Annotated in this window: 51 protein-coding genes and 2 pseudogenes (1 of these 53 only partly in view); 25 read left to right on the forward strand and 28 right to left on the reverse strand. The window is 42.7% G+C overall.

The window, feature by feature from the left end:
• Positions 1-566 carry the 5' portion of an inner membrane protein YpjD gene (locus FTU35_RS00300; RefSeq protein ID WP_004972376.1) on the reverse strand. 244 nt of this gene lie to the left of the window's left edge, so the window shows 566 of its 810 coding nt (coding positions 1-566); its start codon is at positions 564-566; its stop codon lies off the left edge, out of view.
• A gap of 139 nt (positions 567-705) precedes the next feature.
• On the opposite strand from FTU35_RS00300, the gene ffh reads away from it, so the two are divergent.
• Positions 706-2,115 (forward strand): signal recognition particle protein, encoded by a 1,410-nt coding sequence (ffh, locus tag FTU35_RS00305; protein WP_096902093.1) that lies wholly within the window; start codon positions 706-708, stop codon positions 2,113-2,115.
• Between the two features lie 136 nt (positions 2,116-2,251).
• Here ffh and FTU35_RS00310 read toward each other — a convergent pair whose 3' ends face one another.
• Positions 2,252-2,992 carry a type III pantothenate kinase gene (locus tag FTU35_RS00310; protein ID WP_004972372.1) on the reverse strand — a complete coding sequence of 247 codons (741 nt, stop codon included), beginning with the start codon at positions 2,990-2,992 and terminating at the stop codon, positions 2,252-2,254.
• Positions 2,989-3,756, reverse strand: a complete 768-nt coding sequence (locus FTU35_RS00315; protein ID WP_004972369.1) for a biotin--[acetyl-CoA-carboxylase] ligase — start codon at positions 3,754-3,756, stop codon at positions 2,989-2,991. Before FTU35_RS00315 ends, FTU35_RS00310 begins: the two co-directional genes overlap by 4 nt.
• Positions 3,757-3,784: 28 nt before the next feature.
• On the opposite strand from FTU35_RS00315, the gene FTU35_RS00320 reads away from it, so the two are divergent.
• The 5 genes from FTU35_RS00320 (at position 3,785) to ligA (ending at position 12,273) form a co-directional block, all read left to right on the forward strand.
• Positions 3,785-4,594, forward strand: a complete 810-nt coding sequence (locus FTU35_RS00320) for a sulfite exporter TauE/SafE family protein (RefSeq protein ID WP_004972366.1) — start codon at positions 3,785-3,787, stop codon at positions 4,592-4,594.
• Between the two features lie 219 nt (positions 4,595-4,813).
• The gene (locus FTU35_RS00325; protein ID WP_179989208.1) at positions 4,814-5,509 is read left to right on the forward strand and encodes a GntR family transcriptional regulator; all 696 of its coding nucleotides are present in this window, start codon (positions 4,814-4,816) and stop codon (positions 5,507-5,509) included.
• 10 nt (positions 5,510-5,519) lie between these two features.
• The gene (gene smc / locus FTU35_RS00330) at positions 5,520-8,984 is read left to right on the forward strand and encodes a chromosome segregation protein SMC (RefSeq protein WP_179988527.1); all 3,465 of its coding nucleotides are present in this window, start codon (positions 5,520-5,522) and stop codon (positions 8,982-8,984) included.
• A gap of 1 nt (position 8,985) precedes the next feature.
• Positions 8,986-10,059, forward strand: coding sequence for a cell division protein ZipA C-terminal FtsZ-binding domain-containing protein (locus tag FTU35_RS00335; RefSeq protein ID WP_179991163.1), 1,074 nt, complete (start codon positions 8,986-8,988; stop codon positions 10,057-10,059).
• A 177-nt stretch (positions 10,060-10,236) separates the two neighbouring features.
• On the forward strand, positions 10,237-12,273 hold the full coding sequence (gene ligA, locus FTU35_RS00340) for an NAD-dependent DNA ligase LigA (RefSeq protein WP_179991162.1): 2,037 nt from the start codon (positions 10,237-10,239) through the stop codon (positions 12,271-12,273).
• 86 nt (positions 12,274-12,359) lie between these two features.
• Here the strand turns inward: ligA and FTU35_RS00345 are convergent, their stop codons facing one another.
• On the reverse strand, positions 12,360-13,421 hold the full coding sequence (locus tag FTU35_RS00345; RefSeq protein WP_179991161.1) for an aldehyde reductase: 1,062 nt from the start codon (positions 13,419-13,421) through the stop codon (positions 12,360-12,362).
• Positions 13,422-13,745: 324 nt separating this feature from the next.
• Between FTU35_RS00345 and bfr the strand changes: the two genes are divergently transcribed.
• From bfr to bioD, 6 genes are all read left to right on the forward strand, one after another.
• Positions 13,746-14,210, forward strand: a complete 465-nt coding sequence (bfr, locus tag FTU35_RS00350; protein WP_004972356.1) for a bacterioferritin — start codon at positions 13,746-13,748, stop codon at positions 14,208-14,210.
• A gap of 188 nt (positions 14,211-14,398) precedes the next feature.
• Complete coding sequence (locus FTU35_RS00355; RefSeq protein ID WP_179991160.1) at positions 14,399-15,130, forward strand: alpha/beta fold hydrolase; 732 nt, start codon at positions 14,399-14,401, stop codon at positions 15,128-15,130.
• 99 nt (positions 15,131-15,229) lie between these two features.
• A complete protein-coding gene (gene bioA, locus FTU35_RS00360; protein WP_180064440.1) occupies positions 15,230-16,513 on the forward strand; it encodes an adenosylmethionine--8-amino-7-oxononanoate transaminase in 1,284 nt (427 codons plus the stop codon).
• Positions 16,510-17,667 (forward strand): 8-amino-7-oxononanoate synthase, encoded by a 1,158-nt coding sequence (locus tag FTU35_RS00365; protein ID WP_180064420.1) that lies wholly within the window; start codon positions 16,510-16,512, stop codon positions 17,665-17,667. Before bioA ends, FTU35_RS00365 begins: the two co-directional genes overlap by 4 nt.
• Before the next feature lie 8 nt (positions 17,668-17,675).
• Complete coding sequence (gene bioC / locus FTU35_RS00370) at positions 17,676-18,485, forward strand: malonyl-ACP O-methyltransferase BioC (RefSeq protein ID WP_180064421.1); 810 nt, start codon at positions 17,676-17,678, stop codon at positions 18,483-18,485.
• Positions 18,482-19,132, forward strand: coding sequence for a dethiobiotin synthase (gene bioD, locus FTU35_RS00375; protein WP_096902081.1), 651 nt, complete (start codon positions 18,482-18,484; stop codon positions 19,130-19,132). Before bioC ends, bioD begins: the two co-directional genes overlap by 4 nt.
• 380 nt (positions 19,133-19,512) lie before the next feature.
• Here the strand turns inward: bioD and rluB are convergent.
• The 6 genes and pseudogenes from rluB to FTU35_RS00405 all read right to left on the reverse strand — a co-directional run.
• Positions 19,513-20,385 (reverse strand): annotated as a pseudogene (rluB, locus tag FTU35_RS00380) (23S rRNA pseudouridine(2605) synthase RluB); the annotation flags it as partial.
• Positions 20,386-20,426: 41 nt separating this feature from the next.
• Entirely contained in the window at positions 20,427-21,020 is a 594-nt protein-coding gene (gene scpB, locus FTU35_RS00385; protein WP_004972340.1) for an SMC-Scp complex subunit ScpB, read from the reverse strand.
• Complete coding sequence (locus FTU35_RS00390; protein WP_096902076.1) at positions 21,017-21,811, reverse strand: ScpA family protein; 795 nt, start codon at positions 21,809-21,811, stop codon at positions 21,017-21,019. Before FTU35_RS00390 ends, scpB begins: the two co-directional genes overlap by 4 nt.
• 219 nt (positions 21,812-22,030) lie before the next feature.
• Positions 22,031-22,312, reverse strand: coding sequence for a hypothetical protein (locus FTU35_RS00395; protein WP_180051974.1), 282 nt, complete (start codon positions 22,310-22,312; stop codon positions 22,031-22,033).
• Between the two features lie 68 nt (positions 22,313-22,380).
• Positions 22,381-22,998, reverse strand: a complete 618-nt coding sequence (locus FTU35_RS00400; RefSeq protein ID WP_004972336.1) for an L-threonylcarbamoyladenylate synthase — start codon at positions 22,996-22,998, stop codon at positions 22,381-22,383.
• A 91-nt stretch (positions 22,999-23,089) separates the two neighbouring features.
• Complete coding sequence (locus FTU35_RS00405) at positions 23,090-23,752, reverse strand: elongation factor P hydroxylase (RefSeq protein WP_180064422.1); 663 nt, start codon at positions 23,750-23,752, stop codon at positions 23,090-23,092.
• 98 nt (positions 23,753-23,850) lie between these two features.
• On the opposite strand from FTU35_RS00405, the gene FTU35_RS00410 reads away from it, so the two are divergent.
• From FTU35_RS00410 to lysM, 6 genes are all read left to right on the forward strand, one after another.
• Positions 23,851-24,408, forward strand: coding sequence for a DUF177 domain-containing protein (locus tag FTU35_RS00410; protein ID WP_131260705.1), 558 nt, complete (start codon positions 23,851-23,853; stop codon positions 24,406-24,408).
• A gap of 76 nt (positions 24,409-24,484) precedes the next feature.
• Complete coding sequence (gene rpmF / locus FTU35_RS00415; RefSeq protein WP_004972331.1) at positions 24,485-24,667, forward strand: 50S ribosomal protein L32; 183 nt, start codon at positions 24,485-24,487, stop codon at positions 24,665-24,667.
• A 204-nt stretch (positions 24,668-24,871) separates the two neighbouring features.
• Positions 24,872-25,858 carry an ACP S-malonyltransferase gene (gene fabD / locus FTU35_RS00420; protein WP_096902067.1) on the forward strand — a complete coding sequence of 329 codons (987 nt, stop codon included), beginning with the start codon at positions 24,872-24,874 and terminating at the stop codon, positions 25,856-25,858.
• Positions 25,855-26,589 carry a 3-oxoacyl-ACP reductase FabG gene (gene fabG / locus FTU35_RS00425; RefSeq protein ID WP_019837736.1) on the forward strand — a complete coding sequence of 245 codons (735 nt, stop codon included), beginning with the start codon at positions 25,855-25,857 and terminating at the stop codon, positions 26,587-26,589. The genes fabD and fabG overlap by 4 nt, the downstream gene beginning before the upstream one ends.
• An 83-nt stretch (positions 26,590-26,672) precedes the next feature.
• Positions 26,673-26,909 (forward strand): acyl carrier protein, encoded by a 237-nt coding sequence (gene acpP, locus FTU35_RS00430; RefSeq protein ID WP_001279871.1) that lies wholly within the window; start codon positions 26,673-26,675, stop codon positions 26,907-26,909.
• Positions 26,910-27,155: 246 nt separating this feature from the next.
• Positions 27,156-27,629, forward strand: coding sequence for a peptidoglycan-binding protein LysM (lysM, locus tag FTU35_RS00435; RefSeq protein ID WP_004972325.1), 474 nt, complete (start codon positions 27,156-27,158; stop codon positions 27,627-27,629).
• A 342-nt stretch (positions 27,630-27,971) separates the two neighbouring features.
• On the opposite strand, the gene FTU35_RS00440 is transcribed toward lysM, so the two are convergent.
• The 4 genes from FTU35_RS00440 to FTU35_RS00445 form a co-directional block, all read right to left on the reverse strand.
• Positions 27,972-29,255 (reverse strand): ribonucleotide-diphosphate reductase subunit beta, encoded by a 1,284-nt coding sequence (locus FTU35_RS00440; RefSeq protein ID WP_154320991.1) that lies wholly within the window; start codon positions 29,253-29,255, stop codon positions 27,972-27,974.
• Between the two features lie 139 nt (positions 29,256-29,394).
• On the reverse strand, positions 29,395-29,529 hold the full coding sequence (locus tag FTU35_RS13435) for a hypothetical protein (protein WP_004972322.1): 135 nt from the start codon (positions 29,527-29,529) through the stop codon (positions 29,395-29,397).
• Positions 29,530-29,591: 62 nt separating this feature from the next.
• Positions 29,592-29,714 (reverse strand): hypothetical protein, encoded by a 123-nt coding sequence (locus tag FTU35_RS13440; protein WP_257220019.1) that lies wholly within the window; start codon positions 29,712-29,714, stop codon positions 29,592-29,594.
• A 290-nt stretch (positions 29,715-30,004) separates the two neighbouring features.
• Positions 30,005-32,827 carry a ribonucleoside-diphosphate reductase subunit alpha gene (locus FTU35_RS00445; RefSeq protein WP_179991156.1) on the reverse strand — a complete coding sequence of 941 codons (2,823 nt, stop codon included), beginning with the start codon at positions 32,825-32,827 and terminating at the stop codon, positions 30,005-30,007.
• Between the two features lie 589 nt (positions 32,828-33,416).
• Here FTU35_RS00445 and bfmR point away from each other — a divergent pair.
• Complete coding sequence (gene bfmR / locus FTU35_RS00450) at positions 33,417-34,133, forward strand: response regulator transcription factor BfmR (RefSeq protein WP_096902057.1); 717 nt, start codon at positions 33,417-33,419, stop codon at positions 34,131-34,133.
• Positions 34,134-34,195: 62 nt separating this feature from the next.
• Positions 34,196-35,863: a sensor histidine kinase BfmS gene (gene bfmS, locus FTU35_RS00455; RefSeq protein ID WP_373683501.1), complete on the forward strand. Its 1,668-nt coding sequence runs from the start codon at positions 34,196-34,198 to the stop codon at positions 35,861-35,863.
• 101 nt (positions 35,864-35,964) lie between these two features.
• Here bfmS and putP read toward each other — a convergent pair whose 3' ends face one another.
• The 5 genes from putP to FTU35_RS00480 form a co-directional block, all read right to left on the reverse strand.
• Entirely contained in the window at positions 35,965-37,455 is a 1,491-nt protein-coding gene (gene putP, locus FTU35_RS00460) for a sodium/proline symporter PutP (protein WP_179991155.1), read from the reverse strand.
• A gap of 221 nt (positions 37,456-37,676) precedes the next feature.
• The gene (locus tag FTU35_RS00465; RefSeq protein ID WP_004972306.1) at positions 37,677-38,534 is read right to left on the reverse strand and encodes an SPFH domain-containing protein; all 858 of its coding nucleotides are present in this window, start codon (positions 38,532-38,534) and stop codon (positions 37,677-37,679) included.
• A 1-nt stretch (position 38,535) separates the two neighbouring features.
• Entirely contained in the window at positions 38,536-39,021 is a 486-nt protein-coding gene (locus tag FTU35_RS00470) for an NfeD family protein (RefSeq protein ID WP_096902094.1), read from the reverse strand.
• 129 nt (positions 39,022-39,150) lie between these two features.
• Positions 39,151-40,068: a patatin-like phospholipase family protein gene (locus tag FTU35_RS00475; RefSeq protein ID WP_096902052.1), complete on the reverse strand. Its 918-nt coding sequence runs from the start codon at positions 40,066-40,068 to the stop codon at positions 39,151-39,153.
• Between the two features lie 62 nt (positions 40,069-40,130).
• Positions 40,131-40,784, reverse strand: coding sequence for a 1-acyl-sn-glycerol-3-phosphate acyltransferase (locus FTU35_RS00480; protein ID WP_004972299.1), 654 nt, complete (start codon positions 40,782-40,784; stop codon positions 40,131-40,133).
• Positions 40,785-41,011: 227 nt separating this feature from the next.
• On the opposite strand from FTU35_RS00480, the gene FTU35_RS00485 reads away from it, so the two are divergent.
• The gene (locus FTU35_RS00485; protein WP_179991154.1) at positions 41,012-42,295 is read left to right on the forward strand and encodes an MFS transporter; all 1,284 of its coding nucleotides are present in this window, start codon (positions 41,012-41,014) and stop codon (positions 42,293-42,295) included.
• A 272-nt stretch (positions 42,296-42,567) separates the two neighbouring features.
• On the opposite strand, the gene FTU35_RS00490 is transcribed toward FTU35_RS00485, so the two are convergent.
• Positions 42,568-43,245, reverse strand: a complete 678-nt coding sequence (locus tag FTU35_RS00490) for a YetF domain-containing protein (RefSeq protein WP_178866190.1) — start codon at positions 43,243-43,245, stop codon at positions 42,568-42,570.
• Between the two features lie 149 nt (positions 43,246-43,394).
• On the opposite strand from FTU35_RS00490, the pseudogene FTU35_RS00495 reads away from it, so the two are divergent.
• Positions 43,395-43,783, forward strand: a pseudogene (locus FTU35_RS00495) (endonuclease domain-containing protein).
• A 148-nt stretch (positions 43,784-43,931) separates the two neighbouring features.
• Here the strand turns inward: FTU35_RS00495 and FTU35_RS00500 are convergent.
• Both FTU35_RS00500 and FTU35_RS00505 read right to left on the reverse strand, forming a co-directional pair.
• Entirely contained in the window at positions 43,932-44,507 is a 576-nt protein-coding gene (locus tag FTU35_RS00500; RefSeq protein ID WP_136144609.1) for a hypothetical protein, read from the reverse strand.
• Between the two features lie 64 nt (positions 44,508-44,571).
• The gene (locus FTU35_RS00505) at positions 44,572-47,466 is read right to left on the reverse strand and encodes a valine--tRNA ligase (RefSeq protein WP_179988540.1); all 2,895 of its coding nucleotides are present in this window, start codon (positions 47,464-47,466) and stop codon (positions 44,572-44,574) included.
• A gap of 251 nt (positions 47,467-47,717) precedes the next feature.
• Here FTU35_RS00505 and FTU35_RS00510 point away from each other — a divergent pair, with 251 nt between their 5' ends.
• The 3 genes from FTU35_RS00510 to FTU35_RS00520 are packed head-to-tail and all read left to right on the forward strand — an operon-like array spanning position 47,718 to position 50,089.
• Positions 47,718-48,386, forward strand: coding sequence for a hypothetical protein (locus tag FTU35_RS00510; protein WP_179991153.1), 669 nt, complete (start codon positions 47,718-47,720; stop codon positions 48,384-48,386).
• A gap of 42 nt (positions 48,387-48,428) precedes the next feature.
• Positions 48,429-49,235, forward strand: a complete 807-nt coding sequence (locus FTU35_RS00515) for an SDR family NAD(P)-dependent oxidoreductase (protein WP_179988541.1) — start codon at positions 48,429-48,431, stop codon at positions 49,233-49,235.
• Positions 49,236-49,291: 56 nt separating this feature from the next.
• Positions 49,292-50,089, forward strand: coding sequence for a hypothetical protein (locus FTU35_RS00520; protein WP_179991152.1), 798 nt, complete (start codon positions 49,292-49,294; stop codon positions 50,087-50,089).
• A gap of 27 nt (positions 50,090-50,116) precedes the next feature.
• Here FTU35_RS00520 and FTU35_RS00525 read toward each other — a convergent pair whose 3' ends face one another.
• The 6 genes from FTU35_RS00525 to FTU35_RS00550 all read right to left on the reverse strand — a co-directional run bounded on the left by FTU35_RS00525 (position 50,117) and on the right by FTU35_RS00550 (position 57,649).
• The gene (locus FTU35_RS00525; RefSeq protein ID WP_004972286.1) at positions 50,117-50,578 is read right to left on the reverse strand and encodes a YbjQ family protein; all 462 of its coding nucleotides are present in this window, start codon (positions 50,576-50,578) and stop codon (positions 50,117-50,119) included.
• A 31-nt stretch (positions 50,579-50,609) separates the two neighbouring features.
• Positions 50,610-50,966 (reverse strand): YbjQ family protein, encoded by a 357-nt coding sequence (locus tag FTU35_RS00530; RefSeq protein ID WP_004972285.1) that lies wholly within the window; start codon positions 50,964-50,966, stop codon positions 50,610-50,612.
• A 143-nt stretch (positions 50,967-51,109) separates the two neighbouring features.
• Positions 51,110-52,555, reverse strand: a complete 1,446-nt coding sequence (gene adeK / locus FTU35_RS00535; protein ID WP_179991168.1) for a multidrug efflux RND transporter AdeIJK outer membrane channel subunit AdeK — start codon at positions 52,553-52,555, stop codon at positions 51,110-51,112.
• On the reverse strand, positions 52,555-55,734 hold the full coding sequence (locus tag FTU35_RS00540; RefSeq protein ID WP_180064423.1) for an efflux RND transporter permease subunit: 3,180 nt from the start codon (positions 55,732-55,734) through the stop codon (positions 52,555-52,557). The genes adeK and FTU35_RS00540 overlap by 1 nt, the downstream gene beginning before the upstream one ends.
• A gap of 13 nt (positions 55,735-55,747) precedes the next feature.
• Positions 55,748-57,010, reverse strand: coding sequence for an efflux RND transporter periplasmic adaptor subunit (locus tag FTU35_RS00545; RefSeq protein ID WP_180064424.1), 1,263 nt, complete (start codon positions 57,008-57,010; stop codon positions 55,748-55,750).
• Positions 57,011-57,031: 21 nt separating this feature from the next.
• Complete coding sequence (locus FTU35_RS00550; protein ID WP_004972280.1) at positions 57,032-57,649, reverse strand: phosphatase PAP2 family protein; 618 nt, start codon at positions 57,647-57,649, stop codon at positions 57,032-57,034.
• Positions 57,650-57,671 lie beyond the last annotated feature (22 nt).

Raw genomic sequence — 57,671 nt, forward strand, 5'->3', positions numbered from 1 at the left:
GCAAAACCTGCAATCAACATATCAAACAGCAAAGATTCCATATCTTGCAAAGACGGCAGCAAATTTACCCAAACCCGACGTTTTTGTTTGTTTTTCAGTTCGCGGTTTTGAAACCACATGAGCACGGCATGAATGGTCGCCATCAACAATACGGCATAAGCAGACAGCGATAAAATAATATGAATATCTAAACCAATCGAGTTTTGGTTAATAAATAAATTATGTTGGCTGAATGAAAAACCTGCAATTAAACCCACTGCTGCTACAGGAATACCAATCAAATTTAGCGCAATTACAGGTCGGTAACTGCTGAACAGCAAGCTCAATAACAACATTAAACCCGCAGTAAATGACATTAGGTTAAACACGTTGTAGTTGACACCCATCGGCGTCCACATATCGTTATACAACACGGCAGCATGCAGCAATAAGCCCAAACTGAGCAGAGAACGAATAAACCAGTGATTTGGCGCACGTTTAGACATTAAATGTGAAAATAAATACCAAAAAGAACTGGTATAAGCGATTAATGCTAAAATCGTATAAACCAAGGGGAGACTGATCATGTCAAACCTTTTTCAGGATGATGAATATTCATTTATATAAATTCGATGCGAACTACAGTATCCTATAGCATCTTGTGCATAAATTTTCTATTTTAAAGAAACATTTTTTTGCTAATGGCTATTTTAAGCGGAATTTGCAATGTTTGATACCTTAACAGAACGACTCACGCAGAGTTTAAGAAATGTTACTGGCTCAGGGCAGCTAACCGAAGACAATATTAAAGATACGTTACGTGAAGTACGTATGGCACTTCTTGAAGCCGATGTGGCGTTACCTGTAACTCGTGAATTCATCGCGAAAGTTAAGGAAGAGGCATTGGGTCAGGAAGTGATGACTCAGTTATCCCCTGGTCAGGCGTTCGTCAAAATTGTCTATGACGAACTCACAAAAATGATGGGCGAGGCCAATGAAAGCCTTGACCTTGCTGCCAAGCCACCGGTTGTGGTGTTATTGGCAGGTTTGCAGGGTGCGGGTAAAACCACCACTGCAGCAAAATTGGCACGTTTCTTACAAGAACGTCAAAAGAAAAAAGTGGCGATGGTGTCTGCCGACGTTTACCGTCCTGCGGCAATTAAACAGCTACAAACGGTTGCAGGCGAAGTTGGCGCAATTTTCTTTGACTCAAATGCCAATGAAAACCCTGTCGATATTGCCAACCGTGCCATCGAACAGGCAAAAATTCAGTTTGCTGATGTGTTAATTGTCGATACTGCAGGTCGTTTGCACGTCGATGATGACATGATGGATGAAATCAAGGCATTACATTCAGCGATTAAACCGACTGAAACCTTGTTCGTGGTCGATGCCATGACGGGTCAGGATGCGGCAAATACAGCCAAAGCCTTTAATGATGCCTTGCCATTAACAGGTGTAATCCTTACTAAAACTGATGGTGATGCGCGCGGTGGTGCAGCACTTTCAGTTCGTGCGATTACGGGTAAACCAATTAAATTCTTGGGGATGGGTGAAAAACTCGATGCCCTAGAGCCATTCCACCCAGAACGTGTTGCACAACGTATTTTGGGCATGGGTGACGTGCTGTCTTTGGTCGAAGAAGTTGAACGTAAAATCGACAAAGAAAAAGCCGAAAAAATGGCGAAAAAACTGCAAAAAGGCGGCAGCTTCAACTTTGAAGATATGCTGATGCAGTTTGAACAAATGAATAAAATGGGCGGCATGATGGGCTTCTTAGACAAGTTGCCTGGCATGAGCAACTCAGGTATTCAAGATGCAATTGCGCAAGCCAATCCTGAAAAGCAAGTGAAAAAGATGGAAGCGATTATCCAGTCGATGACCATCAAAGAGCGTCGTAACCCAGACCTGATGAATCCAAGCCGTAAAAAACGTATTGCTGCGGGTTGTGGTATGGATGTGTCAGAAGTGAATAAGTTGATCAAGCAACATGCACAAATGGCAAAAATGATGAAAAAATTTGCCAATCCATCGGGCATGGCAAAAATGATGCGTTCACTGGGCGGTTTACAAAAGCAATTCAGTGGCGGCGGTATGGGGCCATTGTTTGGTGGCAACGACCCAACCAAGAAATAATTGTTAAAAACATCTTAGAATCAAAGTGTTAAAAAAGCAGGCGCATAAAAATGCGCCTGCTTTTTTGTTGTTCTTTATTCGTAGATGACAGCTACACCGAAAGATTTATCAGCGTAGATGGAGCAATGTTTGGTTTTTAGTGCACTTCATGGGTTGCATATTGAATATAACGCTGCAAACCTTTGAGCAATAAATCTTGCTCGACTTGCGGTTGATATTGCTGCAAGAATTTGGCAAACAGCGGTGCATCGCCACCCGTTAAAATCAGTTTACGTGGTGACTGTCGAATTACATGCTCAATGGTGCTGAGCAAGCCGAGTAAAATACCATGATGAACAGCATCAATGGTGCTGCGTCCTGGGGTGAGTTCATCAAATGCAGCATCGGGAATTTTAATGCCTTTGGTGTTTTGAATCAGTGCATCACGTTGCAAATATAAGTTCGGTAAAATATAGCCGCCTAAATGCGTCAGTCCATCCGCCAAATCAATAGTCAGCGCCGTACCACAACTAATGACACAATAATTTTCTTGTGGGTCATTTGCCACGGCAAGCACTTGCAGCCAGCGATCTATCCCCAGTTGTTGAATATCATATTCACAATGCAAACCTGCATAATCTGCATGCACTTTGGCATAAATCACAGGCACATTCAGGGTTTTTAAAATCAAGTGAATGCGTTGATTATTCTTCTGATCTTGTACCGATGACACGCCTACTTTATGCACATTCAGACTTTTAAAGTGTTGAATCAAACCCAGCAACAAATCGGCAGGAGATTGCAAATGCAATTCTGCTTCATGTTCGATGATGCGGTCTTGTTCTGTGACCCAATATTTCAGGCGGGTGTTACCAATATCTAGCCATAAATTTTTCATGAAGATGACTCGGCATGATCGATAGGGCGTAAACGTCCCTGATAAAAAACTTCAAGCCCTTGTGCCGTTTCAATTTGCACTGCGCCATCATCCTGAATGCCTAAAAAAGTACCCTGACAAGTACCTTTAAAATGTTCAAATTCAACTTGTTGTTGCATAAATGCGGCATGATGATTGAAGCGAGATGCCAAATTATAGCAATCGTGATTAAACCAGTCGCAGGCTTGTTGAATGGCAAGATAAAGCTCTGCGATCAGGCGCACACGATCAATAGATACCAAACCCAGTTCGGTTAAAGATGTGGTTTTTTGATCAATAACTGCTGAGCTGACAGGTGCAAGATTAAGCCCAACCCCAACAATGACTTGCTGTGCAGAAATTGGCTCAATTAAGATGCCGCCCCATTTGCCTTGCGGGCTGTATAAGTCATTTGGCCATTTTACTTGTAGATTCAGCGCCTGTAGACTCGGCATTTGCAAGATATTTAACGCAATTTCTAAAGCCAAACGCCCATTTACAGGTGTTCGTAAATTTAGCAATGTGCTTAAATAGATGTTCCCTTCGGGTGATACCCATTGCCGTTGACGTTGTCCTCGACCATGCGTTTGTCTGGTACTGCATACCAAGACACTCTGCACACCTTTTTGTGCAATTTCCCGTACATCATCATTGGTGGAAGTGGTAATCGGCTTCAGGATGAGTACTTCTGGAAGCTGTCCTGCTTCTGTGAGTTGTTGTTGCAGTTGTCGGGTTTCTACATCCATACGAATTTACAAATAGTGGAATATATTTATGGAGTTAATCATATATTTATTGATTGGTGCAATTGCTGGATTTGCAGCAGGGCTGTTTGGCGTGGGCGGCGGCTTAATTATTGTGCCAATTTTATATATTGTGTTCACTCAACTCAATTATGACCCATCGGTGTTAATGCACATGGCGGTGGGGACATCATTGGCAACCATTATTGTAACTTCGATCAGCTCAGTTACGGCACACCATAAAAAAGGTGCGGTGATGTGGCCTGTATTTCGTAATCTTGCGCCTGGTTTAATTGTGGGTGCATTTGTTGGTGCAGGTATTGCCGATTTCCTTTCGGGGCAAGGCTTACAATTATTAATTGGCGGTTTTGCACTGTGGGTGGCTTTTAAGATGTTTAGAGGCGCAAATATTGCGGTTGATCCTTCACATCATTTGCCTTCAACTGCAAAGCAAGTCATGGCGGGCGGTGGGATTGGCATTGCCTCTGCAATTTTTGGGATTGGCGGTGGCAGTTTAACAGTGCCGTACTTAAACCGTTACGGCGTGGTCATGCAAAAAGCGGTAGCAACCTCAGCCGCTTGTGGTTTGCCAATTGCGGTGGCGGGCGCATTAGGCTTTATGTGGTTTGGTAAGCAAGCCGAAGTTGCAGTACCCAATACCATTGGTTATATCCACATTTATGCATTTATAGGCATTAGTGTGATGAGCTTTATTACTGCCAAAGTTGGTGCGAAAGTGGCACATTTGTTATCGCCAGCGATGTTGAAAAAATGTTTTGCCTGCTTGTTGACCACCGTTGGCTGTTATTTTGTATATCAGGGTATGCGAGTATTTTTCTAAGTTGAGTCGCTATTTTCTTTGTTTTAAGCCATGTAAAATTGGCTCTAGCGCCATGAAATTGTCGGACAATGTCATGGCGTTGTGATCTGTTTCGCAGTAAAAAGAAAGATGCTTGTATCGGAGCTATGCTTGCAGTCGAAGGATGATCCTGAGATGTCTTAAATGAGAGTAGCTCCGAATTTTCATCACTGCATCTTATAAAAACAAGATAGGAACAGTATGCAACAACAAGAATCAGAAAGTTTATCGGAACAAATTGCCCGACACATCGCAGAACAGATTATTAGCGGTGATTTGGTTGAAGGTGAGCATATTCAGGAATTGCGCATCGCCAAAGAACTGGACGTGAGTCGTGGTTCGGTACGTGAAGCGCTGTTGTTATTGCAACGTACTCATCTGATTGAAATTTTTCCACGTCGTGGTGCAATTGTGTCGGAAATGTCGGCACAGCAAGTCCGAGCTTTGTTTGACAGCAGCAGTTTGTTATTGGGTTATATTGTGCAGCGTATTGCGGACACGTGGCGAATGCATGAAGCTGAAGCCTTACAACAACTTTTGCTGCAACTGGCAGAGCAATGTCGCTTGGGCAATACTGAAAAGTTTTATGATTTAATTTTTCAATATCTGGCACGGCAGCCTGATATGGTGGGAAATTTATATTTAATGAAGTTCTATCAAGAGTTATTGCCATCGTTAAGACGCAGTTACTTTTTGACCTTAAATACTTCGCGTCGGGAGTTACAAGAATCTTTTGAATTATTTAAACTGGTGAGTGATGCAATTTTAAGCAGAAAATCACAACAAGCCACTTTATTTATGGAAGATTTTTGCCGACACTTGCGCAACTTGGTGTTGGAATCTCTGACCCGTATGAAACAGATCGAGCTTGCATGGGCAAGACGTTCACGCCGTTAATTGGGACATTATGCGTTTAAGCAGCTTAAAACTTTCTGGCTTCAAATCTTTTGCCGACAGTACGACCTTACATTTTAAAGCCAACCGTACCGCTGTGGTGGGGCCGAATGGTTGTGGTAAATCCAATGTGATTGACGCCATTCGTTGGGTGATGGGCGAATCTAGTGCGCGCCAGTTGCGTGGCGGCAGTATGCAGGATGTAATTTTCACAGGAACTGCCAAACGCAAACCTGTAGGTGTAGCCAGTGTTGAACTGCGTTTTGACAATACCTATGGCAAATTGGGCGGTGCTTATAACGCCTATAATGAACTGTCGGTACGTCGGCAGGTCAACCGTGATGGTAAGTCTGAATATTTTTTAAATGGAACCAAGTGTCGTCGTCGTGACATCACCGATATTTTTCTGGGTACAGGTTTAGGCCCGCGTTCTTATGCAATTATTGAACAGGGCATGATTAATCGTTTGGTTGATGCTAAACCTGAAGAAATGCGGGTGTTTATTGAAGAAGCGGCAGGCGTGTCACGTTATCAGGCGCGTCGTCGTGAAACCATGCTGCATTTGGATCACACCACGCAGAACTTGGCGCGTTTGGAAGATATTGCTTCAGAACTAAAATCGCAATTAAAAACCTTAAAACGTCAGTCAGAAACAGCAATTCAATACAAAGCGCTTGAGAGCGAAATTCGCACCATTAAAGTCGAAGTGTTGTCTTTTCAGTGTGAACAAAGTGCACGTTTACAGCAAGAATATACCCTGAGTATGAATGAGTTAGGGGAAAGTTTTAAATTGGTGCGCTCTGAGCTGACCACTTTGGAACATGACTTAACTGCGACCAGTGAGTTGTTTCAGCGTTTGATTCAGCAATCGACACCGCTACAGCAAGAATGGCAACAGGCAGAAAAGAAACTGGCTGAACTGAAAATGACTTTGGAACAAAAACAAAGTTTGTTTCAGCAAAATACCGCGACTTTATCGCAGCTTGAACAACAAAAAGCACAAACCAAAGAGCGTTTGCAGTTGATTGAATTGCAGCTAGAGAGTTTGGTCGATCAGCAAGAAAACCAACAGGAAAATCTACAGCAGCAAGATCATTTGGCGCAGCAGCAGAGCCAGCAATTTCAGGATTTAAAAGCACAGCAACAAACCCAAGCTGCACAATATGCCCAAGTCAAAGCGCAAGTAGAACAGCAACAACAAAAGCATGTGCACATGCAGGCGCAAAGTGAGCAGTTAGCCAAAAATATCAGCCGTATTGAACAGCAAAAACAAACCCTGACACAGCAGTTTGCACAAATTCAGCCGCAAGATCAGCAAGAGGGAATGCAACAACTGCAAGACGAAAAGACCCGCTTGCAGGCTGAAATGCTAACACTAGAACAGAATATTCAAGACAGCACTCAGCAACTCGCCACGTTGCAGACCAACTATAATGAGCACAAAGCACAGTGTGCGACCTTAAAATCTGAGATTCAGATTTTGCAGTCAGAACAGAAAAACCTCAATCAATTGCTCATTAAGCAAAGTCCAAAAGCCCAAACCGATGTGGTGCAGTTGATGCAAGTATTACAACTTGCAGATGTGGCGAAACCACATGCCAATTTAATTGAAAAGTTCTTGGCTAAATGGTTATCTGCGCAGGTGGTAGAAGCAGATATTGAATTTCAGGACAGCCGCGCACGTCAGCTAAAAATTCATTTGGCTGTAGATTCAAAAACATCAAAAATACAGCTTTCGGGGTGTGAGTCGCTCAGTGACTGGATTGCTTCACCGCAAAGTAGCTTGTGGCAAAGTGTCGCAATTACAGAAAGTTTATCGCAGGCTTTGGCATTGCAAGTGCAATTACAAGCAGGGCAGTCTATCCTTAGTTTAGATGGTTATCATGTGGGAGCAGACTGGGTAATCGGGCTGTTTTATGATGAAGCGGCACAGGCAGGGCAAGGGGCATTAAGCCATCGGATTCGCTTGGATGAAATTGAACAGGCGTTGGCGTTGCAACTGCCACAATATGAGCAAGCAGAACAGCAACTGCCTGAATTGCAGCAACAGGTAAAACAGTTGCAGCAGCAATTGCAGCAACAACAGCAACAGCTCAAACAGCAACAGCAAGCCTTGCAAACGCTAGATGTGCAAATGGCGAAAGCCGAAAGTGCGGCACAGGCTTTTGCAGTACAGCAACAGCAATTACAGCATCAATTGGCACAATTAGATGAGCAGCTTGAAGAAGATGCCATGCAAAAAGATGATCTGGAAATTGATTTGCATGCTTTGGCTTTTAAACTTGAGCAAGCCTTACCGCAGTATAAAATCTTGCAATTTCAGGTCGAGCAGCTGAATGAGCAGCTGGATAGTTCACAGCAACAGTTTCAGCAGCAGCAACAAGAAGTGGATCTGTTACGTCGTCAAGCGGTACAAACTCAGCAGCAAATTGAACTGTTAGAAAAAGATGCCACTTTCTTAAAAGCACAATATCAACAAATTGTGGCGCAAATGGAACAAGCCAAAAAGTTTGTCGATCCTGTTCAGTTGGAATTGCCTGACTTGGAAACTCAGTTTTCAGAGCAGCAGCAGCAGACTGAAAAGCTGCAAAAAACTTGGCAGGAATGGCAAGTGGAATTGAACAGTGTGCAGTCCAAACAGCAGCAACTGACCGAGCAACGGCAGCAGCAACAGCAGCAAGATGAACAATTACGTGCCAAACTCGAAGAAAAGCGCTTGGCATGGCAATCGGCAAAGTCGGACTATCAGCATTATTCTGAACAGTTAAAAGATTTAAACAGCGAGATCATCACAGGTTTGCAGATTGATGTCGCTGCGCATCAACAAAAACTGGCGAAAGCGCAGCAACAGTTTGATAAATTGGGTGCGGTCAATTTGGCGGCTTCGGAAGAATATGAAGAAGTATCTGCCCGTTTTGCAGAATTAAGCCATCAAATTGAAGACTTGGAAAATACCGTTTCGCAGTTACAGGCGGCAATGAAAAGTATTGATCAGGAAACTCGTAAACTGTTTATGAATACTTTTGATCAGGTGAATACCGAATTGCAGGAGTTGTTTCCTAAAGTCTTTAATGGCGGTGAAGCGAGTCTGAGCTTGGAAGATGACTGGCAATCTGGGGTGAAATTGATGGCGCGTCCACCAGGTAAGCGCAACAGTTCTTTGGCCTTACTTTCAGGGGGTGAAAAAGCACTGACAGCTTTGGCTTTGGTTTTTGCAATCTTCCGTTTAAACCCAGCGCCATTTTGCGTACTCGATGAAGTTGATGCACCGTTAGATGATGCTAACGTGGGGCGCTTTTGTAATTTAGTAAAAGAACTTTCTGAACAAGTGCAATTCATTTACATTACACATAATAAACTTGCTATGACGATGGCAACCGACCTCTTAGGTGTTACCATGCCTGAACCGGGAACCTCAAAATTAGTAACCGTAAATTTAGAAGAAGCCGCAGAATACGGCCTAGTCGCGGAGGCATAATATGGAAATCACCACAATCGTTGGAATTGTCATCGCTATTGTGATCATGGCGTTTGGTTTAAAAATGATTCTGAAAAAACCAGCAGATTCAGCGCCGTCATTGGACTCTGAATTGCAGTTTAATGCAGATAGTCAAAAACCAATTATTCCACGGCATGTACGTGATCAATTGCAGAGCGACGCCACTCCAGTTCGGGTAGAACCGACTTTGACTGCAGATGCCGTTCATGAACCCCCAGTTTCTGCCAAGACTGAACCACAGGCATTTTCTGATGATACTGCAGATAAAAGTACTGAAGCGACTCAATCTACGGCAAATCTACAGACCGATGTGTCAGCTCAAGATGCCTCTGAAACGACTGCTCAGGTAACGACTGAAACAGCGCCAGTAACTGCCGATGTCGCTGAGCCAAGCACTGCAACAGTATCGACCACATCTAACACGACCGAATATTCATTGTCAGATGAAATTCAACAGGTAATCGCAGAAACTGAGCCAAACACCAGTGAACAGGCCAAAACATCAAATGAATACAGCCTGAATCAACACATTGAAACTGCGGAAATTTCAGAATTTAACGAAGAAAGCAGCATTTTAGATTCGCACTTGCATGAACAAAAAATCATGGATGAAGAAAGTGCTTTGGCCACAGCGGAATCTTTTATTGCGCTGAATGTATTCCCAGAGCGTCGCATACTTTCGGGTGATAAGGCCTTAAAAGTATTGATGAAATACGGTTTGCGTTTTGGTGAAATGTCATGTTTCCATCGTTATAACGAAGATGGCACTAAGCTATTATTCTCTGTGCTACAAATTAATGATGAAGGCGCAGATGGCTTTGATTTAGAAACGCTATCGACTGAACAGGTTAAAGGTTTGGCATTTTTCCTCGCTTTACCGCATAGCGATGTGCAAAATGCTTTTGACACCATGGTTAGTATTTCGGGACTGATTGCGCGTGAAATTGATGGTACGGTCTATGACCAAAACCATTTGGAATTTACCCCACAATTACGTGAGCACTGGCGTCATCAAGCGATTGATTATCGTGCGGGTCAGGCAAGTCATAGCTAACATGCTGCATTTGTGCGCAATGTAAGCATAATTGCGTAGAGTATTATTGATCAAAGTGATCTGAGATAAATTGCAACTTGTGGTAGGCATTTTTATAATGCTGTCAGCAAAATGGTAGCCTCGGCTACATAGAAACAGAAGGGCGGAACAAGACCGCCCTTTTTTATGGTGGAAAATATGTCTGTAGATTTAACTGTCGTGACGCAAATGCGTCAATTGATTCAACTACTTGCCAAGCACAATCATGCCTATTATGTGATGGATCAACCGACAATTGCAGACAGCGAATATGATCAGCTTTTCCATCAACTCAAAGCGTTAGAGCAACAGCATCCAGATTTAGTACAACCCGATACACCGACCAATAAAGTCGGTGGCACCCCTTTGGCGAAGTTCACTACGGTTAGGCATGCCGTACCCATGTTGTCTTTAGGCAATGTGTTTAATCAGGAAGAATTATTTGCTTTTGCAAGACGTGTCGAAGAGCGTTTGCCTAATCAAAATATTGAATACGATGTCGAACTTAAATTTGATGGATTGGCGATTTCACTTTGGTATGAGCACGGTGTTTTAGTGCGTGGTGTGACCCGTGGTGATGGGGAAACTGGGGAAGATATTACCCACAACGTCAAAACCATCCGCAATTTACCTAAAGTCTTGACTGCAACAGAAGCTGCCATTCCTGAACTTTTGGAAGTGCGCGGTGAAGTGTTGATGCCAAAACTTGGTTTTGAAAAACTCAATGCGGCCAATATAGCTAAAGGTGAAAAAACCTTTGCTAATCCACGTAATGCAGCAGCAGGAAGTTTGCGTCAGTTAGATCCAAAGATAGCGGCATCACGTCCTTTGGCATTCTATGCTTATGGCATTGCGCAATGTGTGCCACCTCATGGACAAAGTACCATGTCCGACAGTTTGGCATGGTTGGAGCAGTTTGGCTTTGAAATTGGTGAACGTCATTTTGTCTGTAAGAGCATTCAAGAGGTTCAGGCGGTCTATGAGCAAATTAACCTTGAGCGTCCGAATTTAAGCGTTGAAATTGATGGCATGGTGGTCAAGGTCAATGACTTGAAACAGCAACAGCAATTGGGCTTTTTAAGTCGTGAGCCGCGCTGGGCGACTGCCTATAAATTCCCTGCAGTTGCCGCTTTAACCACCATTGAAAATATTGATTGGCAAGTGGGGCGCACAGGTACGTTGACGCCTGTGGCACGTTTAAACCCCGTTGCGGTAGGTGGTGTGACGGTATCCAATGTTACTTTGCATAATATTGGTGAAATTCACCGTTTGGATGTGCGTTTAGGCGATACGGTCAGTGTTTACCGTAGTGGTGATGTGATTCCCAAAGTTGAAAAAGTCTGGCCTGAATTTCGCCTTGCCGATGCGCAAGAAGTGCATTTACCTGAACAATGCCCTGTGTGTGATTCGCCTGTGGTGATGCCTGAAGGTGAGGCTTTGGCGCGTTGTTCAGGCGGTTTGTATTGTGCGGCACAGCGTATTGAAGCGATTCGTCATTTTGTGTCACGTAAAGCCATGGATATTGAAGGTTTGGGTGATCGTTGGGTGGAGTCATTACTGCATCTGAACTTGCTACAAAATGTGGCTGATATTTATCATTTACACGAACACCGCGACACTTTGCTCGGCATTGAAAAAATGGGTGAGAAGTCGGTTCAAAACTTGATTGACTCGATTGAAAACAGCAAAAAAACTACTTTGGCTGCGTTTATTTATGCCTTGGGAATTCGTGGTGTGGGCGAAACCACCGCGCGGATGCTTGCCAATACTTTTCAGACTTTAGAGGCTTTGCGTGAAGCTGATTTAGAAGCGTTAAAGAAAACTCCAGATGTGGGAGATATTACGGCAGAATGGATTTTGGACTTTTTCCAAGCGCCGCATAATTTAGAAGTGTTGGATCGTTTATTAGCTGCAGGCATTCATTGGGATGCTCCGATTGCACCGACACGTCAGCCTTTGAATGGTGAAAGTTGGGTGATTACAGGGACGTTGAGCCAAATGGGACGCGATGAAGCGACTCAGTTGTTGCAGGCTTTGGGTGCACGGGTGAGTGGTAGTGTTTCGGGTAAAACCAAATGTGTCGTGGCGGGTGAGAAAGCTGGCTCAAAGCTGGAAAAAGCCGAGAAGTTGGGTGTGCAGGTCATGAATGAAGCTGAGTTTATTCAGCTGATGCAGGAATATGGTGTGCTTGAATAAGCATCATCCTACATTTTATCCACTAATAGGTACAAAGGCACTTCAACGATGAAGTGCCTTGGTTTTTACTGAGAGAAGTCGAAGGTTTAACGTTTCTTCACAATGCCATCATCAATGAGTTGCTGAAAATGTTCGACTAGACTGGTTTCAATATTGCGGTAGTGCATACCCAATTCACGCTGACTTTTTTCCGCATTAAAATAAATTGGGTAGCCCATATTCAGTTCCACAAATTTACGGGAAAAACCAAGTAGAGGGCCAAAGGCTTTAAAGGCAAATTTAGGTAACTGATTGCGTGGGAAAGGGTATTTACGTCCAAAGTACTGCGCTAAAATTTTGCCCATTTCCAATAAGCTGAGTGTGCCACCGCTAATAATATAGCGACCTTCAGCAGCAGGGTTGAATGCGGCCTGAATGTGAGCATCGGCAACATCACGCACATCGACAATGCCATTCCACATAGCAGGGACACCTGCCAAGGTCATACCGTTGGCAAACTGCAATAACACTTCCACGCTGCCCGATTGGGTGTTTTTGGTCAACGATGGGCCAAGCACCAAAGCAGGGTTGATACAGACCAAATCCCAGCGGTTTTGTGCCTTTGCCATTTCCCAAGCTTTGCGTTCAGCTGCCACTTTTGAATAAGGATAAGGCTGATGCTCAGGGCTGCTGCTGGTATTCCAGTGACTTTCATCAAAGCGATTATTGGCCGTATTTAAAATATCAATCGCATCGCCATAGGTTGCAGCAATACTTGAAGTCACCACTACACGCTTTACCGATGCAGTACGATTAACGCTGTTTAATACATTTTCGGTGCCTATGACGGCAGGTTCAATAATGTCTTTAACTGCATCTTTATAATTGGTGACCACAAAAGGCGAGGCCATGTGCAGCACGATTTCACAACCTTGCATGGCGGCATCAAAAGCACCTTCTTCAAGTAAGTTGGCTTGGAATAATTGTAAGTTGCCTGTGCTTTTTGCCGCGATATCAGTCAGATGTTGAAAACTGTGGGTTTTATTCAGATCACGCACCGTCGCGTGTACGGTATGTCCTTGTTCAAGCAGGTTTTTAATGACCCAACTGGCAATATAGCCTGTTGCGCCTGTGACTAAAATGGGTGCAGATGTATTTAGATTTGTCATTATTTTAAGAAAGTGATGGAACTCGTGACTATCATAAAGCAGCTGGGTTTTAAAATCCGCTTTTTAGGCGTTTTTTACGATACTTGAGCGTCAAAGTATGGTTTCTTTCAATATTTACAAAATGATGCAAAATCATTGTATTGTCATTTTTAAAGCTAAGTTTTGCCAAGCAGTTGTTTTATATATGGGAATTTTTAAGTTATATTGCAAATGCGTATGTTTCTCATTTTAATTTTATAAAAATCATGGGTTTACAATAATTAACTTTTGCAATTTTGCCTGAATGTGTCCATAATGACTGGATTAAGAAAGGGAGTACAGCAAATGCGTGGCAATCCAGAAGTCGTAGACTATTTAAATATGTTGATTGGTGGCGAACTGGCTGCTCGCGATCAATACCTGATTCATTCGCGTATGTATGAAGATTGGGGTTTAAGCAAAATTTTTGAGCGCATTGACCATGAAATGCAGGAAGAAGCGCAGCATGCCGATGCTTTAATTCGTCGTGTATTGTTCCTTGAAGGCACTCCAAATATGCAGCGCGATGACATCGACGTGGGTGAAGATGTGGTGTCTTGCTTAAAAGCCGATTTAAAACTGGAATACGAAGTACGTGAAAAATTGGCGCAAGGCGTAAAATTGTGTGAAGAAAAAGGCGATTATGTCAGCCGTGATATGTTGCGTCAGCAAATGACCGACACAGAAGAAGATCATACGTACTGGTTGGAAAAACAATTACGTTTAATTGAATTGATTGGTTTACAAAACTACATTCAATCGCAAATGTAATCTGATCAAAGCAAAATAGACCAAAACCCGATTTATGATAAGTCGGGTTTTTTTATAGATCGGTTTTTATAGATTGGCTTTTTTATATCAATTGGTTTTTTTAAGGATGTATCTTGGTGCTTTGCAGATGTCGATTGAGCCGATTCAGTATTATACTGAGGTGATTTTCTAACTTGAGAGCAAGCCACGTGCAACAACAGATTTTATTGATTACAGGCTGGGGCGGTGGTACTGCACTCTTAAATCCGTTACAGCAAGCCTTAACTGCACAAGGTTTTCGGGTTGAGCTCATCAATATTTTTAACGCTACTGATGCTCAAGTCATGCAGCAACAGGTTGAATTTGCACGTCAGTTTGATGTAATTATGGGCTGGTCACTGGGTGGGCAATTGGCAACGCTACTGGTCAATGCGATTGCCAGCCAATATGCAGGATATAAAACCTTAATTACCATTGCATCCAATCCGTGTTTTGTTGCACAAGCCGATTGGGATACCGCTATGCCACAAGCCACGTTTGCCCAGTTTAAACAATCTTTTGCACAAGACCCAATTCTGACCCTAAAGCGTTTTGGTTTTATGGTGTGTCAGGGTGTCACTAGTAGTAAAACCGACCTATTACAATTACAAAGTTTGGTTCAGCCACAGCCGCAATCTTTGCTTCAACACGGTTTGGCTTTATTGGAAAACTTAAACTTGGTGACTAAGCTTAAAAATTATACAGGTCTGCAGTATCATCTTTTTGCCGAGCAGGATGTTTTAGTTGATTGCAAAGTTGCAGCTAAACTGCAAAATTTAGCTGCAAAGTTTTTAAGCGTAGATGTTTTGCAAGGCTCGCATGGGCTGCCATTGTTCCATGCCGATGAGTTGACTAGCAAAATCTGCCAATATTTACAGAAAAACCCGCCAACAGGTCCATAAGTGACAAATCTCGCAATTTATTTTATCTGTAGACAGGTTTAAGATTTAGCACATCAAGTTTTTTACAAGATCAAGGATGATGGTGGGATGACAGAACAGATGGATTTGGCTTTTGATCGTGAACATCTTTGGCATCCTTACACCTCTATGACTCAGCCCTTAACAACCTTTAAGGTTAAGCGGGCATTTGGCAGCACCATTGAACTTGAAGATGGTCGCCAGTTGATTGACGGCATGTCATCGTGGTGGTGCGCGATTCATGGCTATAACCATCCTGAGCTGAACCGTGCTGTGACTGAGCAACTCGACAGTATGGCGCATATCATGTTCGGTGGATTGACCCACAGTCCAGCCATTGAGTTAGGGCGTTTGTTGCTCGAAATTACCCCACCGAGTTTAGATAAAATTTTTTATGTAGATTCAGGCTCCGTCGCCGTTGAAGTGGCGCTGAAAATGGCTGTGCAATACTGGACTGCACAAGGCAAAACTGAAAAAACCAATTTTATTACCACCCGTTCTGGCTATCATGGCGATACATGGAATGCCATGTCGGTTTGTGATCCTGTTACAGGGATGCATCAGGTTTTTGGCTCAAGTTTGGCGCGTCGTTATTTTGTATCTGCACCACAAACAGGTTTTGACCAAGAGTGGAATCCTGCCGATATTGCAGAATTGGCGCAAAGTTTGGTAGAGCATCATCAGCAGATTGCCGCCATGATTATTGAACCAATTGTGCAAGGTGCAGGCGGCATGCGTTTTTATCATCCTGAATATTTGCGTCAAGCCAAATTGCTTTGTGAGCAATATGATGTGTTGTTAATTTTTGATGAAATTGCCACAGGTTTTGGGCGTACAGGCAAGTTGTTTGCATGGGAACATGCTCAGGTCGAACCCGATATTATGTGTATCGGCAAAGGGCTGACAGGCGGTTATATGACTTTGTCTGCCACATTGACCACGAAGCATGTTGCAGAAATGATTTCGCATGGTGAGGCAGGTGTGTTTATGCATGGCCCGACCTTTATGGCAAATCCACTGGCTTGCGCGGTTGCAGTAAAAAGTACCCAATTATTATTAGAACAAGACTGGCAAGCCAATATTCAACGCATTCAGCAGCAACTTGAACAGCATTTAACGCCATTGGCTAATTTGGCATGGGTGCAGGATGTGCGAGTTTTAGGTGCAATTGGTGTGGTAGAACTTAAACATGCTGTCGATATGCAAAGCCTGCAACAAGAATTTGTGCAACGCGGTATTTGGGTGCGTCCATTTGGTAAATTGGTTTATGTGATGCCGCCGTATGTGATTACAGCAGCAGAACTAAATACTTTATTGCAGCAATTGGCTGAGGTGGTGACAGGTATGCAAGGAGCGAGCGCATGAGTTTACTCGATCACTATGCAGAACAGCTTGATCAGCTTCGCCAACAGGGCAATTTTCGTCAATTTCGCAGCAATCAGCAGCAAGGTAAAACAATTGAAATTCAGCAACAGCAGATGCTGAATTTATCTTCCAATGATTATTTGGGTTTAGCCTCTGATTTGCGCTTACGTGAACAGTTTTTTGATGAAACGCCCAATGCACAGCGTTTAATGAGTGCATCTTCATCACGTTTGCTGACTGGAAATTTCCCTGCCTATGAACAGCTTGAAGCCACATTAACGCAATTATTTCATGGGCGAGCTGCCTTGCTGTTTAATAGCGGCTATCACATGAATATTGGTATTTTACCTGTATTGGCAGATGCGAAAACCCTAATTTTGGCCGATAAACTGGTACATGCCAGCATGATTGACGGCATTCGTTTGTCATCTGCAAAATATTTGCGTTATCGGCATAATGATTTGGCACATTTGCAGCAATTGCTGATGCAATATCATGCCGATGATAATTATGAACGCATTATTGTGGTGACTGAATCCATTTTTAGTATGGATGGTGATGAAACTGATTTAGCCGCATTGGTCACGCTGAAACAGCATTTTGCCAAAGTCATGTTATATGTCGATGAAGCACATGCGATTGGCGTACGTGGGCAGCAAGGTTTAGGTTGTGCCGAACAATATGGCGTGATTGATGCCATTGATTTTCTGGTTGGGACGTTTGGCAAAGCCGTTGCTTCAGTTGGGGGATATTTAATCTGTGATCCGATTATCCGTGATTACCTAATTAATCGGATGCGCCCGCTAATTTTTAGTACCGCACAGCCACCTATTTGTATGGCGTGGACGCAGTTTATGCTGAATCAGATTGTGCACATGCAGGCACAGCGTCAGCATTTGGCGGCCTTGAGCCAATCTATACAGCAGGGGATTCAGGCCAAAGGTTTTGCTTGCCCATCAACTTCGCAAATTGTACCTGTGATTATTGGCGACTCTACTGCAACTGTAAGCAAAGCCCGACAGTTACAGACTGCAGGTTTTTATGTGATGCCTGTACGTCCACCGACTGTGCCGCAAGGCAGTTCAAGACTGCGGATTTGTTTAAATACGCAATTTGAAACGGCAGATTTAACACAGTTACTGGATTTGCTTTGAGTGTGCGTATGCGTATAGATAAGGCACAAGTGGCACAGCGTTTTGCCCGCGCACATCAGAGTTATAAAACGCATGCTGTGGTACAGCAGCAAATTTGTCAGCAGTTAATCGCAAAAATGCAGCAATATGTTGTGCAGCAAAAGTTGTCAGATCAATCTCAGCTTTGCTTTGAAAACGTCATGGAAATCGGTTGTGGTTCGGGAAACTTAACCGACTTATTACTGCATGAATTTCAAATTCAACAGCTGACTTTAAATGATTTATATGCCGAAGTGTTGCAAGCGTATCTGCATCATCTTCAAACAACTATCACTCAAATTCATGGCTTAATTGGCGATATAGAACAGCTCGATTTTCCGCAGTCTTTGGATTTAATTTGTTCGAGTTCGGCTTTGCAATGGGTGGAAGATTTTGGAGCATTATTGCGCAAGGCGAATCAAGCGTTACAGCCGCAAGGGTATTTGTGCTTTTCGACATTTGGCCCTCAAAACTTGACTGAAATTAAGCAACTAACAGGTCAGGGCTTACATTATTTGAGTATGGATACGTTACAACAACAGCTCAAACAGCAGGGCTTTGAAGTATTACACTGTTCAGAGCAGTTTGAATCATTAAGTTTTGAACATCCCAAACAGATTTTGCAGCATTTAAAAGCCACAGGTGTCACGGGTACAGCACAAGGGCAGCGTTGGAACAAAACGACTTTAACCGAATTTTATCGGGGCTATGAACAATTTAGTCAGCAACATAGTTCACAGCAAAAAAGTTACACGCTCACGTATCATCCTATTTATTGTCTTGCACGGAGAATGCCATGACAGCTCAAGTTTATTTTGTGAGTGGTATTGATACAGGGATTGGCAAAACCTATGCCACAGGTTATTTGGCCAAGACCATGAATGAACAGGGTATTCAGACCATTACCCAAAAGCTGATTCAAACGGGCAATCAAGACGTTTCAGAAGATATTGAGCAGCATCGTAAAATTATGGGCAGTGAATGGTTGCCTGAAGATGATGACAAACTCACCATGCCTGAAATTTTTAGCTATCCTGCTTCACCGCATTTGGCTACACAAATTGATGGTCGTGAAATTGACTTTGCTAAAATTGAGGCTGCGACTGCGCAACTGGCGGCAAAGTATGATGCAGTATTATTAGAAGGTGCGGGCGGGCTCATGGTGCCGCTGACCACAGACCTACTCACCATCGACTATATTGAGCAAAAACAATATCCTGTTATTTTGGTGAGTTCTGGGCGTTTGGGCAGTATTAACCACACTTTGCTCAGTTTGGAAGCTTTAAAAACACGTGGTTTGAATTTACATGCATTGGCATATAATTTGAACGATGAATCACAAGACCCTTTAATTTCGCAGGATACTGCCAAATATTTAAAAAATTATTTGTCAAAAAGCTTTCCAAAAGCACAGTGGATTGAAATTCCTGTATTGCCAAATATTTAATTTTTATTATTTTTTGTCCAACCAATTTGCCCAATAAAAAAGCCACACATGAACGTGTGGCTTTTTATCAATTTGGCGTATTTCAGCTTTTAGAATTTTTTAAAGCTTTTATTGCCAAACGGTTTGCGTGGTGCATTTTCGTCACGACGTTCACGGTTGCCGTAGCTGTTGCCATCCTGACGTGGTTCACGGTTGCTGTAGCTGTTACCATCCTGACGTGGTTCGCGGTTGCCATAGCTGTTACCGTCTTGGCGACGCTCACGGTTACCATAGCTATTGCCGTCTTGGCGACGTTCACGATTGCCATAGCTGTTACCGTCTTGGCGACGCTCACGGTTGCCGTAACTGTTACCTTCTTGGCGTGATTCACGTGGTGCAAAACCTGTGTTTTGTGCAGCTTCTTCGGTGTCACGACGTTGCTGACGCAAGAAACCACCACGACGAGCCGCCAATGGTTTTTCCTGCATACGCTCATTGCGACGTTTTGCCATGCCGTACAAACCTGTGCCTTGACGTGGTTTTAACTCAACCGCTTTGGCAAGGTTATCGATGTCATTTTTATCCAATTCCATCCAGCGACCTGTACGTAATTCACGCGGTAAAATTACCGTGCCGTAACGGGTACGCAATAGACGGCTGACTTTCAGACCTTGTGATTCAAAAATACGACGAACTTCGCGGTTACGACCTTCTTTTACCACCACTTGATACCAGCGGTTAATACCATCACCGCCAATTTCAGAGAAAGATTCAAACTTGGCAGGGCCATCATCTAGCACTACGCCGCGCAGCATGTTGTTTTTCAGTTGTGGTGTCACTTCACCCATCACACGAACTGCATATTCACGTTCAATTTCGTTCGATGGGTGCATTAAACGGTTGGCTAATTCACCATCGTTGGTGAATAGCAATAAACCTGTCGAGTTAATGTCCAGACGACCAACCATTACCCAACGATCATTGGCAATTGCAGGCAGGTTATCAAATACAGTTGGGCGCTGCTCTGGGTCGTTGCGTGAGCAAATTTCGCCTTCTGGTTTGTAGTAAATCAGAACGCGACGACGAATTTCATCTTCAATTTGGAACTGAACTTTACGACCATCGATGCGAAGCTCATCACCTGGTTCGATACGTTCACCCACTTGGGCAACTTGGCCGTTGACACTCACACGACCAGCGGCAATGACTTCTTCCATATAACGGCGAGAACCCAAGCCTACTCGTGCGAGTACCTTTTGCAACTTTTCACTCATGACAGCATAACCTTAGAAATGATCATCAACAGTTTACCTATTCAAGACACAGACGCAGATGCATCGAGTGCCATGAAAGCTTCCTTGGCATCCTGTAGGGGAGGCAATTGACTTAAGGAATTCAAGCCAAACGCATTTAAAAATTGAGGCGTTGTAACCAACAACGCAGGTCTTCCTGGGAGTTCTCGGAAACCTGATTCTTTAATCCAGTTCCAATCAAACAATGTGCGTAAAATTTGACTATTGTTTGATACTCCGCGAATTTGTTCAATATCTGCTCGGGTCACAGGTTGGTGGTAGGCAATCACCGCCAGTATTTCTAGCAGTGAGGGCGAAAGTCGGGTCGGACGTTCAGGCCACACCTGTGTAATAATTGTACGATACTTTGCCCGCACCTGAAAACGGAAACCTTGTGCGGTTTCGATCAGTTCAATCGAGCGACCATGTTGTAACATGGCCAATTGTTGTAAAAACTGGCGTAATTGCGCTTTGCTATATTTATCTTGAAAAGCTTCTTTCAGACGCGCTAAAGACACAGCACTGTCACTGGCAAAAATAATTGCTTCGAGTTGCATCAGCACTTCATGCTGTTGTTCGCCTTCAGACAAGCTCGAAATTATGGGTTCTGGATTCATGCCTGCGCCCCTTGAATGCTCAATGGTGCTTCAATCCCACTGCTGATAATGCACACTTTTTGCTGGCGAGTCAGTTCTAAAATCGCCATAAAGGTCACAACCATGCCCATGCGTCCCTGACTTGGTTTTAGCAACGCATCAAAACTCAGTACTTCACCCGATGCGAGTTTGGCTTCAATAAATGCAATCCGTTCTTCAAGTAAAACAGGTTCTTGCAAAATTTGATGGGTGACAGGTTCAGGACGATTAAAAATGCAGAACAAGGCATCACGTAATTGATCGGCTGCATAGCCAACATTATTGACTGCGGTATGCCCTAAGCTAACATTGGTAGCAAAAGTATCGCGTTCTAAAACAGGCATTTGCCCCAAGCGTTCAGCTGCTTGTTTGACTCTTAAATAGGTTTCTAAACGGTCAATCAGCTCTTGTTTTGGGTCTTTTTCAATGCTGCTGATACTGGCAGGTTTAGGCAACAATAGGCGGGATTTTAAATCGGCCAGTAATGCCGCCATCACCATATAATCGGCAGTCAGTTCAATATTTAGCGATTTCATGGCATCCATATACGACAGATATTGCGATGCAATCGGGGCAATATCTAACTGAAGTAAATCGAAGCCATTTTTTTGAATCAGGTAAATTAAAAAGTCGAGTGGTCCTTCGAAATGCTCTAACAGAATTTCAAATGCTGCAGGAGGAATATACAAATCCTCAGGAATCGACTCTTGCCACTCATCTAACACACGAATGTGTTGGGCAGGTTCCATCGCATTGTGGAGGGATTGATTCATTACAGTGTTGGGCCACGCGAATTTTCAAAAGCATGCAAATGCTATTTCCGCTTCAGATAAGAAGGAGATGGAGAAATAGCTCAGAATTAATAGCGGTTAGTCTAAAGGATATCGTGATTGAAATAAATCTGTTCTACGACCAAATATCAAAAAAAGCCTAAAATAAATCGGGATTGAGGGAGATTTAAGGCAAGTTGTAAAAATTAACTCATTCAATCTTTAAGTATTTATTTCTGTTTTATTCTGTAATGCGTATTCAATCATTGCCATGCAGCTGTCTTGTAAACACAGATTACGAGTTTGCGATTGCGCTAAAAGTGCTTTACATAGTGCTGCATCTAAAAAGTAAGTATAAGAATCGGGAGGTTCAGGCATTGTTGCTGTGAATGCAGTTTGGGAACACACGATTGCATCGGAATCTAGCGTCCACGGATGTTGCACATAAATGTGCATCTCATCCGAAAACTGCTGCAAATTTAACAATACCTGAAATAAAGTCATGGGTTTAATTCGTGCAAGTAAGGCTTTTAAACCGTAGTGCTGTCAATCACTTTGCAGGTAGTGAATGCTTATTCAAAAGCACTCACATCTCCCACACCACGACGCACAATTTGCGGGTTGTCGCCCGATAAATCAATAATACTGGTGGTGCTAAGTGTGCCTAAGCCACCATCAATCAGTACATCAATACGTTTGTTGAGTTGTAGATCAATCTCGTATGGATCATCTAAAGGGTCTTCTTGCCCCGGTAAAATCAGGGTGCTGGTCAGTAAAGGTTCGCCTAATTCTTTAAGCAGCATGCGACAAATGGGGTTGCTTGGAATACGCAAACCAATGGTTTTTTTATTGGGATGCATCAAGCGACGCGGAACTTCACTGGTCGCAGGTAAAATAAATGTGGTGACCGCAGGCGTATTGTTTTTCAGTAGACGATACATGGCATTGTCCACTTTGGCGTAGGTGGCAATATCCGATAAATCGGCACAAATAATAGCGTATTGGTGTTTTGCGCCTAAACCACGAATTTGTGAAATGCGTTCCATCGCGTTTTTATTACCAATTTGGCAACCAATCGCATAAGCAGCATCGGTTGGATAGACCACCACATCGCCTGCGCGTATGCGTTCAACCGCTTGGCTGATTAGACGCGGCTGTGGATTTTCAGGATGTACTCTTAAATGCAACATATGAATTCCTCAGTAGCGTAAGTGTGACGTTAGGCTCATTATGAAAGGGGATTGATGTCAGTTGCAATCATTGCCTTGTGCTTTATTGCATTTAATCCAAATTTTTTCGTTCAAACTCTGCAATTTGTAATGTTTTGCCACCTCGGGTGCAGTAACAAATACATTCAATAAAGCGTTTTGCATCGCGTGGTAATTTGGCTTCTCCGTTAAAATAACGCTGTACTTGGGCAAAGACATTGTCTTTAAATGTGCGGCCATCTCCACCTTCACCGGTCAGGTTATCTAAAGATACACGGAATTTTCGTCCAAACGCTTGAGCAAACAGCCATTCAATGGCTTGAGGTTTAATTTCAACCTGTTCAAATAAGGCTTGTTGTTCCTGAGTACGACCATCGGGAGCATACCAATAGCCTAAGTCTGGCAGTAAACGTCGTTGTTCGCCTGCGATGCTCCAATGGCTAATTTCATGTAAGGCACTATTAAAGAAACCATGTGCAAATTGAATTCTTGCAGGCTGTGTTGCTGTGGCAGGAAAGTACTCAGGTTCAAAATCACCTTTGACCAAGTTCACATTTAGGTGGGAAAACCAGTGATTAAAGTGTAAGATTAGCCAGTCCACCTGTTCCGTTTCTGTATTGAGTTTTGCCCAGTCCGAGAGTTGCACTTGGGGGTGCGAAGTGTCAGAATTGGTGGTTGGAAGTGTGCTCTCAAGTGATGAAAAATTCACTTCTGTTTGCGGCTGCAACAGATGCATGACTGTGTTACCCAAAATTGGTCTGTCTAAATAAGTACAAAATTGTATCTTAATCTTTGACAGAGTACTGATGAATTTGTAGAATTGCCGCCTTAATTATGTCAGCAAATACCTTTCCGGCACAGATTGAGCCGTTTAAATGGGCTGAACAGGGCTTTACATGGTCAGGTAACCTGCCATTGTCTCGCTTTGCTCGTATCGCCCGTGAAGCTGTTGGATCAATTGATGATCAATTGGTTAACATAGACTGTAAGCTATCAATGGATGCGTATCATCGCATTGTATGGCTAGATGGTCATATTGAAACGAGAGTTCCAATGGAATGCCAACGCTGCTTGGGTTCTGTAGAAATAGACCTCGTTTCAGATTTTCATCTAGCTCTTGTGGATGATGAGTCACTGATAGAGCGCTTGGATGAGGATGCTGATTTCATTGTATTAGGTGAAAGTGAAGCCACCACCAAAGGCGATTATGATTCGCCTGCGACGGCTAATTTACTGTCACTTATAGAAGATGAATTGTTATTGTTGTTGCCTTTATCTCCTAAGCATGACGCTTGCGAGCATAAGCATCAACCTGCCATTCAGAACATTGCCGAAGAAAAACGTGATAATCCGTTTGATGTTTTGGCAAGTTTGAAAGGTAAACTTAACTGAAAATTATGTTATAATTTTTAGTTAAGACAACTCAATTTGTTCTGATCCATTTTTTCGATCTTTGTAAGGAGCCATCATGGCCGTTCAGCAAAACCGTAAAAGTCGCTCTCGCCGTGACATGCGCCGTTCACATGACGCTTTAACCGAGAATGCATTAACTGTAGACCAAGCTACTGGTGAAACTCATCGTCGTCACCACGTAACTAAAGATGGTTTCTACCGTGGTCGTCAATTATTCGCTAAAGCAGATGCTGAATAATTGGTGATGTATTAAGCGTCAAGCTTAGTAGAAAAAATGGGAGCGTAAGCTCCCTTTTTTTGTGCCCGATTTTTGTTGTATTTGGCAATTACTAAAAACAAAATTAAGTGTTAAATTTCCGCTCCATAACTGAGCTTACATGAGAAGGTGTGGGTTGTAGCTGCAAAAAACTACAATTTGCGCATCTTAATTAAAGGATTTTTTATGTCTGCTAAACGACTCGAGCAAGCAGCTCAAGCCACTAAAACTGCATTTGTCTTTCCTGGTCAAGGCTCACAAAAAGCCGGTATGTTGGCTGAGCTTGCAGAACAGTTTAGCGGTGTGCGCGAAACATTTGCAGAAGCCTCTGAAGCGATTGGCTTTGACTTATGGCACATTGCACAAAGTGGTGAAGGTTTAGACCAAACAGAATTTACTCAGCCTGTATTACTCACTGCAAGTATCGCTTTATGGCGTGTGTGGTTAGAGTTGGGTGGTGTTGCACCAAAATATTTGGCAGGACACTCATTGGGCGAATACAGCGCATTAGTAGCTGCAGGCAGCTTGAGCTTGGGCGATGCCGTTAAACTGGTAAACTTGCGCGGCAAATTAATGCAAAACGCTGTGCCACAAGGTCAGGGCGCAATGGCTGCCATTTTAGGCCTTGAAGATGCCAAAGTGCTTGAGCTATGTGAACAAGTGAATGTGCAAGGTCGTGGCTCGGTAGAAGCAGCCAACTACAATGCACAAGGGCAAGTGGTTATTGCAGGCGATAAAACTTTAGTCGAAGCAGTAATGGCATTGGCCAAAGAAAATGGCGGTAAAGCCATTGCCCTGCCTGTATCTGTACCTTCGCACTGTTCATTGATGAAACCTGCGGCAGAACAGTTTGCACAAGCTTTGGAACAAACTGCCATTGAGCTACCGCGTATTCCTGTAATACAAAATGTCAACGCTGGAATCGCGGCAGATGTTGCGCAATTAGGTCAGGCACTTACTGCGCAATTGTATCAATCGGTGCAGTGGACACAAACTATGCAATATCTACAAGATCAAGGTATTGAATATATCGTGGAATGTGGGCCAGGCAACGTATTGGCGAATCTTGCGAAGCGTTTACCGAATATCGAAAAAGCATTCCCACTCGACACACAAAGTCGTATGGAAGATGCGCTAAATGCCATTTTGGTGGCAGAAGGGAAAATTGCATGACACAAGAACGTAAAGTTGCATTAGTCACAGGTGCAAGCCGAGGGATTGGTGCAGCCATCGCTCAGCAACTTATTCAAGACGGTTTTTTTGTGGTAGGTACTGCCACTTCTGAAGCGGGCGCAGAAAAATTATCGGCAAGTTTTGCAGAAAACGGTGCAGGTAAAGTTTTAGATGTTCGTGATGGTGCTGCCATTGATGCCTTAGTTTCTGACATTGAACAAAGCTATGGTTCAGTTTTGGTATTGGTCAACAATGCGGGTATCACCAAAGATAATTTGTTACTGCGTATGTCAGAAGATGATTGGGATGACATTCTCAACATTCACTTAAAGGCAGTTTACCGTTTATCTAAACGTGTCTTGAAAGGCATGACCAAAGCACGTTTTGGACGCATTATTAATATTAGTTCTGTGGTGGCACATTTTGCGAACCCAGGACAAGCCAACTATTCTGCGGCAAAAGCCGGTATTGAAGCATTCAGCCGAAGCCTTGCCAAAGAAATGGGCAGTCGTCAAATTACAGTAAACTCGGTTGCGCCGGGCTTTATTGCAACTGAAATGACAGATCAGTTAAGTGAAGAAATTCGCAAAAAAATGAGTGAGCAAGTGGCATTAAACCGTTTAGGTGATCCACAAGATATCGCAAATGCAGTGAGTTTCTTGGCTTCTGACAAAGCTGGTTACATCACTGGTACAGTGTTACACGTAAATGGTGGTTTATACATGAGCTAAGCTCAAGTATAAACTTTCAAAATTTTATAGATTCAATTAAACTAACGGCATTAAAAACGCCACAAGCAATGAGGAGAATTCCTGTGAGCGATATCGAACAACGCGTTAAACAAGCGGTTGCAGAACAACTTGGTCTTAAAGCTGAAGAAATCAAAAACGAAGCATCTTTTATGGATGACTTAGGTGCTGACTCTTTAGACTTAGTAGAGCTTGTAATGTCTTTCGAAAACGATTTTGACATCACAATCCCAGACGAAGATTCTAACGAAATCACAACAGTTCAATCAGCAATTGACTACGTAACTAAAAAACTTGGTTAATTGTTGATTTCAGCTCTGCTGAAATGAAAGCCACCGCAAGGTGGCTTTTTTATGTGCTGGAGTTTTAAAATGAAACATGAAAAACGGCTTGTTTTTGAATATGTGATGCAGTTTACATTTTGTTACCAAGCTAATGTCTAATCACAACCGAAGTGGCTTATTTTTTAGTTATAAATAAATGAGAACATCGTGCTCATGCAAATGAGTGACGCTTTATAACAGCAGAAAAGAAAATAGGAGCACCTCATGGGTCTTTTTGATTTTGTAAAAGGGATTGGTAAGAAAAATACAGCACCTGCAGAGCCACAAGCTGCACCAAGCACACCTGCAGAACCATCAGCACAAGAAATTGCCAATAAACTTTTGGGGCATGTGAAAAGTTTAGGCTTACCTGTGACAGGTTTATCGGTGAGTTATAACGCAACTACTGACTTAGCGACAGTGCGTGGACAGGTCAACAGTCAGGCAGACCGTGAAAAAATTATTCTTGCAGTGGGTAATATTGACCATGTTGCACAAGTAGATGATCAACTCACAGTTGCAACCCCAGAACCAGAAAGCAAGTTCTATACAGTAAAATCAGGCGATACCTTATCTAAAATTTCTAAAGAATTTTATGGGGATGCCAACCAATACAACAAAATCTTTGAAGCTAACCGTCCATTATTGAAAAATGCCGATGACATTTTCCCTGGTCAAGTGTTGCGTATTCCAGCTTAAATGTGAGCAGCCTGAATAAAAAAGGCGCGTGATGCGCCTTTTTTTATTTTATTTTTTGTCATTTTTGGGGGGTTAGATTATTGTCCTATTCTCATAATGAATAAAAGAAGTAAAAAAACGGCTTTGTTTTATAAATATTTTGTAAGATGACGATTTTTAAAGGTTTGTAGAAATTTTAAAAATAAATAAATTAAACAAAATCAAATTTTTAGGTATTTGTACAACCTAGCCATTAAATACTAGATCGTATCTATAAAAAAACCGCCATGAATGGCGGTTTTCTCAATGACAACTCATGTGTCGCACAATGACAGCATATGTATCGCGTGACGCAGCGCTGTATTACCAGCTCAATGCACCGCCAGTCTGGTAATCGGTTACACGCGTTTCAAAGAAATTCTTCTCTTTACGCAAGTCCATCATCTCAGACATCCATTGGAACGGGTTGTTTACGCCAACAAACTGTTCAGGTAAACCGAGCTGACTTAAACGACGGTTACAGATGAATTTCAAATATTCTTCCATCATACCTGCGTTCATGCCCAATACACCACGTGGCATAGTGTCACGCGCATATTCAATTTCAAGCATCGTGCCTTCAAGAATCATTTGAATCACTTCTTGCTGGAATTCTGCAGTCCACAAGTGTGGGTTCTCAATCTTGATTTGGTTAATCATGTCGATACCAAAGTTCAAGTGCATAGATTCATCGCGTAAAATGTATTGGAATTGCTCTGCAACACCGTTCATTTTGTTACGACGACCCATCGACAAGATTTGGCTGAAACCGCAGTAGAAGAAAATACCTTCAAGTACACAATAGAATGCGATCAAGTTGCGTAGCAAAATTTGGTCGTTTTCAGGTGTACCTGTTTTGAAAGTAGGATCACTTAAAGATTGCGTGTACTTCAAGCCCCATGCTGCTTTACGCGCAACCGATGGTACTTCGCGGTACATATTGAAGACTTCGCCTTCATCCATACCTAAAGATTCGATGCAGTACTGGTAAGCGTGAGTGTGAATCGCTTCTTCAAAGGCTTGACGCAAAATGTACTGGCGGCATTCTGGGTTGGTAATGTGGCGATAAATAGCCAATACCAAGTTATTAGCAACCAATGAGTCTGCAGTAGAGAAGAAACCAAGTGAACGCATAACAATGGTGCGCTCATCTTCAGTTAAACCATTTTCAGACTTCCACAACGCGATGTCGTGGTTCATGTTCACTTCTTGCGGCATCCAGTGGTTTGCACAACCATCTAGATATTTTTGCCATGCCCATTCGTATTTGAACGGTACAAGCTGGTTTAAGTCTGCACGACAGTTGATCATGGCTTTATCATCAACCTGTACGCGAGATGCGCCCATTTCTAGTTCTTCAAGACCAGGTGCAACGTCCAATTGATCTAGAGCGTTAGATGCTCTTGCCAACGGATCGGTTGAATCTGTTGCTCTACTTCTAGGGGCTGCAGCGGGTTGTGCAGCTGCCACAGGCGTCTGTGGTTGCTCTGCATGAGATACCATCTGCGTATCATGCGCTTTTTGCGGCTCGACGGGCGCAGACTTGTGTTCAGGAGCAGCCGGTTTTTGCGAATCATCTTCGAAATCGTCCCAACTTAGGATAGACATATCAATTCTCTCTTCGTTGCTTTATATCTTTTATGGACATCCAGCTACGCTGAGATGTCTTAATATACGCTTAATTTGTGAAAGCAAAATTAAGTTTTGCTCATCTTGGTCTGAAAAATGTACATTCCGACCAATTTGCTCACGACTTATTTTGCTTTCGCTGTTGTTTTGCCGCTTGTACCCAAAAGTAAGCAATTGGTGCGTAAAACAACACTACAAAGGAAACCAGCAAGACCGCGAGTCCTAACATATAGTTGTGGGTCATGTGTGGCATGGTGGATTCCTTTTAAGTTTTATAAAGTGAATCTTAGCCAAAGCTAAGATTCACAGCTAAAGTCATTTTTTAGATGATTTAGTTGGCTTCACGGTTTCAATTACAGTAGTTTTTGGATGTTTTTTAGCATACTCCAAAGTTACGTATTGACCTGTGATTGCACTACGAGCAGCTTTATTAGCCATGACTCAATACCTCACGGATACAAAATCAAGATGACTCTTACTGGCTCAATAGATAATTCAATGTTAGAATCTCTATCGCATTCTCATATGCCAGCCTCGTCGTGACCATCTTGGTATCACTTCGAGGTTGAAAGCCTTCTACGAGTTTTGATCGGCCTGTAGAGGGCTTTTTTATTGCCTAAATTTTTTAAATCTCCTAAATCCCCCTTTTGCAAAGGGGGGTACTCCAGCCATTTGCTTCGAGGAATCCCCCCTCCTTTTAGGAGGGGTTAGGGGAGGTCAAGTGAAGCTTATTGACACGCCTCACAATCAGGATTATCAATACTACATGCCATTGGCACTGGTGCTGCTTGAGCAAAATCTCCATCAACAGCTGCTGCCGCTTCTGGTGCAGGAGTTGCTACAGGCGCTGCCGTAACAGTTGCAGGTTTTACTGCGTTCAATGCACCTGTGTTAATGGTTGATTTCTCTGCAGATGTTGCACCTAATGCACGTAGGTAATAAGTCGTTTTCAGACCACGCAACCATGCCATTTTATAAGTCAGGTCAAGTTTCTTACCGTTTGCACCTGCAATATACAAGTTCAACGATTGTGCCTGATCAATCCATTTTTGACGACGTGATGCTGCATCTACAATCCAGCGTGGTTCAACTTCAAACGCAGTCGCAAAAATCGCTTTCAATTCTTCAGGAATACGTGAAATTTTTTGTACTGAACCTTCAAAGTGTTTCAGGTCATTGACCATTACAGAATCCCACAAATCACGCGCTTTCAATGCACGAACGAGGTAAGGGTTGATTACTGTAAATTCACCAGACAAGTTCGATTTCACATACAAGTTTTGGAATGTCGGCTCAATAGACTGAGAAACGCCACAAATATTTGAAATGGTTGCAGTCGGAGCAATCGCCATCACGTTTGAGTTACGCATACCATCTTTTTGAACTTTGGCACGTAAGCTGTCCCAATCCAAACGCTGTGTACGGTCTACTTCAAACATACGTTCTGGACGTGATTTCGCCACAATGTCTAAAGAGTCAATTGGCAAGATGCCTTTATCCCACAATGAACCTTTAAATGTTTCGTAAGTACCACGCTCAACCGCCAAGTCGCTAGACGTTTGAATCGCGTAGTAGCTGATTACTTCCATAGATTCATCGGCAAATTCAACTGCAGCATCTGAACCATAAGCCAAGTTCATCTCATAAAGCGCATCTTGGAAGCCCATGATTCCCATACCTACAGGACGATGTTTCAAGTTTGAATTACGTGCTTGTGGTACAGCGTAGTAGTTAATGTCGATGACGTTGTCGAGCATACGCACTGCAGTTTTAATAGTACGTGCTAATTTTTCACGGTCTAACACACCACCTTGAACGTGTTGTACAAGGTTGATAGAACCCAAGTTACATACCGCGATTTCATCTTGGTTAGTATTGAGGGTAATTTCAGTACACAAGTTAGATGAGTGCACTACACCAACGTGTTGTTGCGGTGAACGTAAGTTACATACGTCTTTGAATGTGATCCACGGGTGACCTGTTTCAAACAACATTGACAACATTTTGCGCCATAAGTCCTTCGCACGAAGTTTTTTATGCAGCATGTTAGTTTCTTTAGCAATGCTTTCGTAGTACGCATAACGCTCAGCAAAAGCTTCGCCCGTCAAGTCGTGTAGGTCTGGTGTTTCAGATGGCGTAAACAATGTCCATTCTGCATCTTCAAAGACACGTTGCATGAACAAGTCAGGCACCCAGTTGGCTGTGTTCATATCATGGGTACGACGACGGTCATCCCCTGTGTTTTTACGCAGCTCTAGGAATTCTTCGATGTCTAAGTGCCAAGTTTCTAAGTACGCACATACCGCACCTTTACGCTTACCACCTTGGTTGACCGCAACAGCAGTATCGTTCGCTACTTTTAGGAACGGAACAACACCTTGAGATTTACCGTTTGTTCCTTTGATGTAGGAGTTCAAAGCACGTACTGGTGTCCAGTCATTGCCTAAACCACCTGCCCATTTAGACAGCATCGCATTGTCACGCATCGCGCCATAAATGTTGTAAAGGTCATCGGAAATTGTAGTTAAGTAACAGCTTGATAACTGTGGGCGTAGCGTACCTGAGTTAAACAGGGTAGGCGTAGATGCCATGTAGTCGAAGCTAGACAATAAGTTATAGAACTCGATTGCACGTGCTTCACGGTCATCTTCATTGAGCGCCAGACCCATTGACACACGCATAAAGAACAATTGTGGAAGTTCAAAGCGTACGCCATCTGAGTGAATGAAATAACGGTCAAATAAAGTTTGCAGACCTAAATAGGTAAACTGGTTTGAGCGTTCAGGCTGAATCGCTGCAGCAAGTTTGGCAAGGTCAAACTCAAGTAAGTCTGCAGAAAGCAAATCAAGTTCTACACCTTTTTTCAGGAAAGTTTCTAATGCTTCGCCTTCAGGTGTATCTGTTGCCAAACCTAAAAATTCTAAGCCTGTTGCTACCAAGTCATTACGCAATAAACGCGCAGTCACATAGGTATAGTTCGGCTCTTGCTCAATACGGGTACGAGTCGCCATCATCATGGTGGTTGAGATGTCAGACTCTTTTACACCGTTGTAGAGGTTTTTCACGGTTTCATCAATGATGGCATCTACATCAATGCCTTCTAAACCTTCTGCCGCTTTATTCACGGTTGCTTTTAACTCACCTAAATCTAGTGGTTTAAGCTGACCGTTTGCATCAGTGACTTGTAAAGTTGGGTGATGGTTTTCACCTGCTTGCTTACGTGCTTCTGAGCGTTGTTCACGGTAGATGACATAAGCACGAGCAACTTTTTGCTCGCCTGTACGCATGAGCGCAAGTTCAACTTGGTCTTGAATTTCTTCAATGTGAATGGTTCCGCCAGACGGTAAACGGCGGTTGAATGTGTTCAACACCATTTCAGTCAGTTGTTCGATCCGATCATGAATGCGGCTTGAATCGGCGCTTTGTTGACCTTCTACAGCCAAAAACGCTTTGCCAATTGCAACTGCAATTTTTTCAGCATCAAAAGCGGCAACATCACCAGTGCGTTTAATCACTTGTAATTGACCAGGGGTTGAGGTGATTACGCTCATGTCAGCATAGCTCCATTGTCATCTATTGTTATGTTTATGGACCATTAAACTGGGCAAAACTTAGGCCGCAGTGATTGAGGAATAAACACAAGACTTAGTGGTTTAAAATTGAATTGAACACAAGATACGGGAAAATTGAGGGTAGATCAATATTGACTTTTTCTTTTAAATTTTGACTATTTTAGGATTCAAATTTATCTCAAAAATACCGAATTTTGTCCTTTGGGCTATAAGCCTTATCAGACAAGGGCATAGCATAGCAAAGCTCGGAAAAACTGCTTATAGATAACCTTGTGGATAACTTTAAAAGTTGTGAGATAATTTTTCCAAAGGCGGCAAAGGCTTGATCTAGTGCAAAAAATACCCATTTTGTAACTTTATATTTCTTAAATCTGTTTAAAAATCACCAAAACTAGAAAAGTGCTATAAATTCAATGCTTAATAAAAATATAACAAAATAATACGCAGATGTATCAGTTTGGTGAACAGTATCTTGTTTACAATGTAAACGTGTGTATATTGCAAATTATATCAAGACCTATCTCTCAGATTTTAAAAGGATAGGTCGAATCCAATAAAGGGACAGGTTATGAGTCAAGAAGAAAAGTTACCAAAAATTTTAATTGTTGAAGATGATGAACGCCTTGCACGACTTACGCAGGAATACTTAATTCGCAATGGTTTGGAAGTTGGGGTAGAACCAGATGGCAACCGTGCGATTCGCCGTATTATTGCCGAGCAACCTGATCTTGTGGTGCTCGATGTGATGTTACCAGGTGCCGATGGTTTAACCATTTGTCGTGAAGTTCGTCCACATTATCATCAACCAATTTTAATGCTGACTGCGCGTACTGAAGATATGGATCAGGTGCTAGGTCTGGAAATGGGTGCAGATGACTATGTTGCAAAACCTGTGCAGCCGCGTGTGTTGTTGGCGCGTATTCGTGCTTTATTGCGCCGTACCGACAAAGTGACTGAAGATGAAGTGGCACAGCGCATTGAATTTGATGATTTAGTGATTGATAACGGTGGTCGTTCTGTAACTTTAAATGGTGAATTGGTTGATTTCACCAGCGCAGAATATGACTTGTTATGGTTATTGGCTTCAAATGCAGGGCGTATTTTATCTCGTGAAGATATTTTTGAGCGTCTACGCGGCATTGAATATGATGGTCAAGACCGTTCAATTGACGTGCGTATTTCACGTATTCGTCCAAAAATTGGCGATGATCCTGAAAATCCAAAACGTATTAAAACTGTGCGCAGTAAAGGTTATTTGTTCGTTAAAGAAACCAACGGCATGTAATACGCTTTTTTCTGAGTCAAATACTGGCTCACATATAAAATAAGTCACATAGGACGGATTTTGTGCTTAAACACAGTATATTCTTGCGCATATATGCAGGATTGGTGATCTTAGTTGCAGTAGTTGCCATTTTGGCGTACTTATTGGTGCAAATCATCAACTATCAGCGTGCGCAAGAATATCGTGAGTCTTTAACTGATGGTATGGCTTATATTATTAGTGAAGGGATTGCACGACAGCAAAACGAACAGCAAAAGAAAGACTGGATTTCTGATGCATCCGATTTGCTGGAATTGCCCATCTACTATGTGCAGGCAGACAAAGTAGATTTGTCGCGCGCAGAGCTTAGACGGATTAAAGAACGTAAAGCGGCTGTGCGCTATAATGCCGAAAATATGATTGCCTATATTATTTTGGGTATGAAAGATGATCCAAATCATTATTTATATATCAAGGCAGATAAAATTACAGAACGGCAAATGAAAGCTTTGCCGATTTTTGTTTTAGATTATTTGGTGTATTACCCGGGTCAGGAAAAAGAATATCTAGCCAAAATTCAGCAGCACTTTTCTTATCTGGTCAATATTAAAAATATTCAGGAACTGCCACTCGATTCTGAACAGATTGGGCGTTTAAGACTCGATCACAGCATTATTTTATATCGTGACAATGCCACCGTGCGTGGTACAACCATCTCGATTGTGTCACCGATGCCAAATTCACCCTCAGAAGTCTTGGTTTTAGGGCCTGTGCCGTTATTTAACTGGATGCCATTCCAGTTGGCAGCAGGCATTACCTTGCTCAGTATGTTTATGTTGAGCTTGGGGGTTTATGGTCTGATCTTGCCTATGCAGCGTAAGATTCGCCAAGTGAACTATGCCTTAAACCGTACTAAATCGGGCGATTTAAACATGCGTTTGCCTGTAGATGGCACAGATGAAATGGCAAGTTTGGCATCTAGCTATAACAGCATGTCTGACCATATTCAGCGTTTGATTGAAGCGCAGCGTGAACTGATGCGCGCTGTATCGCATGAGCTGCGCACGCCTGTGGCACGTATTCGTTTTGGTATGGAAATGCTGGCAGAAGAAGATGATTACGAATATCGCTTACAGCAAGTCGAAATGATTGATAAAGATATTGAGGCTTTAAACACCTTGATTGATGAGATCATGACCTATGCCAAACTTGAACAGGGCATGCCATCTTTAGAAATTGAAAAGATCGTTTTGGTTGAAGTGCTAGAGCAGGTGGCTACGGAAACAGAAGCATTGAAAACCCAAAAAGATATTCAATTGCTTGCCCCACCTGTGACTTTGGAAGTGGAAGCTGAACGCCGTTACTTGCACCGTGTGGTACAGAACTTGGTGGGCAATGCAGTCCGTTACTGTGACCATAAAGTTTTGATCAGTGGCGGCATTAACGAGCAAGGCATGGCCTATGTTTGTGTGGAAGATGATGGGCCGGGGATTCCCGAACAAGACCGAGAACGTGTATTTGAAGCCTTTGCTCGTTTAGATGACAGCCGCACCCGTGCTTCAGGTGGTTATGGTTTAGGTTTGTCTATTGTAAGCCGCATTGCTTATTGGTTTGGTGGCAAAATTGAAGTCGATCAGAGTCCGAACTTGGGTGGTGCACGTTTTATGATGGTTTGGCCTGCCAAACGGTTTAGTAAGGCAAGAAAAAAAGCCGCAGCAGAGAAAGAAAAAACCACCGATTCATTGACTTGAATTGAGTGCACCAAAACTAATTTTAGACATAAAAAAACCAGTGCAGTTCAAGGCACTGGTTTTTTATCGCTTTTTTATCTCTATGCAGATCAATCTATAACTTAGTGCGATTCTTTATATTGCTGATCGGCCTGTTCAAAACGGTCTGTCACTTCATGACTTGGCGCTTTACCCAATAAACTCACTACGACAATCGCAATCCAAGAACAGACAAAGCCCGGAATAATTTCATAAATACCTGTATCTGCCCAAAGGTTTTTCCAAAGAATGACCATAAGTGCGCCGACAACCATCCCCGCCAATGCACCATTTAAAGTCATGCGTTTCCAGAACAAAGACAAAATGATTAGTGGACCAAATGCTGCACCGAAGCCTGCCCAAGCATAAGAAACCAATCCCAAGACTTTTGATTCAGGATTACCCGCCATCCAAATAGCAAGCAGCGCAATCATGAGTACCATGCCGCGTCCGACCCACACCAATTCATTTTGTGAGGCATTTTTGCGTAAGAATGATTTGTAAAAATCTTCGGTTAAAGTACTTGAGCAGACCAAAAGTTGACAGCTTAGGGTACTCATCACGGCAGCTAAAATTGCAGCCAATACCACACCTGCCACCCACGGATTAAACAGGATTTTGGTCAGTTCCATAAATACTGTTTCAGGGTTGGCATTGACCACACCTGCCAGTTCAGGATGTTGCTGGAAGTAGGCGATACCAAAAAAGCCCGCAGCCACCGCACCGCCTAAACATAGTGTCATCCATGTCATGCCAATACGACGTGCATTCGGAATAGACTTGACTGAATCAACTGCCATAAAACGCACTAAAATATGTGGCTGTCCAAAATAGCCTAAGCCCCATGCCATGAGGGAAATGATCGCGACCCAGCTTAAATCTCCGACTAAATTCAGCGCCTGCGGACGAGCCGCTTCTAAAGCAAGTGTGACTTGGCTTAGGTCAGAAAAGCTGAGTAGGGTAATGATAGGGGTCAGCAAGAGCGCAAAAATCATCAAGCCAGCCTGAATGGTGTCCGTCCAGCTGACTGCCAAGAAACCACCAATAAACACATAGCTGATGGTGGCAATAGCACTAATCCACAATGCAGTGCTATAAGGCAGATCAAACATACTTTCAAATAAGCGCGCACCTGCAACCATGCCCGAAGCACAATAAATCGCAAAGAAAATTAGAATTACGCAGGCAGATACAATCCTTAAAATTTTTCTTTGATCATTAAAACGGTTAGAAAAATAATCAGGCAAAGTCAGTGCATTGTGCTGTACTTCGGTGTGTACTCGTAAACGACCTGCCACCAAAAGCCAGTTTAGCCATGCGCCAATAATCAGACCAACGGCAATCCACATTTCAGACAAACCTGAAAGATAAATGGCACCGGGTAAGCCCATCAGCAACCAGCCACTCATATCGGATGCGCCTGCAGAAAGTGCAGTGACAAAACTGCCAAGGCGACGACCACCTAAAATGTAGTCCGAGAAATTTCGAGTCGCGCGATAAGCCAATAAACCAATGACAATCATGGCGACAATATAAAACAGGAAAGTAATAATGGTGGGGTTGAGTGCGCTCATACAGTATCCATTTGGGTTTTGGACAGTCGATGAAAATACAGACTGCTGCTAGACGTGAGTCACTCAATTTTGTGAGTGCAGACATCTCATCTGCGGTGCTGATTTCATCAAGAAACGCGAAATTTAACCATACATTAAAAAATATTTCAGATTTTTTTCTGAATGGGCATAAAATAGGCAGCTTGAAAGCTGCCTATCATCTTGATGTTTATCTGATTTGCTTATGGATTATTGCGACCCATAACACCACGAATGGTATTCAGGACATCTGCAGGTAAGACCACAGTTTTGGCATTGTTGGATTTCGCCATATCTTGCATGGCTTTTACATATTGCTCACCCAATAAGTACGCCACAGGAATTTCTTTATCACCTACCGCAGAGCTGACCATTTCAATGGCACGTTGAGAAGATTCTGCCAATACAACTTGCGCTTCTGCATCACGACGTGAAGCTTCCAAACGACCATCGGCTTCTAAAATAGCCGCTTGTTTTTCACCATCGGCTTTGGTTACGGTAGCACGACGCTGACGTTCTGCTGCAGCTTGTTCTTCCATAGCTGCCTGCATGGTATGCGATGGTTTAATATCCTGAATTTCTACAGTTTTAAGGGTAATTCCCCAGTCTGAAATATCATCAGAAATGGCTGCTTTGAGTTTGGCTTTGATGTGATCGCGCGAAGACAAGGCATCATCCAAATCCATTTCACCCACAATAGAACGCAATGAGGTTTGAACAAGGTTTTGAATCGCCCAAGTATAGTTTTCAATGCCATACACTGCTTTTTCAGGAGTCGTGAGATTAATGTACGCTACCGCATTCATGAGCAGAACTGCGTTGTCACGGGTAATGACTTCCTGAGATGGAATATCTAATACAATATCTTTGGTGGTGACTTTATAGGCCACTTCATCGACATAAGGAATGACGAAGTTAAGTCCCGGTGCAAGTGTGGTGTGGTATTTACCCAGACGTTGCACAATCCACTTATAACCTTGCGGAACAATTCGCACGCCTTTAAAAATGGTAATTCCAACAAAGGCTAAAATCGCTAAAACAATAATAGATCCACCAGACATTTTAATTTCTCACTTTTTCATTGTCATGTGCGCTGTGATGCGGCTGCACCACCAAATCATTACCCAAAATATCAATCACGCGAATACGATCTCCCACTTGCACAGGGCTTGTGGTGCGGCAGTTCCATTCGTCTGAACCAAGTACGGGCATCGGGAAACGGACTTTAATTTGATCATGTTCCAAGTTGGTTTGAATAACCATGCCAATTTGTCCAATAGTGGCTTCGCGTGACAAGCCTGCTTTGGTTTTATCGGTAGATAAGGGTTTGATAAATTTAAACCACGCCAAGGTACATAGTACCGACAAGATAATCCACATCACCAATTGGGTGGTGGTACCCATCATGGGGAACATCCAGTATAAAATACCGACCATGACTGCCCCAATACCAAACCATAAAGCGGCAAACGCAGGCAAGACTAGTTCTGAAAGCATTAACAGAACGCCTAGTACAAACCAGTGCCAAGGTTCAAGAACGAATTCCATACATCTACTCGCGTATTTTTACGATTGGTTAATTCTAATTGCTTAGAGAAACGCATCGACTTAAAAAGATGCGCTCTCATCACTTTAACAGATCAATAAGTTTATGAATATTAAAAAAATCACTGAATCCTAAAATTTCGGACGCGGTGCAGGTTTCAGCGCGGCAGGTGATTTTTTAAAGTTATTGATGGCTTGCAGAATTGCTTTGACCTGTAATTGTGCGGCTTTTTCACCTTCTAAAATGGTTTGGTTACTGGCTTTTAAATCTAGAGTACCAATATGTCCAACTTTAGGTTGAATCACAATATTGGCCTGCGCCAATTCCTGATTGATACTTTGCTGTCCCATAATATTTAAAGTTTGATCGAGTAAGCCCCACATGCTGACAGGTTGATTGCCTGTTGGACGTGCAGAAATATCCACTGCAATGACTAAGTCGGCACCCATCGCTTTAGCCGTCTGTACGGGAATTGGGCTGACCAAGCCGCCATCCACATATTGTGTTCCGCCAATGGTGGCAGGTACAAAAACATTCGGAATACTGCAAGAGGCACGTACGGCTTGACCAGCATTGCCTTTAATAAAGTCGGCTTTACGTCCATTATCTAAACGTGTGGCAACGGCAGCAAAACGAATTGGAAATTTTTCAATCGGTTTATTGGCTACGTGTTGATTGACAAAGTCTTGTAACTTTTGACCTGCAATAAAACCCTGACGGTTTAAGGTTAAATCACGAATGTCGGATTCTTTAAAGGTTAGGGCAATATGTTGGAGCTGATAAGGACTTTTACCACTGGCGTATAAACTGCCGACAAAGCTGCCTGCACTGGTGCCTGTGACAATTTTTGGTTTAATCCCGTGAGACTCTAAAACTTTAATGACGCCAATATGTGCAAAACCTTTAGCACCACCGCCACCCAGCGCCAGTGCAATTACAGGTTCACGTGCTTGGATAGGTGTGGTGCTTGGCGGTGTTTTTGTTGTTTTGTCGCAGCCAGCCAAAGTTAGAGCTAGTACGCCCACTAAAGAATAACGAATCAGTTGCATATCAAATCTAAATTTAGATCAAAGAATATTGCGCCCATCTGAACAAAAAATAGAAACTTTGACTAGCCCTTTTTCAAAAGCTTTTGTAACGGTTTTGCCAACCAATGTGGATTTTTAGCCGAAAACTTGCCGTGATATTGCGTATAAATTGCATCTAAATCTTGAGCATAATCGCCCGTAGGATGAAACACGCCCAAAATATGAATGGTTTTGTGTGCATAATCAAAAGAGAACATCACAATTGGGATATTGGCGCCGTAGGCAATATGGTAAAAGCCACTGCGGATATTTTCGGCTTGTTTACGTGTGCCTTCGGGCGCCATACCAATCCAGATTTTTTCTTTTTTTCGTACAATCTCAATAATATCTTGGGTATGTCCTTGAGGAGAATGGCGCACCACAGGAATTACCCCAATCCAGTTTAAAAGTGGCTTGAGTGGGGTTTCAAATAAAGTGTGCTTACCAAAAATAGTAATTTGAATACCTAAACCGAGTAGGGCGGTAAAACCATGCCACGCATCAATATTTGACGTATGCGGTGAGATAATAGCAACTGCTTTGGGCAAGTTGGGAAATTCGCCCACCATTTGCCAGCCTTGCGCCAAAAAAATATTTTTAAATAAAGCACGACTGCTGGCTGTTCCACGTTGTGGAACTTGGTCGGGTAACTGTGGAAATTGCCGTGCACTGCGTGCAAAAGGATTGGTGATTTTCATGAATGCGATGTCATCCTGACGTGCGTGATTAACAACAATAAATACCCAATATCATGACGCATGAATCTAAATCTATTCAAGATATTAGACTTTCGCTTTGTCTGATTCATTGGCAAAATAGTCGAAATCTGAATGTGAAAGTGATGAAAAATAACAATCCATTATTCAAAATTTTAGTGTAGTACTGCGTTTTTTTGATCTTTTGCCCATATCTAAATTGAGATGCTATGCCCAATTTGCGCCAAACTTATTTGTTGTTATTTTCTCTGTATTGGGCGCAGGGCTTGCCTGTTGGTTTTATGACCCATGCCTTGCCTGTGATTTTACGTGCGCAAGGTGTGTCTTTGGCACATATTGGCGGTTTCGGTTTGTTAATGCTGCCATGGTCAATCAAAGTGTTTTGGGCACCTTTGGTGGATCGCTTTGGACATTCATATTTTGGGCATTATCGTAGCTGGATTTTGCCGTGCCAGTGGCTGAGTGTTTTGGTGCTGATTGGGCTGTCCTTTTTACCGATTGAGTCCTTAAATCATCCTATATATTTGTGGGTGTTTTTTGTGGCTTTGCTCGGTATGAACTTGGTCGGTGCAACCCAAGATATTGCCACCGATGGTTTGGCGGTCAATATTTTACAAGCCAAACAGCAACATTGGGGTAATACCTTTCAGGTGGTTGGTTCACGACTGGGCTTTATTGTCGGTGGTGGAGCAATTCTGTGGGCATTGGATTGGCTAGATTGGCAAAAAACCTTTCTGATTTTAGCGGGATTGGTGTTTTTAAATACCTTGCCAATTTTAATGTTTAAAGAGCCACAACATGCTGCTAAACAAGTGCTTGTTCAAGCTCAAAGTAAAATGTCATTTCACGCACGTCTTGCTGCGATTCGTGAATATCTGCGCTATTTTGTGGAAACGCCTGTACTGTACGCATGGCTATGGGTGTTACTCAGCTTTAAAATTGCCGATGGTTTGGCTGGCCCTTTATTAAAACCTTTAATGGTAGATTTAGGCTTAAGCTTTTCTCAAATTGGCATTTATGTGACCATGTTGGGAGCCATGGCCGCTTTGTTAGGTGCAGGCATCGCAGGGTTGATGCTGAAATGGTGGTCTAGAGCGCATGCCCTCATCATTTTTTCTGTGCTTAAAATTTTGAGTTTAGTGGCCTATGCTTATTTGGCTGAATTGTATGAACAGCAAGTTGATGTTGCACACTGGCTGATTTATAGCATTAATGCTGCAGAAGATTTGTGCTCTGCCATGTTACTTGTGGTGATGCTGACCTTGATTATGCAGTACAGCCGTAAACAATACGCAGGGACCGACTTTACATTTCAGGTTGCGATTATGGCGACTGTGAGCGGGGTACTCTATACCCTGAGTGGAATGTTGGGCGATGCTTTAGGCTATGCGAATTACTTGCTGTTGATTTGTGTTGTTGCGATTTTATGCCTTGTCACGATCTGGAAATGGGCAAAGCTTGCGAAAAGCGCTCACTCATCCACGCTCGAATAAGAAGATAGATCATCAAGACAGAATGACAGGCTTAAACCACTTTAAAAAATTCATTGAGTGGAAAAAATAAAAGCGACCTTTAAAGAGTCGCTGGAGTATAAAAGGTATCCACATTGAAGCAGATACCGATCTCGTTTTTGTGATTTTCAAAAATTATTATTTGCGCTTTCAGTGCTTCACTTCGGCAGCGCAGGCAGTATAACTTTAAATTATGACAATCCTGCGACAGTTTAAGTCGCATAGAGATGTGTTGCAGGTAAAATCAGCATATTCTAGCTGCGGTATGGGGTATTGATTGCCTGTGTCCATTGTTGGTGATTACAACGCGGGCAGACTTCATTGGCATGTTTAAGTAAACGGACATGCCCGCAATACATGCAGGCATAATAAGTGTGTGGAACTATGCGGTACGCGAGTTGGCAAGCTTTAGGAAATAAGGGTAAACCATAGCGTGTGGCATCGCCATGAAAAAACAACATGCTGAATTTTCCATCACTTTCTAGTAAGCCAACACGTACTTGCCCTAAATGCTCCACGCCTTGTTGGCGCATTTCGGCAAAGAATTCATCATGCGACATTTTACCGTACTTAATTTTTTCTAAGACCAATTCACCATCTTCTACAATATATAGCGATTTACCTTCAATCAAATCTTCAAAGGGTTGGTATTTCATCATGAGCCATGTGGTCAGGCGATACATCCCAATCACCACTGTCATCACCACCAAGGCATGTACCAAGGGTAAATCTTCAGTGAACATAGGGTCGCCCGCAATAGAACCGAGCGATAAAATAATGGCCAATTCAAAAATAGAAAGCTGGCGTACTCCGCGTTTTCCTGTGAGGCGTAAAAATAGAATAATCATGCCAAACATGAGTGCAGCACGAATCATTAATTCTGCAACAAATGTCCATGTGGTGTCGTGAATGAAGATGGTGAACCAATCCATAGATTGTCTATTTTGTTATTTTGATGCTTGATACTATGCTTAAATTGAGTGGGTAAAATAGTGGTTTTGAGTAAAGAACTGCAATTATTTTAGTGGTTTAGAAACATAGAAATTTGTTATATTGCCTAAAAACTATAAATACAAAAATAATGAATCAGAAGATGAATTCACAACTATTACAATTTGCCAAATCTATGCGTCATGCTGCTACGGATGCTGAAAATTTGCTGTGGCAACTACTTAGTGCAAACGCTTTATGGTGCTCAAATTTAGACGTCCGTAGATGATTGAACCGTATATTGTAGATTTTTACTGTCATGAGATTGGCTTGGTCATTGAGTTGAATGGCGGTCAGCACAATACGGAAAATGGTCAGGCTTATGATGTCGAGCGCACTCAGTTTTTAGAGACTTTGGGCTTAACTGTCGTGCAGTATTGGAATTCTGATGTGTTGGGAAGGGTGGATGTGGTGTTGGAGGATTTGTGGCAGGTGTGTTCTGAATTGAAAAATACCTCTTTTATTAAAGAGGTATTTTGAAAATTATCGACGATTGCTTGATTCAAAATCTACACGGGGATCAGCACTTTCCGTAGTTACTCTGTAATTTGACGGTAAATTAACAGAATCTTTAACCCATGTAGGTCTAGGACGGCTAGAAGCTGTTAGGGTTGTTAAAGTATTTTGATTATTTCTTGATGTAGAGTTTTGAGAGTTCTGTGTATGTCTGGACATTGCATTCTCCCGTTAACCATAAAATTAATAGATATAGACATAATATGCTAAAAATAGCTGCTGCACAATTAATCTCTGAATAAGCTTTCTCTAAAGCAATAACTTTGTCTTCAAGCATTTGGGCATTTCGAGAAATTAAATCCTGATAAATTTCTCCCATATACCACAGGCATGTTCTTTCGTCATTATCCATAAAAGTGTTAATTAAATTGGTGTCATCCAACGGAACTTTTTCTAGTGCAGAAAGACTAAGTACTTTTGCAATTTTATACCAACAGCTTAGAATTGCTATAAACAAGATTACACATAAAATATATAAAATCCATTTAGTTAATGAAGTGCAAGCATAAGCAGTAAAAGTTTCTAACTTGGTTAGTGCTGCTGAGTAGGCAACTATCACAATACCAACCATTGTTGAATATTTAATTGCTTTATCATCCAGTGATTTACTTCTATCGATCTCTAGTTGATATTCATGCTTGGAAACTTCAAATAGAATTTTATATTTATTGATGTCATCTTGGCTCATATTGAAAAACAAAGGGCTGAATAATCAGCCCTTTATACACAAATTAGATCAAGCTAACAACACATTAAAGCGCTGCAATCTGCTCCATATTCGCTTTAATTTTCGCTAACTGATCTGCAAATTCAGCAAGTTTCACTTTCTCGCCTTCAACCACAGCCGCAGGGGCTTTCGCCACAAAACCTTCATTTGCAAGTTTAGTTGCAATTTGGTCATGCTGCTTTTGAACCTTGTCTAAGTCTTTTTGTAGACGACCCAATTCTGCTTTCGGGTCAATCAAACCCTTCATTGGAACGAATACAGACACGTGACCGACTACAGAAGAAGAAGACAATGGTGGTTGTTCACCATCTGCCAAGAAGGTAATGCTTTCAACTTTCGCCAATGCTTTAAACAACGGTTCAATACGAGAAATTTGTGCTTTTTCTGCTTCAGTCGTGTTCTGTAAAAGTACAGGCAATAAACGTGCATTACCTAGACCCATTTCACCACGAATGTTACGCACCGCACCAATCAAACCTTGTAGCCATTGCATATCTGCTTCGGCTTGTTCGTTGATTTTGGCTTCATCTGCAACAGGGTAGTTTGCCAACATAATGGTTTCGCCACCCAAGCCAATCATTGGCGCAAGGGTTTGCCAAATTTCTTCAGTTAAGTACGGCATGATTGGATGAGCAAGACGTAAAGAAGCTTCCATCACCGCAAGCAATACACGACGAACTTCGGCTTTGCGTTCTTCAGAAACAGACTCATCATTCAGAACAGGTTTGGTTAGCTCTACATACCAGTCGCAGTATTCATTCCAAATAAAGTCATAAATCGCTTGCGCAGCCAAGTCTAAACGGTAAGTTGCAAACGCTTGATGAACAGCTTGCTCTGCCTTTTGTAAACGGCTCACAATCCACTGTTCAGGCAATTCCCAAAGGTCTTGACGTGCCTCTTGACCAACCGTTTGACCTTCAACATTCATCAATACAAAACGGGTAGCATTCCAAATTTTGTTGGCAAAGTTACGATAACCTTCCACACGTTTCATATCAAACTTGATGTCACGACCTGTATTTGCCAATGCGCAGAAGGTAAAACGAACCGCGTCTGTGCCATAAGCCTGAATCCCTTCTGGGAATTCTTTGCGGGTCGATTTTTCAATTTTCGCTGCTTGTTTCGGGTTCATCAAACCCGTCGTACGTTTCTGTACTAAAGTTTCAAGATCTACACCGTCAATCAAGTCTAATGGGTCAAGCACGTTGCCCTTAGACTTCGACATTTTTTGACCTTCGCTGTCACGTACCAAACCGTGAACGTAAACTGTTTTGAACGGTACTTGTGGCGTGCCATCTTCATTCTTCATGAAGTGCATGGTCATCATGATCATACGCGCCACCCAGAAGAAGATGATGTCAAAACCTGTCACCAATACATCAGTGGAGTGGAAGGTATTTAAGAAGTAGTTTTCTGCATCTTTCTTGGCATCACCCGTCCAACCTAAGGTCGAGAATGTCCAAAGTGCAGAGGAGAACCATGTATCCAGTACGTCTTCGTCTTGGTTTAATTGAACATCGGCAGGGATATTATTTTTCGTACGAACTTCTTCTTCGTTACGACCTACATAAACATTGCCTTCAGCATCGTACCAAGCAGGAATACGGTGACCCCACCACAATTGACGCGAGATACACCAGTCTTGAATGTTGTTCATCCACGCCATATACATATTGCTGTATTGCTCAGGCACGAACTTGATGCGACCATCTTGCACCGCTTCAATTGCAGGCTGCGCCAACGGTGCAATTTTCACATACCATTGGTCAGTCAATAATGGCTCAACAATTACGCCCGAACGGTCACCGCGAGGTGGTTTCAAGGTGTACGGTTGGATTTGATCTAACCAACCTTCGCTTTTCGCTTGTTCAACTAATTTTTTACGTGCTTCAAAACGCTCTAAACCAATGTAGTCTGCAGGTGCAGGAATGGTTTTAGAAATTTGTTCGCCTGCTTTCGCAATATATTCAAACTCAGCCAATACTTCAGCATTTTTGTTGAAGATATTGATGATTGGCAATTCGCAGCGTTTACCGACTTCATAGTCATTGAAGTCGTGTGCAGGGGTAATTTTTACACAACCTGTACCGAATTCTTTATCGACATACTCATCTTTTACGATTGGAACGGCACGACCTGTAATTGGGAGGATGATGTTTTGACCAACAAGGTGCGAGTAACGCTCATCATCAAGGGCAACCGCAACCGCAGTATCACCCAGCAATGTTTCAGGACGAGTGGTTGCCACTACAATGTGATCTTTACCATCGTGAGTGCGTAGTGATTTATCTTCAAAGAAATATTTGAAGTGCCACAATGAACCTTGTTCTTCTTTATCCGACTCAACTTCTAAGTCAGAAAGGGCAGTTTGTAATTTTGGATCCCAGTTTACAAGGCGTTTGCCGCGGTAAATTAAACCTTCTTCGTGTAGTTTCACGAAAACTTCTTTCACCGCATTCGATAAGCCTTCGTCCATAGTGAAGCGTTCACGTGACCAATCTACCGAAGAACCTAAACGGCGGATTTGACGGGTAATGTTACCGCCAGATTGTTCTTTCCATTCCCAGACTTTTTCGATGAATTTTTCACGACCTAAGTCATGGCGGCTGATATTTTGCGCGCCCAATTGACGCTCTACTACCATTTGTGTGGCAATACCCGCGTGGTCTGTACCTGGTTGCCATAAAGTATTTTTACCCGACATACGGTTAAAGCGCGTGAGGGCATCCATAATGGCGTTGTTAAAACCATGACCCATGTGCAAGCTACCTGTGACGTTTGGCGGCGGAATCATGATACAGAATGATTCGCCTTTTTCAGACGGCTTAAAGTAGCCGTTTTCTTCCCAAGTCTTGTACCATTTTTTCTCGATCTCGGTAGGATCGTAGGTTGTAGCAATATTTTGCGCTGAATCAGTCATAGTAAGAACAGGTTAAAAGTGAATAAAAAATTGCAACTATTGTAGCAAAAAAATTGCCCGCTAAGCGAGATTCAACTCAGCCAAACTTATCGCAATTGGCAGTTGGGCAAACTCATCGTATGATGGGCGACAAGTATGATAAAAACTTCAAGTTCTCCGTTGCCTGTAACACTGTTTTAAACTGGGTTTAAGCAATGGATTTTAAAATAGATGAAAACACATCAATACGGTCAAAATAGGCAAGTTCAGTTATGACTTATGCTGTATCTTTAAAATTAAAACCAGAAACATATCAAAGATTTCAACACATTCATCAACAACTCAATGCAGGTGAATCGGAAAGTTTATCTAAAGCTTTGGGGGCGGTACTGACCGATATTTCTTGTGAAATTATTGAGCAACTTTTTGGTGAATTGTCACGTTCTAGTCATTCACTGGATGGTGAATCTGAAAAAATTATTCAGCAAGTCATACAAACCATGCAAAAATATATGCCATGGTCGGTGTCGTTTTTTGGCAATGAACGCTTAACGCCTATGGTGAATTATCTGGCAAGCATGATGTATCAGCAGGAAGGGCAAGGTTTTGTGACTTATCCTGTCGATAGTATTGTTATGAAAGAAACGTTGGGTTGTATTGAGCAAATTCGGCAGGGCAACAGTGCATGTATTGCGCCTGCATTTAAAGGGTTTACTCAAATTATTGATCAGGGCGTGGGTTATTTAATTCGTGATCCGAAAAAAATGCTGAAATTTAATTTGGTGGTCGATAAAACTTTAAACGGCGTGATTCATTTGACTACGCAACTGGGGTATAAACGCCTAGAAAAAATGGGTGTGCAATTCGATTTAGAAAGTGCAGAGATATATTTAAACCATTTTCTTGGGTTTTTGCAGCATCCTGCAAAGCCCAAGATTTAAATTTTGATGACTTAAATTTTTAAATAACGCGGACAAACGGTTATGGCAAAACGGGAAAACTTGGAACATAAAGTGGTGTGGATTACAGGTGCATCTTCTGGCATTGGTAAGGCATTAGCAAAAGAGTGTGCTTTACAAGGTGCACAAGTGATTTTAACCGCACGTCGTTATGAAGAACTTGAAAAAGTACGCGTGAGTTTGCTGAATCCTGAACGTCATCTTTCTGTATGTGCCGATATTACCAATGAAAGTCAGGTGTTACATGCGTATGAACAAGTGTTGGCACGTAAAGGACGCATTGACTGGCTAATTAATAATGCAGGTTTAAGTCAGCGCGCTTTAATTGCTGATACGACCATGCTGACTGAACGCACCATTATGGAAGTGGATTATTTTTCTCAGGTCTTTCTGACCAAAACTGTCTTGCCGACCTTTTTACAGCAAAAACATGGTCGCATTATTTTTGTATCTAGTGTTGCAGCATTATTGGGTACGCAATATCGCGCGTCATATTCTGCAGCGAAAAGTGCCATTCACATGTGGGCGAATAGTTTGCGTGCCGAAGTAGCGGAGCAGGGCGTACAGGTTTCAGTTGTTTTCCCAGGATTTGTGAATACCAATGTGTCTTTTAATGCGTTGAATGGTGAAGGCAAACCACAAGGACATCAAGATGAAGCCATTGAAAATGGTTTAGATGCCGATGTTTTTGCTAAAAATACAGTTAAAGCACTCATGGCAGGCGATGAATATATCGTGGTCGGGGGCGCTAAAGAAAAACTGGGCGTGTTGGTGTCGCGTTTATCGCCAAGTACTTTATATAAAATGATTCGTAAAACCAAAGTGAAGTAATTTTTAATCAAAGTGACTTCAAAATAAAATAATAAAAACAAAAAGAAGGATGAGCCATGCGTTTAATGATGAAAGGTATTTTTTTATTTATCAGCGCGTGGCTTTTCACTTTCTTAGGGATGACTCAAACGACATTTGCCAAATTACAAACAAACGATGATTCGTTGTGTAAACAACCTGAATATATTGAAAAGATTTTACGACAGCACACAAATACAACCACAGTGAATGAGGACTTTTTGGCTTGTGCGGATTTCCCCAATGTTCCTGAACAAACTTTAATTGCTTATGCTGAAACTCAGACAAAAGATGATCAACCTGTAGATGATTATCAGCTGACTTTTTTAACCGTAAATAGTAAAACGCAAAAGCTTCATTCAATCTATCACGTGAAAGAGCTTTTGCCTTCAGATGCAATTGAACTGCGTTCTATCCAATTAGATTTGGCGCCGTATCAAGTTTCTGAAAGCTTAAGGGCAATTGGTTTAAGAAGGAATTATGCAGGACGTTCAAGTGCCAATCCATTTTCGGCGCAAGTACTCGATTTATATGATTTACAACATAACAAGAAAATTTTAAACGGCTTAATCGTAGCGCGCTATCAGGCAGAAACCGATACACGTTGTAATGCCAAAGTAATAGAAAGCAAAGCTATTTTAATGATCTTGCGAAATACAACTCGACAATATTTTGATATGCAATTACGTGATCGTATTCAACATTATGAAATGTCGGGCGATTTAGAAAATTGCAAAGAAACTAAACGAGTGTCTACTCAACAGCGTTTCACTTTAAAATTTGATGGTCGGCAATATCAAATTCCTCAGCCTTATCGAGATCAGTATTTATACTAAATTCTTTACAAACGCTGAAAGATGTACTCAGCGTTTTGCAGAGAATTGACTAACGCTATTTTGAACCGCCGTTCCATAAGCAAAGACTTCGACCATGCCGCCTTGCATCCCCAATTCTGTGGTGCTTAAACGCAGCCCCATAATATGATTTGCGCCCATTTTTTCAGCTTCTAATTTTAAACGGACGATGGCTTCACGACGCGCCCGCTCGACAATACTTTCATAACTGGTCAAGCGCCCGCCAAAGAAGTTCTGAATATTGGCAATCACAAACTTAAAATAATCATGAGAAATGACCACATTGCTGTGTATCAATTGCCCAAAATTGGGACTGGTCTGGAAGCGGTTATTATCAATCTGAATATAACTTAAACGCAGTTCTTGCTCGGCTAAATATTTGAAATGTTTGCGTTCGTTGTGTCGCCCAAAACCAAAGCCTACGGCAAATAAAATCGCAAAGACAACAATTTGCAGAATTAAATTATCCATGTGATGTTATTCCTGTTCAATAATCTTTGCTTTAGTGTGATGCTGGAAATGGGTCTGGAAGTTTAGGAATATCTGCCTCGACCACCACTGCTGTACCATAAACAAACAATTCCGAAGCACCTTGAGCGATATTTGAAGTAGAAAAGCGAATCCCAACAATAGCATTGGCACCTAAACCACGTGCTTTAGCAATCATACGATCCATCGCTTCTTGGCGTGATTCTTCTAGTAATTCGGTATAAGCCGTTAATTCACCACCGACAATATTTTTGAGTCCTGCCAAGAAGTCACGCCCCACATGCTTACTGCGTACGGTGCTGCCATAGACCACATCAATTTGCCGTGAAATACGATGACCTGGTACAGATTCAAGATTACTAAGCAACATAAGATTCTAATATTTAAAAACAAGACGAATCTGCGAGATATGAAATGTGCTTGCAAAAAGCAATAAAAAAGCCCACCGAAGTGAGCTGATTTAGTCTTTATATCTGAGCTGTTAAGCAGCAAATTTAAGGTAGACGCAAAGGCTTATTGCGCTTTACGTTCTGCCGATGATGCAGGTTGCAAAGTAGCATCTGAAGTGTTGGCTTTCACACCGCCACCCAAAGATTTATACAACTCCACCTGATTGTTCAAATTGGCTTGTTCCAACAACAATAAACCTTGTTCTGCTGCATAAGACGTACGCTGTGCATCCAACACGGTTAAATAGTTGTCAATGCCTGCGCGGAAGCGTGCATTAGATAATTTATAAGTGGTATTGGTCGCATCAACCAAGCGTTTTTGTGCCGCTAAACGATCACCAATATTTTGACGAACTGCCAAAGCATCATTCACTTCACGGAATGCAGACTGAATTGATTTTTCATAGTCAGCCAAAGCAATTTGTTGATCCGTTTCTGAAATTTTGATGTTGGCTTGGCGTGTGCCCCAATCAAAAATTGGCAAGTCGATGCTCGGGCCTACTGCCCAAACAAAACTGCCTGATTTAAACAAATCACTCAAGTCAGTTGATGCATAGCCTGCATTGCCCGTGAGGCTAATGCTTGGGAATAAACGTGCTTTTGCTGCACCAATATTGGCACCCGCAGCCGATAGTCGATACTCTGCAGTACGAATATCAGGACGGTTATTCAGCAAGTCACTTGGTAAGCCAGCGCCAATTGCGGTAGTTTTGGTAATGTGCGTCACACGCTGCGTTGGCAATAACGCACTTGGAACTTGTTCGCCCACCAACAAGTTCAGCAAGTTTTGTGCTTGCGCGACTTGGGTTTTGTAGTTGGCGACATCATTACGTGCAGTTTCAACTGAAATTTGTGCCTGACGGACAGGTAATTCACTATCAATGCCGACATCAAAACGCTTTTTGTTGAGGTTATAAGACTCAAGCTGTGTTTTTAAGGTTTGGTCTGCCAGTTTTAAATTGGCATTGGCAAAAGAATAGTTGAGCCATGCTTGCGCCACCTGACCAATCAAGGCAATTTGTGTGGCATCACGCGAGCTTTGAGTTGCCAAGAAGTTATCTAATGCATTGTCTTTTAAGCTGCGTACACGACCCCAAAAATCTAGTTCGTAGGCAGTTACACCTAAACCAACGTTATAGCGTGTGTGTGTGCCTAAAGCAGTACCTTGGTCTTGACGCAGTACGCCACCGCTAGCACCAATGGTAGGTAACTGGTTGTTTTCGGTAATTTGATAGGCTTGTTGGGCACGTTGGATATTCAGCGTCGCTGTGCGTAAATCACGGTTATTGTTCAATGCCATATCCAAAACTTGTAATAAGCGTTGATCGGCAAAGAAATCTTTATAACCTTGTTCAGCCACTGAAGTACCCGATGCAGCAGCAGTATAGCTGCTTGGAATACTTGCCTGAGCGACGGGCTCTGGCCCACGCATACTTTGACAAGCTGTCAAAGCAAGCGCGAGGGCAGAAACCGCAATACCACGGCCTGTATGCGACCATAAGTTTTGCATCACGATACATGCTCCTGATTATTTTGTTGTTTTGGTTTGTATTTAAAGATACTTCTAATCCAGACATAGAATACAGGAATAAAGAAGATCCCTAACAAGGTTGAGCTAATCACACCACCTAACACACCATAACCTACTGAGTGTTGGCTACCTGCACCCGCACCTGATGAAAGTGCAAGCGGCAATACACCAAAACCAAAGGCCAAAGTGGTCATAATGATTGGGCGTAAACGCATTTTTGCAGCATGCAAGGTCGCTTCAAACAGGTCTTCACCTTTTTCTTGTAGCTCTTTGGCAAATTCCACAATCAAAATCGCGTTTTTGGCTGATAAACCAATCACGGCAATAATTGCCACTTGGAAGTAAATGTTGTTGGATAGGTTCGGGTTTTTGAACAAGATCATGCCCCCGAAGGTGAGCAATAATGCTCCGACAATACCCAACGGTACCACCAACAGCACCGAGAATGGAATAGACCAGCTTTCATACAAGGCTGCCAAACACAAGAATACAATCAGTAATGACAGTGCATAGAGGAATGGTGCCTGATCGCCCGATTCACGTTCTTCAAGTGATAAACCTGTCCATTCATAGTCAAAGCCGTTTAAGCCCATAGATGGTAGTTTTGCGACAATTTCTTCCATCGCTTGCATGGCTTCACCAGAGCTGACACCTGGCGCAGGTGCACCCTGAATGTTCTTGGCAGATACGCCGTTATAGCGTTCCAAACGAGGTGAACCATAAGTCCATTCACCTGTTGCAAAGGCAGAGAATGGCACCATTTCACCACGGTTGTTGCGGACATACCACTTGTTCAGGTCTTCAGGCATCATGCGTGAATCAGATTCGGCTTGCACATAGACTTTTTTCACGCGACCACGGTCAATAAAGTCATTGATGTACGAACCACCCCAAGCCATGCCCATGGTGCTGTTGATTTCAGCAATGCTGACACCTGCCGCACCTGCTTGCGCTTGGTCAATAATAATACGGTACTGTGGTGTATCTTCTTGACCATTTGGACGTACGCCCATTAAGCGAGGGTCTTTAGATGCTTCACCCAACACAATATTACGTGCCATGGTGAGTTTTTCATGACCATTGCCCGCAGCATCTTTCAGTTGCAAGTTAAAGCCTGAGCTGACACCTAATTCTGGCATCGCAGGAAGCTGTAATGGCATGATGTAAGTGGCATCTTTCACAATCATGTTCAGTGCCATACCACGCTGGATAATTGCACCAACTTGAGATTCAGGGCTTGTACGCTCACTCCAGTCTTTTAACTTAATGAACGCCATACCTGCGTTTTGACCAACGCCTGAGAAAGAGAAGCCTGAAACACTAAATACCGACTGCACATGCTCTTTTTCATTTTCTCTGAAAAAGTTGGTCATGCTGGTCATGGTGGCGTCAGTACGTTCCAAAGTTGCATTTGGTGGGAGTTGTACCAATGTCATCACCACGCCCTGATCTTCATCAGGCAAGAATGATGATGGTAGTTTTTGGAACACTAACACAATAATGCCCAGTACCACTGCATATAAAACCCCCGAGAAGATTTTATGATGCGTCATGCGGTTAACACCACCTTGATATTTAACCGAGAGCTTATCGAAACTGCGGTTAAACCAGCGGAAGAAACGCGCAAAAATACCGTTGCTTTCAGGCTTGTTTGGATCGTGTTGTTTAAGAATCGTGGCACATAGGGCAGGGGTAAAGGTCAACGCTACGACCAGTGACAACACCATTGCAGTCACAAGCGTAATTGAGAATTGACGATAAATAACGCCTGTAGTCCCACCAAAGAATGCCATAGGTACGAATACCGCAGACAATACCGAGGTAATCCCGATCAGTGCGCCTGAAATCTGTTTCATCGACTTTTCAGTCGCCGCCACAGGGTCAAGATGTTCTTCGACCATGACACGTTCTACGTTTTCCACCACGACAATTGCGTCATCGACCAATAGACCAATCGCCAGTACCATGGCAAACATGGTCAGGGTGTTAATCGAGAAGCCAAACATGTTGATCACGGCAAAGGTACCCAGTACCACTACAGGCACGGCCATGGTTGGAATAATTGTGGCGCGCCAGTTCTGCAAGAACAGGAACATCACAATAAAGACCAAAATGATCGCTTCAATTAAGGTTTTAACAACACTCTTAATTGAAAGTTCAATAAATGGCGTGGTATCAAAAGCCAACTCATCCTTTAAACCCGCAGGGTAGTTAGGACGTAATTGCTTAAGGCGTTCTTCTACAGCAGCAGCAGTATCTAGGGCGTTAGCACCTGTAGATAATTTAATTGCGACACCGCCCGCAGGCTTGCCGTTGTATTTAGAAATAAACTGATAGTTGTCTGCACCAAGTTCAATTCGTGCGACATCACCCAAGCGCACTTGAGCGCCCGAAGCGGTATTTTTTAGGAAAATATTGCTGAATTGTTCAGGTGTTTGTAGCAAGCTTTGTGCAGTTACCGTAGCATTCAAAGCCTGACCTTGAATTGCAGGTGCGCCGCCCAATTGACCTACCGCAACCTGTGCGTTTTGGGTACGAATCGCTTGAGCAATATCACTTGGTGTGACTTGCAAGCTCGCCATTTTGGCAGGGTCCATCCAAATACGCATCGCGTATGAGCCACCAAAGACTTGTACTTCACCCACACCTGCAACACGGCTCAGCGGTTCAGAAATGTTAGAGTTAACATAGTCTTTAATATCATCGGCAGACAGGCTTTCATCAGGTGAATAAAAAGCGAGAACCTGTAAGAAGCTCGCTCCTGATTTGGTCACTTTCACGCCTTGACGTTGCACATCATCAGGCAAGAGCGCCGTAGCAGATTGCAATTTGTTCTGTACTTGAACCTGTGCAATATCTGGGTCGATACCTTGTTCAAAGTTTAACGTAATGGATGCAGAACCGTTCCCCGCACTGTTGGATGAAATATAGCGCAGACCATCCAAGCCGTTCATTTGTTGTTCAATAATTTGCGTTACTGTGTTTTCCACAGTTTCAGCAGATGCACCCGGATAGGTTGCAGCAATGGTGACCGTTGGCGGTGCAATGGTCGGATATTGGGCAATTGGCATATTGGTGAGGGTAATAATCCCCGCCAACATGATTACCATTGAAATCACCCATGCAAAAATGGGGCGATGAATAAAAAAGTGAGCCATTAACGTCTACTCCTTATGTATTTGAAGTAGCTTTTGATTCAGTTGCTTGGGCTTCTGAGGCTGGTTTGGCATCACCCGATTTTGCTGGTGCAGCAGGTGCAGCTTGAGGAGCAGCGCCTTGCGGTTGATACGGCTTAGCGACCACTTGCTGTTCAGGTTTTACTTTGGCAATACCTTCGACAATCACTTTATCGCCAGTTTGCAAACCTTCAGTCACAATCCAGTTGCTGCCTTGCGTACCAACTGTGGTCACAGGACGCGGTTCAACAATACCTTTGGCATTCACAATCATTGCCATTGCTTGACCTGTTGGGGTACGGCTAATCGCAGCTTGTGGAATTAAGATTGCGTTAGGAATCACACCTTGCACAATTTGCGCAGTGGCAAACATACCCGGCAATAATAAATGATTTGAATTTGGGAACACGGCGCGTAAAGTCACGGTGCCTGTTTCTGGGTTCACGCTGGCATCAGAAAAAGCCAAATGACCTTCAACAGGGTAGTAGCTGCCATCTTCAAGTTTTAATTTTACTTTGGTGTTGTTGCTGCTATTTAAACTACCTTGACTCAATTGCTGACGTAAACGTAGTAACTCTGCGCTGGACTGATTGATGTCTACATAAATTGGGTCTAAGCGTTGAATCGTCACCAACGGTTCCGCCTGACTAGCCGTAACCAATGCACCTGCAGTCACAGTAGAGCGGTTAGTTTGCCCTGAAATTGGGGCACGTACAGTCGAATAGCCTAGGTTAATTTCGGCATTGCGTACTTCTGCTTGAGTCGCAGCAACATCGGCTTCGGCAAGTTTTACCTGTGCCACAATGTCATCATATTCTTGTTTAGAGATTGCATTGCTGCCTACCAACTGACGGTAACGACCTTCTTTAATGCGTAACACATTCAATTGCGCTTGCTGGCGGGTGAGTGCTGCACGGCTACTGTCTAGACTGGCACGGTTGGTACGTGAGTCAATTTCATAAAGCGCCTGACCCTCACGCACGTAGCTGCCTTCGGTAAATAAACGTTTCAGAACCACACCACTGGTTTGTGGGCGAACTTCTGAAATTTCAAAGGCTGTGGTACGTCCAGACAGTTCTACAGACTGTTCCACGCTTTGTGGCTGTGCCACCAGTACGCCAACCTCAGTCGGTGGCATTTGCTGAGCTGCACCTGCTTGCTGTGCATCTTTTGGATCTTTGCTACAACCCACAAGTGCTAAACTTGTGGCTAATGCGCAAGCAGTCAGGGCAGGAGCCCAAAGCTTTGCAGACATCATTCTTTCACCTCTATTAGATTTTTATCTAAACTTATGTATTGGTTTGTCTTGCAGATATTGAGCGCAAAACAGATACCACAATGTGATCCAAATAAAACTTATGCTCCAACCAGAGAGGACATCTGAAGGATAGTGCACTCCCAGATACACACGGGAAATGCCCATCAGCAACATCCATAACCACGCGCACACAGACAAAATTTTATGCGCTGGATGTTGCAAACTCAGGTAAATCACCAAACAACCTAAAGTTGCAGCATAAAAACTATGAGCGCTTGGAAATGATGCGCCAAAAGTTTCCACCAAATGCAATGCTTCAGGCGGGCGAGGTCGCGCGAATAGGTATTTGAGCAGCCATGAAAGCGCAATACTTACGACCAGTCCTACACTGATAAAAACAATTTTTGTGTATTTTTTATACCATGCCAAATAGAAACACCATAGGCAGGTTAAAAATAATACAAATGGCATGCCACCTAATACAGAAAGTGTGATTGCCAATTGATTCAAATGTGCGGTGCGCTGGGTACTTAAAAACTCCACACTGGCAACATCAAATTGTTGCCAACTTGGAATGTTTAGCACTAACACACTGATTATAAATAGTAAACTACCGAGATAAAGCAGTATTTTAGGCATGCTAAAAATCCCTGTAAGTTTA

This window comes from Acinetobacter sp. YH12095 (assembly GCF_013419245.1).
Lineage (GTDB): Bacteria > Pseudomonadota > Gammaproteobacteria > Pseudomonadales > Moraxellaceae > Acinetobacter > Acinetobacter towneri.

Excerpts from the sequence above, each read along its gene's own strand:
- ffh (WP_096902093.1), top strand. The coding sequence starts at position 706 with ATGTTTGATACCTTAACAGAACGACTCACGCAGAGTTTAAGAAATGTT.
- FTU35_RS00310 (WP_004972372.1), bottom strand. The coding sequence starts at position 2,992 with ATGAAAAATTTATGGCTAGATATTGGTAACACCCGCCTGAAATATTGG.
- FTU35_RS00315 (WP_004972369.1), bottom strand. The coding sequence starts at position 3,756 with ATGGATGTAGAAACCCGACAACTGCAACAACAACTCACAGAAGCAGGA.
- FTU35_RS00320 (WP_004972366.1), top strand. The coding sequence starts at position 3,785 with ATGGAGTTAATCATATATTTATTGATTGGTGCAATTGCTGGATTTGCA.
- FTU35_RS00325 (WP_179989208.1), top strand. The coding sequence starts at position 4,814 with ATGCAACAACAAGAATCAGAAAGTTTATCGGAACAAATTGCCCGACAC.
- smc (WP_179988527.1), top strand. The coding sequence starts at position 5,520 with ATGCGTTTAAGCAGCTTAAAACTTTCTGGCTTCAAATCTTTTGCCGAC.
- FTU35_RS00335 (WP_179991163.1), top strand. The coding sequence starts at position 8,986 with ATGGAAATCACCACAATCGTTGGAATTGTCATCGCTATTGTGATCATG.
- ligA (WP_179991162.1), top strand. The coding sequence starts at position 10,237 with ATGTCTGTAGATTTAACTGTCGTGACGCAAATGCGTCAATTGATTCAA.
- FTU35_RS00345 (WP_179991161.1), bottom strand. The coding sequence starts at position 13,421 with ATGACAAATCTAAATACATCTGCACCCATTTTAGTCACAGGCGCAACA.
- bfr (WP_004972356.1), top strand. The coding sequence starts at position 13,746 with ATGCGTGGCAATCCAGAAGTCGTAGACTATTTAAATATGTTGATTGGT.
- bioA (WP_180064440.1), top strand. The coding sequence starts at position 15,230 with ATGGATTTGGCTTTTGATCGTGAACATCTTTGGCATCCTTACACCTCT.
- FTU35_RS00365 (WP_180064420.1), top strand. The coding sequence starts at position 16,510 with ATGAGTTTACTCGATCACTATGCAGAACAGCTTGATCAGCTTCGCCAA.
- bioC (WP_180064421.1), top strand. The coding sequence starts at position 17,676 with ATGCGTATAGATAAGGCACAAGTGGCACAGCGTTTTGCCCGCGCACAT.
- bioD (WP_096902081.1), top strand. The coding sequence starts at position 18,482 with ATGACAGCTCAAGTTTATTTTGTGAGTGGTATTGATACAGGGATTGGC.
- scpB (WP_004972340.1), bottom strand. The coding sequence starts at position 21,020 with ATGAATCCAGAACCCATAATTTCGAGCTTGTCTGAAGGCGAACAACAG.
- FTU35_RS00390 (WP_096902076.1), bottom strand. The coding sequence starts at position 21,811 with ATGAATCAATCCCTCCACAATGCGATGGAACCTGCCCAACACATTCGT.
- FTU35_RS00395 (WP_180051974.1), bottom strand. The coding sequence starts at position 22,312 with ATGACTTTATTTCAGGTATTGTTAAATTTGCAGCAGTTTTCGGATGAG.
- FTU35_RS00400 (WP_004972336.1), bottom strand. The coding sequence starts at position 22,998 with ATGTTGCATTTAAGAGTACATCCTGAAAATCCACAGCCGCGTCTAATC.
- FTU35_RS00405 (WP_180064422.1), bottom strand. The coding sequence starts at position 23,752 with ATGCATCTGTTGCAGCCGCAAACAGAAGTGAATTTTTCATCACTTGAG.
- FTU35_RS00410 (WP_131260705.1), top strand. The coding sequence starts at position 23,851 with ATGTCAGCAAATACCTTTCCGGCACAGATTGAGCCGTTTAAATGGGCT.
- rpmF (WP_004972331.1), top strand. The coding sequence starts at position 24,485 with ATGGCCGTTCAGCAAAACCGTAAAAGTCGCTCTCGCCGTGACATGCGC.
- fabD (WP_096902067.1), top strand. The coding sequence starts at position 24,872 with ATGTCTGCTAAACGACTCGAGCAAGCAGCTCAAGCCACTAAAACTGCA.
- fabG (WP_019837736.1), top strand. The coding sequence starts at position 25,855 with ATGACACAAGAACGTAAAGTTGCATTAGTCACAGGTGCAAGCCGAGGG.
- lysM (WP_004972325.1), top strand. The coding sequence starts at position 27,156 with ATGGGTCTTTTTGATTTTGTAAAAGGGATTGGTAAGAAAAATACAGCA.
- FTU35_RS00440 (WP_154320991.1), bottom strand. The coding sequence starts at position 29,255 with ATGTCTATCCTAAGTTGGGACGATTTCGAAGATGATTCGCAAAAACCG.
- FTU35_RS13435 (WP_004972322.1), bottom strand. The coding sequence starts at position 29,529 with ATGCCACACATGACCCACAACTATATGTTAGGACTCGCGGTCTTGCTG.
- FTU35_RS13440 (WP_257220019.1), bottom strand. The coding sequence starts at position 29,714 with ATGGCTAATAAAGCTGCTCGTAGTGCAATCACAGGTCAATACGTAACT.
- FTU35_RS00445 (WP_179991156.1), bottom strand. The coding sequence starts at position 32,827 with ATGAGCGTAATCACCTCAACCCCTGGTCAATTACAAGTGATTAAACGC.
- bfmR (WP_096902057.1), top strand. The coding sequence starts at position 33,417 with ATGAGTCAAGAAGAAAAGTTACCAAAAATTTTAATTGTTGAAGATGAT.
- putP (WP_179991155.1), bottom strand. The coding sequence starts at position 37,455 with ATGAGCGCACTCAACCCCACCATTATTACTTTCCTGTTTTATATTGTC.
- FTU35_RS00465 (WP_004972306.1), bottom strand. The coding sequence starts at position 38,534 with ATGTCTGGTGGATCTATTATTGTTTTAGCGATTTTAGCCTTTGTTGGA.
- FTU35_RS00470 (WP_096902094.1), bottom strand. The coding sequence starts at position 39,021 with ATGGAATTCGTTCTTGAACCTTGGCACTGGTTTGTACTAGGCGTTCTG.
- FTU35_RS00475 (WP_096902052.1), bottom strand. The coding sequence starts at position 40,068 with ATGCAACTGATTCGTTATTCTTTAGTGGGCGTACTAGCTCTAACTTTG.
- FTU35_RS00480 (WP_004972299.1), bottom strand. The coding sequence starts at position 40,784 with ATGAAAATCACCAATCCTTTTGCACGCAGTGCACGGCAATTTCCACAG.
- FTU35_RS00485 (WP_179991154.1), top strand. The coding sequence starts at position 41,012 with ATGCCCAATTTGCGCCAAACTTATTTGTTGTTATTTTCTCTGTATTGG.
- FTU35_RS00490 (WP_178866190.1), bottom strand. The coding sequence starts at position 43,245 with ATGGATTGGTTCACCATCTTCATTCACGACACCACATGGACATTTGTT.
- FTU35_RS00500 (WP_136144609.1), bottom strand. The coding sequence starts at position 44,507 with ATGAGCCAAGATGACATCAATAAATATAAAATTCTATTTGAAGTTTCC.
- FTU35_RS00505 (WP_179988540.1), bottom strand. The coding sequence starts at position 47,466 with ATGACTGATTCAGCGCAAAATATTGCTACAACCTACGATCCTACCGAG.
- FTU35_RS00510 (WP_179991153.1), top strand. The coding sequence starts at position 47,718 with ATGACTTATGCTGTATCTTTAAAATTAAAACCAGAAACATATCAAAGA.
- FTU35_RS00515 (WP_179988541.1), top strand. The coding sequence starts at position 48,429 with ATGGCAAAACGGGAAAACTTGGAACATAAAGTGGTGTGGATTACAGGT.
- FTU35_RS00520 (WP_179991152.1), top strand. The coding sequence starts at position 49,292 with ATGCGTTTAATGATGAAAGGTATTTTTTTATTTATCAGCGCGTGGCTT.
- FTU35_RS00525 (WP_004972286.1), bottom strand. The coding sequence starts at position 50,578 with ATGGATAATTTAATTCTGCAAATTGTTGTCTTTGCGATTTTATTTGCC.
- FTU35_RS00530 (WP_004972285.1), bottom strand. The coding sequence starts at position 50,966 with ATGTTGCTTAGTAATCTTGAATCTGTACCAGGTCATCGTATTTCACGG.
- adeK (WP_179991168.1), bottom strand. The coding sequence starts at position 52,555 with ATGCAAAACTTATGGTCGCATACAGGCCGTGGTATTGCGGTTTCTGCC.
- FTU35_RS00540 (WP_180064423.1), bottom strand. The coding sequence starts at position 55,734 with ATGGCTCACTTTTTTATTCATCGCCCCATTTTTGCATGGGTGATTTCA.
- FTU35_RS00545 (WP_180064424.1), bottom strand. The coding sequence starts at position 57,010 with ATGATGTCTGCAAAGCTTTGGGCTCCTGCCCTGACTGCTTGCGCATTA.
- FTU35_RS00550 (WP_004972280.1), bottom strand. The coding sequence starts at position 57,649 with ATGCCTAAAATACTGCTTTATCTCGGTAGTTTACTATTTATAATCAGT.